Annotated in this window: 55 protein-coding genes, 2 pseudogenes and 1 riboswitch (1 of these 58 running past the window's edge); of the genes and pseudogenes, 14 read left to right on the top strand and 43 right to left on the bottom strand. The window is 71.3% G+C overall.

Features of this window, described 5'->3' with window-relative positions; all coding sequences use genetic code 11:
* A protein-coding gene (locus tag CcI156_RS16070) for a glycosyltransferase family 2 protein (protein ID WP_076806567.1) crosses the window boundary here: on the top strand, positions 1-1,186 show its 3' portion. 329 nt of this gene lie to the left of the window's left edge; 1,186 of the gene's 1,515 nt are visible here — the last part of the coding sequence; its start codon lies off the left edge, out of view; the stop codon is at positions 1,184-1,186.
* Between the two features lie 18 nt (positions 1,187-1,204).
* Positions 1,205-2,974: a hypothetical protein gene (locus CcI156_RS16065; protein WP_076806564.1), complete on the top strand. Its 1,770-nt coding sequence runs from the start codon at positions 1,205-1,207 to the stop codon at positions 2,972-2,974.
* Here CcI156_RS16065 and CcI156_RS16060 read toward each other — a convergent pair.
* Positions 2,916-3,356 carry a CoA-binding protein gene (locus tag CcI156_RS16060; RefSeq protein ID WP_254847459.1) on the bottom strand — a complete coding sequence of 147 codons (441 nt, stop codon included), beginning with the start codon at positions 3,354-3,356 and terminating at the stop codon, positions 2,916-2,918. The genes CcI156_RS16065 and CcI156_RS16060 overlap by 59 nt on opposite strands.
* Positions 3,357-3,538: 182 nt before the next feature.
* Between CcI156_RS16060 and CcI156_RS16055 the strand changes: the two genes are divergently transcribed.
* Positions 3,539-3,856, top strand: a complete 318-nt coding sequence (locus CcI156_RS16055) for a cytotoxic translational repressor of toxin-antitoxin stability system (RefSeq protein WP_076806560.1) — start codon at positions 3,539-3,541, stop codon at positions 3,854-3,856.
* Between the two features lie 27 nt (positions 3,857-3,883).
* Here CcI156_RS16055 and CcI156_RS16050 read toward each other — a convergent pair whose 3' ends face one another.
* From CcI156_RS16050 to CcI156_RS15995, 12 genes and pseudogenes are all read right to left on the bottom strand, one after another.
* Complete coding sequence (locus CcI156_RS16050; protein ID WP_011437450.1) at positions 3,884-4,465, bottom strand: TerD family protein; 582 nt, start codon at positions 4,463-4,465, stop codon at positions 3,884-3,886.
* A 47-nt stretch (positions 4,466-4,512) separates the two neighbouring features.
* Entirely contained in the window at positions 4,513-5,604 is a 1,092-nt protein-coding gene (locus CcI156_RS16045) for an MBL fold metallo-hydrolase (RefSeq protein WP_011437451.1), read from the bottom strand.
* Between the two features lie 216 nt (positions 5,605-5,820).
* A complete protein-coding gene (locus CcI156_RS16040) occupies positions 5,821-6,873 on the bottom strand; it encodes a hypothetical protein (RefSeq protein WP_175455943.1) in 1,053 nt (350 codons plus the stop codon).
* A 322-nt stretch (positions 6,874-7,195) separates the two neighbouring features.
* Positions 7,196-7,483 (bottom strand): annotated as a pseudogene (locus CcI156_RS27815) (lycopene cyclase domain-containing protein); the annotation flags it as partial.
* Positions 7,480-7,860: a lycopene cyclase domain-containing protein gene (locus CcI156_RS16030; protein WP_011437454.1), complete on the bottom strand. Its 381-nt coding sequence runs from the start codon at positions 7,858-7,860 to the stop codon at positions 7,480-7,482. The pseudogene CcI156_RS27815 and the gene CcI156_RS16030, both read right to left, overlap by 4 nt.
* A gap of 29 nt (positions 7,861-7,889) precedes the next feature.
* A complete protein-coding gene (locus CcI156_RS16025) occupies positions 7,890-8,603 on the bottom strand; it encodes a thiamine phosphate synthase (protein ID WP_023841272.1) in 714 nt (237 codons plus the stop codon).
* Complete coding sequence (thiS, locus tag CcI156_RS16020; RefSeq protein WP_011437456.1) at positions 8,584-8,841, bottom strand: sulfur carrier protein ThiS; 258 nt, start codon at positions 8,839-8,841, stop codon at positions 8,584-8,586. Before thiS ends, CcI156_RS16025 begins: the two co-directional genes overlap by 20 nt.
* A gap of 65 nt (positions 8,842-8,906) precedes the next feature.
* Positions 8,907-9,230, bottom strand: coding sequence for an Rv2175c family DNA-binding protein (locus CcI156_RS16015; RefSeq protein ID WP_023841271.1), 324 nt, complete (start codon positions 9,228-9,230; stop codon positions 8,907-8,909).
* A gap of 127 nt (positions 9,231-9,357) precedes the next feature.
* A complete protein-coding gene (locus CcI156_RS16010; protein WP_076806557.1) occupies positions 9,358-11,007 on the bottom strand; it encodes a Gfo/Idh/MocA family protein in 1,650 nt (549 codons plus the stop codon).
* 237 nt (positions 11,008-11,244) lie between these two features.
* Positions 11,245-12,480, bottom strand: coding sequence for an NAD(P)/FAD-dependent oxidoreductase (locus CcI156_RS16005; protein ID WP_076806555.1), 1,236 nt, complete (start codon positions 12,478-12,480; stop codon positions 11,245-11,247).
* A gap of 39 nt (positions 12,481-12,519) precedes the next feature.
* Positions 12,520-13,686 (bottom strand): 2-iminoacetate synthase ThiH, encoded by a 1,167-nt coding sequence (thiH, locus tag CcI156_RS16000; protein WP_011437460.1) that lies wholly within the window; start codon positions 13,684-13,686, stop codon positions 12,520-12,522.
* Positions 13,683-14,696, bottom strand: coding sequence for a thiazole synthase (locus tag CcI156_RS15995; protein WP_023841270.1), 1,014 nt, complete (start codon positions 14,694-14,696; stop codon positions 13,683-13,685). The genes thiH and CcI156_RS15995 overlap by 4 nt, the downstream gene beginning before the upstream one ends.
* A riboswitch (TPP riboswitch) is annotated at positions 14,692-14,805 on the bottom strand. Its footprint overlaps the gene before it by 5 nt.
* 269 nt (positions 14,806-15,074) lie before the next feature.
* Here CcI156_RS15995 and CcI156_RS15990 point away from each other — a divergent pair.
* Positions 15,075-17,225, top strand: coding sequence for a Stk1 family PASTA domain-containing Ser/Thr kinase (locus CcI156_RS15990; RefSeq protein ID WP_254847458.1), 2,151 nt, complete (start codon positions 15,075-15,077; stop codon positions 17,223-17,225).
* Positions 17,226-17,315: 90 nt separating this feature from the next.
* Positions 17,316-19,031: a DUF5667 domain-containing protein gene (locus CcI156_RS24165; protein WP_011437463.1), complete on the top strand. Its 1,716-nt coding sequence runs from the start codon at positions 17,316-17,318 to the stop codon at positions 19,029-19,031.
* Between the two features lie 19 nt (positions 19,032-19,050).
* Here the strand turns inward: CcI156_RS24165 and CcI156_RS15980 are convergent.
* Positions 19,051-19,293: pseudogene (locus CcI156_RS15980) on the bottom strand (IS5/IS1182 family transposase); the annotation flags it as partial.
* A gap of 134 nt (positions 19,294-19,427) precedes the next feature.
* Between CcI156_RS15980 and CcI156_RS15975 the strand changes: the two are divergent.
* Positions 19,428-20,783 carry an IS4 family transposase gene (locus CcI156_RS15975; RefSeq protein WP_023841267.1) on the top strand — a complete coding sequence of 452 codons (1,356 nt, stop codon included), beginning with the start codon at positions 19,428-19,430 and terminating at the stop codon, positions 20,781-20,783.
* Here the strand turns inward: CcI156_RS15975 and CcI156_RS15970 are convergent, their stop codons facing one another.
* From CcI156_RS15970 to CcI156_RS15930, 9 genes are all read right to left on the bottom strand, one after another.
* Positions 20,784-21,029 carry a helix-turn-helix domain-containing protein gene (locus tag CcI156_RS15970; RefSeq protein WP_011437466.1) on the bottom strand — a complete coding sequence of 82 codons (246 nt, stop codon included), beginning with the start codon at positions 21,027-21,029 and terminating at the stop codon, positions 20,784-20,786.
* Between the two features lie 11 nt (positions 21,030-21,040).
* On the bottom strand, positions 21,041-21,820 hold the full coding sequence (locus CcI156_RS15965; protein ID WP_076806552.1) for an aminotransferase class IV family protein: 780 nt from the start codon (positions 21,818-21,820) through the stop codon (positions 21,041-21,043).
* 646 nt (positions 21,821-22,466) lie between these two features.
* On the bottom strand, positions 22,467-23,207 hold the full coding sequence (locus tag CcI156_RS27025; RefSeq protein ID WP_254847457.1) for a hypothetical protein: 741 nt from the start codon (positions 23,205-23,207) through the stop codon (positions 22,467-22,469).
* Between the two features lie 125 nt (positions 23,208-23,332).
* Positions 23,333-23,977, bottom strand: a complete 645-nt coding sequence (locus tag CcI156_RS27020) for a DUF4277 domain-containing protein (protein ID WP_023841265.1) — start codon at positions 23,975-23,977, stop codon at positions 23,333-23,335.
* Positions 23,978-24,066: 89 nt separating this feature from the next.
* Positions 24,067-25,467 (bottom strand): class II 3-deoxy-7-phosphoheptulonate synthase, encoded by a 1,401-nt coding sequence (locus CcI156_RS15950; RefSeq protein ID WP_076806548.1) that lies wholly within the window; start codon positions 25,465-25,467, stop codon positions 24,067-24,069.
* Positions 25,468-25,691: 224 nt separating this feature from the next.
* Positions 25,692-26,717: a 6-phosphofructokinase gene (locus CcI156_RS15945; protein WP_076806546.1), complete on the bottom strand. Its 1,026-nt coding sequence runs from the start codon at positions 26,715-26,717 to the stop codon at positions 25,692-25,694.
* A 127-nt stretch (positions 26,718-26,844) separates the two neighbouring features.
* Positions 26,845-27,375 (bottom strand): polyadenylate-specific 3'-exoribonuclease AS, encoded by a 531-nt coding sequence (locus tag CcI156_RS15940; protein ID WP_011437471.1) that lies wholly within the window; start codon positions 27,373-27,375, stop codon positions 26,845-26,847.
* 4 nt (positions 27,376-27,379) lie between these two features.
* Positions 27,380-28,645, bottom strand: a complete 1,266-nt coding sequence (locus CcI156_RS15935; protein WP_108913565.1) for a hypothetical protein — start codon at positions 28,643-28,645, stop codon at positions 27,380-27,382.
* 308 nt (positions 28,646-28,953) lie between these two features.
* Positions 28,954-29,835 carry a 1-acyl-sn-glycerol-3-phosphate acyltransferase gene (locus tag CcI156_RS15930; protein ID WP_011437473.1) on the bottom strand — a complete coding sequence of 294 codons (882 nt, stop codon included), beginning with the start codon at positions 29,833-29,835 and terminating at the stop codon, positions 28,954-28,956.
* A 614-nt stretch (positions 29,836-30,449) separates the two neighbouring features.
* Here CcI156_RS15930 and CcI156_RS15925 point away from each other — a divergent pair.
* The 3 genes from CcI156_RS15925 to CcI156_RS15915 are packed head-to-tail and all read left to right on the top strand — an operon-like array spanning position 30,450 to position 33,401.
* The gene (locus CcI156_RS15925; RefSeq protein ID WP_076806544.1) at positions 30,450-31,247 is read left to right on the top strand and encodes a carboxylesterase; all 798 of its coding nucleotides are present in this window, start codon (positions 30,450-30,452) and stop codon (positions 31,245-31,247) included.
* Complete coding sequence (locus CcI156_RS24990) at positions 31,240-32,106, top strand: hypothetical protein (RefSeq protein ID WP_011437475.1); 867 nt, start codon at positions 31,240-31,242, stop codon at positions 32,104-32,106. The genes CcI156_RS15925 and CcI156_RS24990 overlap by 8 nt, the downstream gene beginning before the upstream one ends.
* Positions 32,107-32,156: 50 nt before the next feature.
* On the top strand, positions 32,157-33,401 hold the full coding sequence (locus CcI156_RS15915; protein WP_076806542.1) for a hypothetical protein: 1,245 nt from the start codon (positions 32,157-32,159) through the stop codon (positions 33,399-33,401).
* Between the two features lie 100 nt (positions 33,402-33,501).
* Here CcI156_RS15915 and CcI156_RS15910 read toward each other — a convergent pair whose 3' ends face one another.
* From CcI156_RS15910 to CcI156_RS15890, 5 genes are all read right to left on the bottom strand, one after another.
* Positions 33,502-34,560 (bottom strand): ROK family glucokinase, encoded by a 1,059-nt coding sequence (locus tag CcI156_RS15910; RefSeq protein WP_083718587.1) that lies wholly within the window; start codon positions 34,558-34,560, stop codon positions 33,502-33,504.
* Positions 34,557-35,132, bottom strand: coding sequence for a hypothetical protein (locus CcI156_RS15905; protein ID WP_011437478.1), 576 nt, complete (start codon positions 35,130-35,132; stop codon positions 34,557-34,559). Before CcI156_RS15905 ends, CcI156_RS15910 begins: the two co-directional genes overlap by 4 nt.
* Positions 35,129-36,343 (bottom strand): ArsA family ATPase, encoded by a 1,215-nt coding sequence (locus CcI156_RS15900; RefSeq protein ID WP_011437479.1) that lies wholly within the window; start codon positions 36,341-36,343, stop codon positions 35,129-35,131. The genes CcI156_RS15905 and CcI156_RS15900 overlap by 4 nt, the downstream gene beginning before the upstream one ends.
* A gap of 6 nt (positions 36,344-36,349) precedes the next feature.
* Complete coding sequence (locus tag CcI156_RS15895; protein WP_011437480.1) at positions 36,350-36,784, bottom strand: SRPBCC family protein; 435 nt, start codon at positions 36,782-36,784, stop codon at positions 36,350-36,352.
* A gap of 152 nt (positions 36,785-36,936) precedes the next feature.
* Entirely contained in the window at positions 36,937-37,704 is a 768-nt protein-coding gene (locus CcI156_RS15890) for a metallophosphoesterase (protein WP_076806539.1), read from the bottom strand.
* 308 nt (positions 37,705-38,012) lie between these two features.
* On the opposite strand from CcI156_RS15890, the gene CcI156_RS15885 reads away from it, so the two are divergent.
* Complete coding sequence (locus CcI156_RS15885; protein WP_076806537.1) at positions 38,013-39,812, top strand: long-chain fatty acid--CoA ligase; 1,800 nt, start codon at positions 38,013-38,015, stop codon at positions 39,810-39,812.
* Here CcI156_RS15885 and CcI156_RS15880 read toward each other — a convergent pair.
* From CcI156_RS15880 to CcI156_RS15870, 3 genes are all read right to left on the bottom strand, one after another.
* Positions 39,809-40,939 (bottom strand): glycosyltransferase family 4 protein, encoded by a 1,131-nt coding sequence (locus tag CcI156_RS15880; RefSeq protein ID WP_035731677.1) that lies wholly within the window; start codon positions 40,937-40,939, stop codon positions 39,809-39,811. The two genes, CcI156_RS15885 and CcI156_RS15880, sit on opposite strands and share 4 nt — an antisense overlap.
* An 81-nt stretch (positions 40,940-41,020) precedes the next feature.
* Positions 41,021-41,254, bottom strand: coding sequence for a hypothetical protein (locus CcI156_RS15875; protein ID WP_011437484.1), 234 nt, complete (start codon positions 41,252-41,254; stop codon positions 41,021-41,023).
* A gap of 150 nt (positions 41,255-41,404) precedes the next feature.
* A complete protein-coding gene (locus CcI156_RS15870) occupies positions 41,405-42,715 on the bottom strand; it encodes an NYN domain-containing protein (protein ID WP_076806535.1) in 1,311 nt (436 codons plus the stop codon).
* 325 nt (positions 42,716-43,040) lie between these two features.
* Here CcI156_RS15870 and CcI156_RS15865 point away from each other — a divergent pair, with 325 nt between their 5' ends.
* Entirely contained in the window at positions 43,041-44,318 is a 1,278-nt protein-coding gene (locus CcI156_RS15865) for a DUF4352 domain-containing protein (protein ID WP_023841259.1), read from the top strand.
* A 78-nt stretch (positions 44,319-44,396) separates the two neighbouring features.
* Here the strand turns inward: CcI156_RS15865 and CcI156_RS15860 are convergent, their stop codons facing one another.
* Both CcI156_RS15860 and CcI156_RS15855 read right to left on the bottom strand, forming a co-directional pair.
* Entirely contained in the window at positions 44,397-44,792 is a 396-nt protein-coding gene (locus tag CcI156_RS15860) for an HIT family protein (protein WP_011437487.1), read from the bottom strand.
* Positions 44,793-44,936: 144 nt separating this feature from the next.
* On the bottom strand, positions 44,937-45,347 hold the full coding sequence (locus CcI156_RS15855; protein ID WP_011437488.1) for a VOC family protein: 411 nt from the start codon (positions 45,345-45,347) through the stop codon (positions 44,937-44,939).
* Positions 45,348-45,654: 307 nt separating this feature from the next.
* Between CcI156_RS15855 and CcI156_RS15850 the strand changes: the two genes are divergently transcribed.
* On the top strand, positions 45,655-47,409 hold the full coding sequence (locus CcI156_RS15850) for a DEDD exonuclease domain-containing protein (RefSeq protein ID WP_011437489.1): 1,755 nt from the start codon (positions 45,655-45,657) through the stop codon (positions 47,407-47,409).
* A gap of 27 nt (positions 47,410-47,436) precedes the next feature.
* Here the strand turns inward: CcI156_RS15850 and CcI156_RS15845 are convergent, their stop codons facing one another.
* From CcI156_RS15845 to CcI156_RS15810, 8 genes are all read right to left on the bottom strand, one after another.
* Positions 47,437-49,020 (bottom strand): ubiquinol-cytochrome c reductase cytochrome b subunit, encoded by a 1,584-nt coding sequence (locus CcI156_RS15845; protein WP_076806533.1) that lies wholly within the window; start codon positions 49,018-49,020, stop codon positions 47,437-47,439.
* A complete protein-coding gene (locus tag CcI156_RS15840; protein WP_011437491.1) occupies positions 49,017-50,339 on the bottom strand; it encodes a Rieske 2Fe-2S domain-containing protein in 1,323 nt (440 codons plus the stop codon). The genes CcI156_RS15845 and CcI156_RS15840 overlap by 4 nt, the downstream gene beginning before the upstream one ends.
* Positions 50,336-51,253, bottom strand: a complete 918-nt coding sequence (locus CcI156_RS15835; RefSeq protein WP_076806579.1) for a c-type cytochrome — start codon at positions 51,251-51,253, stop codon at positions 50,336-50,338. Before CcI156_RS15835 ends, CcI156_RS15840 begins: the two co-directional genes overlap by 4 nt.
* A gap of 5 nt (positions 51,254-51,258) precedes the next feature.
* Positions 51,259-51,897, bottom strand: a complete 639-nt coding sequence (locus CcI156_RS15830; RefSeq protein ID WP_035941687.1) for a heme-copper oxidase subunit III — start codon at positions 51,895-51,897, stop codon at positions 51,259-51,261.
* Positions 51,898-52,225: 328 nt separating this feature from the next.
* Positions 52,226-52,681: an SseB family protein gene (locus CcI156_RS15825; protein ID WP_011437494.1), complete on the bottom strand. Its 456-nt coding sequence runs from the start codon at positions 52,679-52,681 to the stop codon at positions 52,226-52,228.
* 226 nt (positions 52,682-52,907) lie between these two features.
* The gene (locus tag CcI156_RS15820; RefSeq protein ID WP_011437495.1) at positions 52,908-53,504 is read right to left on the bottom strand and encodes a DUF3501 family protein; all 597 of its coding nucleotides are present in this window, start codon (positions 53,502-53,504) and stop codon (positions 52,908-52,910) included.
* A 185-nt stretch (positions 53,505-53,689) separates the two neighbouring features.
* Complete coding sequence (locus tag CcI156_RS15815; RefSeq protein ID WP_076806531.1) at positions 53,690-54,130, bottom strand: rubrerythrin family protein; 441 nt, start codon at positions 54,128-54,130, stop codon at positions 53,690-53,692.
* Between the two features lie 24 nt (positions 54,131-54,154).
* Positions 54,155-54,595 carry a Fur family transcriptional regulator gene (locus tag CcI156_RS15810; RefSeq protein WP_011437497.1) on the bottom strand — a complete coding sequence of 147 codons (441 nt, stop codon included), beginning with the start codon at positions 54,593-54,595 and terminating at the stop codon, positions 54,155-54,157.
* 393 nt (positions 54,596-54,988) lie between these two features.
* On the opposite strand from CcI156_RS15810, the gene CcI156_RS15805 reads away from it, so the two are divergent.
* On the top strand, positions 54,989-55,417 hold the full coding sequence (locus tag CcI156_RS15805; protein ID WP_076806529.1) for a response regulator: 429 nt from the start codon (positions 54,989-54,991) through the stop codon (positions 55,415-55,417).
* A 19-nt stretch (positions 55,418-55,436) separates the two neighbouring features.
* Positions 55,437-56,600 (top strand): anthranilate phosphoribosyltransferase, encoded by a 1,164-nt coding sequence (gene trpD / locus CcI156_RS15800; protein WP_011437499.1) that lies wholly within the window; start codon positions 55,437-55,439, stop codon positions 56,598-56,600.
* A 52-nt stretch (positions 56,601-56,652) separates the two neighbouring features.
* On the opposite strand, the gene CcI156_RS15795 is transcribed toward trpD, so the two are convergent.
* Together CcI156_RS15795 and CcI156_RS15790 are read right to left on the bottom strand one after the other, a co-directional pair.
* Positions 56,653-57,054 carry a cytochrome c oxidase subunit 4 gene (locus CcI156_RS15795; RefSeq protein WP_011437500.1) on the bottom strand — a complete coding sequence of 134 codons (402 nt, stop codon included), beginning with the start codon at positions 57,052-57,054 and terminating at the stop codon, positions 56,653-56,655.
* Between the two features lie 12 nt (positions 57,055-57,066).
* On the bottom strand, positions 57,067-57,671 hold a 605-nt coding region (locus tag CcI156_RS15790; protein WP_175637604.1), incomplete at its 5' end, for a cbb3-type cytochrome c oxidase subunit I.

Here is a 57,671-nt window from a genome sequence, read left to right as displayed (position 1 = left end):
CCGGCTGATCGTGATGGGCGACGCCGACGACTCCTACGACTTCTCGGATCTGGGCGTCCTGCTCGCTCCGCTGCGCGCCGGGCGGGCCGACTACGTGCTCGGGTCGCGCTTCGCTGGAGAGATCCTGCCGGGAGCGATGCCCTGGCTGCACCGTTACGTCGGCAACCCTGTGCTCACCGGCATCCTGAACCGGCTGTTCGACGTCCGTTCCTCCGACGCGCACTCGGGCATGCGGGCCTTCAGCCGAGAGGCGTACCTGCGTATGCAGCTGCGCTGCGAGGGGATGGAGCTCGCCTCCGAACTGGTGATCGCCGCGGGCCGCGCCGAGCTTCGGATCGAGGAGGTGCCGATCACTTACCATCCGCGGGTCGGGGCCTCCAAGCTGCACTCCCTGYGGGATGGTTGGCGGCACCTGCGGTTCATGCTGCTGCTGGCGCCGAGGCACCTGTTCGTGCTGCCCGGCCTGGTGCTGCTGGCGCTCGGGATCGTGGGYCAGGCGGCGCTGCTGCCCGGCTCGCTCAATCTCGGCTTCCACCGGCTGGACCTGCACTTCTCGATCCTGTTCGCGCTGCTGGCGCTACTCGGCTGGCAACTGGTGCTGCTGGGGGTCTGCGCCGACGTCCACAACCACGCCCTCGGCTGGCAGGAGCGCCGCCGCTGGCCGCTGCCGCTCATCCACCGCCTGTTCACCCTCGAACGCGGGCTTGCGCTCGGCGCGGGCCTGTTCATCGTCGGATTTGTCGTGGACGTGGTCGTCCTCGTCCGCTGGCTGGTCAACAATCTCGGACCGCTCAACGAGATGCGCCCGGCCCTGCTCGCGATGACGCTGATGGTGTTGGGCGCGCAGACCGCCTTCGGATCCTTCTTCCTGCGGCTGCTGACCGCCGGACCCAGCGGGGGGCATCAGCGGGCGTCGGCCCGCGGTACCCGTGCCGGCACGGGTACCGGCACGGGTACCGGCACGGGTACCGGCACGGGTACCGGCACGGGTACCGGCACGGGTACCGGCACGGGTACCGGCACGGGTACCGGCACGGGCCCTGACGCGGGCCCTGACGCGGGTGCGGGTGCGAGTGCCGGCGCGGGCTCCACCCAGGCCGAGGCGAGCGGTCCACGGGCCGACACGCCCGGCCTCGGCCTGTGCTTCGAGGCGCCGGAACACCCGGCCGAGGTCGTCAGGTTCTGAGAACGGCGGATATTCATCATGGCCGTCCTGGGCAGAATGGTCGTCTCGGGCAGACGCCGCTTTCCACCGCTGCCCGGTGACGCCGCGCCCGTCTCCCTATGCGATCCCGCTGTCTTCGGGGATGACCCCGCCTCCGGGAATGACCCCGCGGATGACCTCGCCGCCCCGGGCCGGGTGCCGTCCGGGGAGCACCCCGGCCCGCTCTACGGCCCGAACGCGCGGCGCCGTGAATCGGGTCCGGCCTCCGCCCAGCCGGCCCGACCCGCCCGGCCGGCCCGACCCGCCCGGCCGGTCGCGCGGCATCTGCCCTTCGCGGTTCTCCTGGTCGCCGGGATGACCCTGCGGGTGGTCACCGGGTACGCCTACCGGCCGGCGTTCGAGTTCAGCGGAGACTCCTACGCCTACCTGCGACTTTCCACCCTGCACGCGCCCGACCCGATGCGGCCGGCCGGATACCCGGCCTTCCTGCGCCTGCTGTCGCACACCGGCGACCTGTGGTGGGTGACGGTGGTCCAGCACGTCGCGGGCCTGGCGCTCGGGGTGGGGATCTACGTCCTGCTGGTCCACCGCCGAGTGGCGGCCCCGGTGGCGGCCCTCGCCGCCGCGCCGGTCCTGCTGGACGCCTACCAGCTGGTCCTCGAGCACTACGTGATGGCCGAGACCCTGTTCGCGGTCCTGCTGGTCGCCGCGATGATCGCCCTGACCTGGTCGGCACGACCGTCGGTGTGGGCGTGCGGGCTCGCCGGCCTGTTACTGGGCGGGGCGGGCCTGGTCCGCACCATCGGGGTCGCCATGGGTGTGCTCGCCGTGGGCTACCTGCTTCTTCGTCGCGTCGGATGGCTCCGGCCCGCCGCCTTCGCCGTGATGCTCGCCGTTCCACTCGTCGGATACGCGGGCTGGTTCCACCACGCGCACGGGAAGTACGCGCTCACCGGTGGGGACGCGGTGTGGATGTACGGCCGGGTGGCACCGATCGCCGAATGTGATCGCCTACACCTGAGCACGCGCCAGCTCGTCCTGTGCTCYCCGCATCCGGTGGCGGGGCGGCCCGATCCCAGCTACTACGTCTGGAACGGCAACAGCCCGCACTGGCGGCTCGACATGCCCGACGACAAGCGGGACGCGCTGCTGCGCGACTTCACCCGCCAGGTCATCCGGTATCAGTTCGGTGACTACGCCCGGATGGTCGGCGGGGAGATCGCGCACTACTTCGCCCCGGGCCGACCGGTCGGGCACCGTGACTGGCCGGACGCGACCTGGCGGTTCCCGACCGGTAACGAACCGCGCTACCTACACAACGGCGAGCCACTGCTCGGCTTCCACGGGGACGCGCCCAGCCGCGTCATCCGCGAGCCGTCCGCCGGTTTCCTGCGGAGCTACCAGCATCTCGTCTTCACGCCCGGTCCGRCCCTGGCCGGGATGGTGATCCTTGCCGTCGTCGCGATCATGATCCCGGGACGGGACCGCCGTGCGCCGCCGGGGAACCGTGGCTCCCGGCGCCGGAGAGGCCTGCGGGACCGGGCCGCCGAAGATCGACGGCTGCGGGCGGACATGGCCCTCCTCGTGGCGGCCGGGGCCGCCACGCTCATCGTCCCGGCCGCGACGGTGTGCTTCGACTACCGCTACCTGCTCCCCGTCCTCGTGCTCTTCCCGCCTGCCGCCGCGCTCGCGACCCGCCGGTTCGTGCTGCTCAATCGATCGCGCCGGGCGCCCGCGGAGGAGCCGGGGATCAACGGCTCCAGCCGAGCCCCAGCCGGGGTGCCTCCATCGCCGGGCAGGTGTCCATGACGACGTCCAGCCCGGCCTCGCCCGCACGCGCCGCGGCAGCCTCGTCCCGCACACCGAGCTGGAGCCAGACCCCCTTCGCGCCGATCTTCACCGCCTCGTCGACGAGCGGGCCGGCCAGCTCCGACCGGACAAACAGGTCGACGACGTCGACGGGAAACGGGATCTCGCTCAACGTCKCGTATCCCTGCTCCCCCGCGACCACGGGTGCCGAAGGATGCACCGGCACGACGTGCTTGCCGTGCCGTCGCAGGTAGTCCGCAATGCTGTAGGCGGTCCGGCGGGTGTCGTTGGACAGCCCCACCACCGCCCAGACCTCGGTGTCGGTGAGCATGCGGCGAATGGTGTCGTCATCTCCGAAGCGCATACCCGCATAACCGCCCATGCCGCCCGGTTCATCCGGACCGCGGAAGGACTTCTCAGTTCCCGGCAACGATTCCCGGCAACGGGGGCGAGAAGCACGAGCCCCGGTGGAGGCGGGCGCATAGGATCTTCACGTGGAGAACGTGGAGCTTTCCCCGCTTCCGGCCGCCGGGGGACGGCTGGCCGCCGGGGCTGGAGCCGGCGGTGAGTGACAAGCACGAGGTGACGCTGTCCGCCTCGGCCGAGCGGGACCTGTCGAAGCTGGCCGAGCTCACCCGCGGCGAGGTCCGTCGGTTCCTCGACGGTGCCCTGCGCGACGATCCGCGCAAGGCCGGCACTCCGATCCCCGGCGAGCAGGTCGGCATGCACGAGGCCAGCGGGCGGACCTGGCGGAYCCTCTACCGGATCGACGCCAACACACGCTCTGTGCGCGTTATGGTCGTCGCGCCGCGAGGTGCCCGCTCCCGGATCGTGCCAACGATCGGCAACGCCCGCCCCGCAACCGGATGGCGCCGGGTCTGAGCCCGGGCGGTCACGAGGCCCGGGCGGTCAGGAGACGTTGACGCCGAAGTCCAAGGCGATCCCGCGCAACCCGGAGGCGTATCCCTGACCGACAGCGCGGAACTTCCATTCCCCACCGTAGCGGTACAGCTCACCGAAGATCATCGCCGTCTCCGTGGAGGCGTCCTCGGTGAGGTCGTAGCGGGCCACCTCCGCGCCGTTCGTCGCGTCCGTCACCCGGATGAACGCGTTGCGGATCTGGCCGAAGGCCTGCCGACGCGAGTCGGCATCGTAGATGGACACGGTGAACACGACCTTCGCCGCCTGCGGGGTCAGCATCCGCAGGTCGACGTTGATCTGCTCGTCGTCACCGCCGCCGCCACCGACCAGGTTGTCACCCAGGTGCTTCACCGCACCGTCCGGACTCACCAGATTGTTGAAGAACACGAAATAGCCGTCGGAGAGGACCTGGCCGGCGTCATTCACAATGATCGCGCTGGCGTCGAGATCGTAGGCGGCACCGGTGGTCTGCCGCACCTGCCACCCCAGGCCCACCGTCACGGCAGTGAGGTTGGGGGCGACCTTACTCAGCGAGACATTGCCGCCCTTGGACAGCGACACGGAGGTCATATCCTCACCTTAGTACGAATGGTCCCCGCCCTGCCGACCGGCGGGCCCTACGGCTCGATCAGGCGCCACCGGTCTGGTGTTCCCGGCTCGGAACGCGCCGCGCCGGTTGCCTCCAGCGTCGCGAGGTACGACATCGTGTCCATCACGGCGTTCTGCAGCGCCACCCCCCGCAGGTTGCGGAACGGCCGATGCCAGGTCACGTATCCGGCGACGTCCCAGACCCGCGAGGCACCCGCGCGCAGTCCCTCGACGACCTCGGACAGCCGGCCGGCGTGATGCGCGTCGAGCTCCGCGAGCCGGCGCTCCAGCCCGGTGAACCGGTACTCGTGCGCCGGCAGCACCTCCTCGGCCGGCAGGCTCCGCAGCCGGGCCAGCGAACGCAGGTAGTCCCCCAGCGGATCAGGAACGGCCTCCTCCGGCGCGGATACCCCGACCGCCGTCGAGGGCAGGACGTGGTCCCCGGAGAACAGCAGCCGGTTGGTCGGCTCCCAGAAGCAGAGGTGTCCCGGCGAATGGCCCGGTGTCCACAGCGCGGTGAGATCCCAGCCCGGGATGTCCGGCCGGTCGCCGTCTTCGAGGAGGATGTCGGGTCGCGATAGGCCCGGGGCCGGCTGCTGGTAGCCCGCCAGCAGCCGCTCGGTCATCTCGGCGGGCGCCCCGGCCCGKATCATCAGCTCGGAGATCCGGTCGGCGTAACCATGTTCGAAGTGCCGGAGCATCGCCTCGTCCAGGCGATGCAACGAGACCCACGCCCCGGATGCCTCCCGGATCCGGTTCGCCAGGCCGTAGTGGTCCAGGTGCGCATGGGTCACCACGACGCCCCGCACGTCGGCCACCGACATCCCGATCATCGCCAGTCCGGCCTGCAGCTCGTCGAACGCCTCGTCGAAGTCCCAGCCCGCGTCCATCAGGAACGGGCCCGTGGAGGTCTCGAAAACGTACACGAACACGTGCGCCGGTTTGGCCCAGGGCAACGGGACGGGAATACTCCACAGTCCCGGACGCACCTGCTCGACCGGTGGCAGGGGCCGACGCCACCGCGCGGCACCGTCCCGGCCGGCCCGCTCCACGGCCGGCTGCGGCCCGGTCTGACGCGGCACACCGACATCCCCGAGAGCAGCGTCCACGACCTCACCCACCCGTTTTCTCCGGCGCCCGACGGCGCGTGCATCGCGTACCGCGGCGCCCCGGGCCTGCGGCACCCGTCTCTGGGCCTGCGCCACCCGACGGAACCTTGGCGCGTCCCGGCCAACCTGTCATGCTATACCGCGCCGCCCGGTACCCCCCGAACCGGGCGGCGCCATACTTTCCCACCGCCGTCACCGCCGTCACCGCCGTCACCGTCACCGCGCCGGTCAGGAGGGGCAGGGCAGAACGGTGAGGGATCCCGGTGCCCGGGAGCGCCGCCCGTCGAGATCGGTCACCGTGGCCGTGTAGGTGATCGCCCCGGCCACACGGGCCGGGCCCACCGGGCCGGACCACGTCGACCGGTTACCCGTCGCCCGGTCAAGGACCAGCGACACACTAGCCCTGCCTCCGTCGGGGAGGTTCACCACGAGCTCCGCGGCGAAGATGCCGGTCGCGTCCACGACGGACACCGTCACCGTGGACACCGTCACCGGGGACGCGGTCACCGGGGACGCGGTCACCGGGGACGCGGTCACCGGGGACGCGGTCACCGGGGACGCGGTCACCGGGGACGCGGTCACCCTCGCGGCCGGCGCGCAGCCGGACGGGTACAGCGTCGTCGGCGCCGCGACCATCGACACCACCTGTGGCGAGCCGTCGACCCTGGCGGTGACCCGCACGTCGCCCCCGCCATCACCCTTGCGGGGCCTGACTGGAACGGTCACATCGATCGGTCCGGACGGTGCCGCCGCCCGATCAAGAGTGATCACCAGGGGGACGACGGCCCCCGGATCGATCCGCGACCGGCCGGGCACCACGGTTAGCCAGGACGGGCTGGCGCCGATCACGACGTCGACCGGCGCCGTGCCCTCGCCACGCAGGTCAAGCCGCCAGACGGAGTCGACGTCACCCAGGTCGACCCTGGTCGAGCTCAGGCTTAGGGCCGGGCCGGCGGGCCGCGCAGCGACCGGGACGGCCGGTGACCCGGGCGGCGGTCCGGTCCGCGGCCTCGCGGCGGTCGGGGCAACCCGTGGCGAAACCGACCCGATGCCGGTGCTCGGGGAGGCCGCGGACGCGGTGGAAAGGGCCGGACCGGCACCCGGCCGGGCAGTGACCGGGGCCGCCGTCACGTCCGCCGGCCCGTCCTCGTCACCGGGCGTGGGTGCCGGCGCTGCGACCGGCGCACCCGGCCTGCCTCCGGAGGAACCCGCACGATGGTCGCCGGCCATCCGCCCACGCACAACCACCAGACCCGCAACGATGACGACCAACACAGCCACCACAGCGATGATGCGTCCCCACCGGATCGGCAGGATCCGGCCTGAACGCCCCCAGGGAGAACGGTGACGTCCCGGCGATCCCGGGCCCCCCGCACCATCATGCGTCATCGTGACGAGATTAAGCCGACGGATTCTCGCTAGGGGACCAATTCGCTCGTTTCCGTCACGAAGTACGCCGAGATCTCTCTCGGCCCTCGGGTCGAGACGGGATGCCCCGATTCTCCCCATTGACCCCGTTGTCGCCGTTGTCGCCGTTGTCGCTGGCCTCCCGGCTCTCCCCGGTCCGCCGGCTGCGAGGCCTGCCGGGCGGCCCGCCCCGCAGCCGGCGCCCCCACCAGACCCACCATGCCAACGTCTGGGTCACCAGCGCGAAGCCGAACAGCAGATCCTCGACCGGAGCGTGCGCGATCCGCGGGCCGAGGATCCGGCGGGGGTCGTAGACGACGATGCCGAACCCGGTGAGGATCCCATTGGAGATCAACTGGAACAACGCGATGATCGCATAGGAAGTCCAGAAAACCCGCCGGGTCAGCAGCCGGGTCCGCAGGACCCACAGGTCCATCGCGATCGCCAACGCGACCCCGACGACCGCCAGGGCCGTGTAGCTCACGGCCGATCACCATCGGGAGTCCCATCGGAACGCGTCGCGCTCGGATGGGCGGGCTCGTCGCCGACGTCCCAGCCCCGCACCGCGCGCACGGCCTCCAGCGTCAGGATCGCRCACATCGGCACCACGGCGAAGAACAGCAGCTCCTCCAGGGGAAGGCCCCCCGGAAGCAGGATCCCGGTGATGCGGCGCCGGTCGAAGCTCCAGTGCCCCGCGGAGACGGCGAACAGGTCCCAGACAACGAAGATCACGATGACGGGGGCGAGGGTCAGCAGCAGCCGAACCGGCCGGGCGTACACCCGGGTGCCCAGAAACACCTCAAGCGGCGCCGTTCCGAGCAGGCATCCCGCCAGGACCGCGAGGTAGCTCAGATGGCGCATCGGCGGCTCGGACGGCGCATCGACAACTCTCAGACAGCTCTCAGACGCCGAGCGAGGGCAACAGCGCTCGCGGCCGGATCCTCGACCCCGGTGAGGCCCCGCACGACCACCACGCGGCGCGCTCCCGTCGCAAGAATCTGATCCAGGGTATCCGGACCGACGCCACCGGTGACGAACCACGGCTTCACGCCCGGAGCGAACGGAGGAGCGTGCCGCGCGGCCAGCCGGGGCAGACCCAGGCCGACCGGCGGCCGGCCCTCCTTGGTGGGCGTGGCGTGCACCGGCCCCACGCACACGTAGTCGACGTCGGGGTCGGCGAGCGCCGCGAGGAACTGGTCGGGATCGTGCGTCGACTGTCCGATCAGCACGTCCGGGCCCACCAGGCGCCGGGCAAACCGCGGCGGGATGTCGCCCTGACCGACGTGCAGGATGTCGACCCCGGCGAAGGCGGCGAGGTCGGCGCGGTCATTCGCGCTGACCAGCACTCCCCTGGCGCCGGCGGCGGCCTGCACCCGCCGCAGCCCGCCGAGCTCCTCGTCCCATTCGAGCCCCTTCTCCCGGAGCTGGATCAGATCGACCCCGGGGGCCTCGGGCGTGCCGACCACGGCGCTCAGGAAGGCGTCGAACTCGGCCCGACGCGGCGTGCACAGGTACAGGCGGGCGTCGGCCAGCCGCCGCAACCGGTCCGCCCGGGCTGGCCCACCGGCGCGCGGCGACGATCCCTCAACCTCCGGCGACAGCACGCACGATCTCCAAAATGTCGCCGTCGGCGAGCCGGACGGCGGGAATCTCGGACGGCGTCAGAGCCACGCCATTGTGCTCGACCACCACCGAACCAGACGGCAGGCCCAGCTCGGCGAGCAGGTCGGGCAGCGGCTGGCCACCCGGGATGCCCCGCGGCGCACCATTGACGACGACCCGCGCCCGGGCGAGCGGCTCCGGGTGCGCACGCGGGTGCAAGTGCGGCGGACGATCGACCATTTTTCGACCCTACGGGAGCAGCGCCCGCCGTGCGGGCGGTGGGTACGGCCGGGACCGGGCCGGGGCTAGAAGGCCGACGCCTGGGCCCGCCGTTTGACCTCCTTGCCACGGTTCTCGATAAGTGCCTGCATGGGGGTGCCCGGCAGACTCGGATCCTCCCGGAAGATCCAGTCGAGCGCATCCTCATCRGTGAACCCCGCGTCGGCCAGCACCGTGAGCAAGCCGGGCAGCCCCTTGACGACGGCGCCGTCCCGGATGAAATCGGCAGGCACCCGCAGGACGCCCCCCTCCCGCCGGGCCAGTAGCGTCCGGTCGCGCACCATCTGCCGGACACGGGTCACGGGAACCTGCAGCTGATCGGCGACGTCAGGCAGGGTCAGCCAGTCCATGGTCAAGAGTAAACACCTAAGTCTCGATGGCGTCGTATGGTGCCGGCGCGGCCGCGGACGTTGGCCGCGCCCCTCGGCGAGGGGATGACCAGGCGGTTTCCGGCCGGGACGGTCCGGCCGGAACGGGTCAGAGCGCAGCCACCTGGGCGCCGCCCGCGGCCGCCGAGCGCACCGCCGCCTCCAACACCGCGACCACCGGACGGGCGGTCTGCACGCCGTAGCCGGACAGCGGCCAGCCCGAGACGAGACAGTCCGCCAGGTCCCGGTGAAACGTACTGCCCGAGGTGGGTGCCAGCGGGATGTGGCTGCGCACCCCGTCATGGGTGATCAGCACGAGCGACCCCGCCTCCGCCTCGAGTATCTCGGCCTCGGCCTCGACCTCGGACCGACGACCGGCGTGCCGTCCCAACCGCGGCACCAGCTTCCCCTCCCCGTCCCGGAAAGCCCCGCCGTCCCGGAAAGCCCCGTCCAGGATCAGCGAGCCGGTGGACCCGAGCACCTCGAACCGCGGGCGCCGGGCCACCGTCAGATCGGAGACCGTGACCTGCGCCTCGGCCCCACTCGCGAAACGCAGCAGCAGCCGGCTGTGGTCAGCGTTGCTGACGTGGTGCCAGACCCGCTTGACGGTGGACGCGCTGACCCATTCGACGGGCTCGTCAACGAGGGCGAGGATCTGGTCAACGCAGGCGCTGCCCCGATCATGGAGCTGCCCACCACTGATCCGCTCGTCGTCGTGCCAGGTGCCGGCTGGCCGGCGGAAGCCGCCCCGGTGGGCGTCCAGCCGCAGCGGCTCGCCGACGGCGCCGCGGTGCACGGYGGCGCGGACCGCCCGGTAGCCCGGGTCGTCCCGACCCTCCGGATACACCGCGAGCACCAGGGACCGGGCCTCCGCGAGCTCCGCGAGCTGGTCGGCGTCCGGGGTCGACAGGCAGAGCGGGGCGTGCACGACGACGTGCTTGCCGGCCTCCAGCGCACGACCAGCCCATTCGAGACGGGTGTGGGTCGGTGTGGCCACGATGACGACCCCGAGATCCGGATCGTTGACCAGGTCGTCCGGGTCGTCGACGCGGCGCGGCGGGCGACCCGCCGCGTGCGCCGGGAGCCGGCCGGCACCGCCGTCGCAGAGGGCGGCGAGTTCCAGGCCCTCGGTCGCGTCCACCGCCGAGTGGTGCGTCCCGGTGATGTCCGGGGTGCCCAGCAGCCCGACCCTGGCCGGCGCGGCGTCGAGCACGCCGAGGCAGTGCCGCAGCCAACGTCCCACGAGCCGCTGGTAGGCGGGATCGGCGAGCACGGCGGGACCGGTACCCAGGGTGAATATGCCGAGGCCCGTGGAGGGCCGCCAGGTGCAGACGGGATGCTCGCCCATCTCGTGCCGGACCAGGAGCAGCCGCTCCACGTCGTCGGCAATCTTGTCGGGGATGATCCAGCTCTCCCGGGGGCGGAAGTCCGCGGACCGGGCCATGACCGCGCCGCCCTGCGGCCCGACGGTCAACCGCAGGTCGTAGGGCGCGGTGGTCCGCCCCGGGATGAAACCGGACGCCTCGATGAGCGGACTTCCCGGCGGCAGCGCCCGCATGGTCGGCCCGGCGAGCAGGACCGGGACGGTCTGCCGGGCCCGGTCCAGCAACTCCTGCTCGACGTGGTCGAGCGGACGGTCGATGAGCACGAGAAGCGCGTCGGCCGACCGTGCCGAGGTCGGGCCGAGACCCGCTGCCCGCAAATGGTCGCCGAGCGCGTTCACACCGGCCAGGTTCGACACCAGGTGAATGCGAGGCACGTCTCCGCACTCTAGTGACTGTTCCCGACGTTCCGGCGATTGGGGTCATCAAACAAAGATCCAAATAAAGATCCGCGCAAAGATTTACACAAGGATGCATACATAACGCAATGCCGGGCAAGAGTACCAATGATCCTGATATCCAGAAATCCCGCCGTCCGGCCGATCGGAACGCCTKGAACGCCTGGAACGCCTGGAAAATCCGGAGCACCGGGAACACCGGGTCGTCACCGGGCGTCATCGACTTGCCGCGGCCAGTTCCTTCATCGACACGGAGATATCRGCGAAACGCTCCCGATCCGGGATACCGTCGGCCGCCATCAACCGGCGACCGGCGACCATGTCCATCGGGCGCCCCACAGTGACCAGCGCCTCGAGACGGCCGTCCGGGGCGAACCACCCGGCCGACCAGCCAGACGGACGCCCGCCGTCGGGCGGCACGACGACGCCCGGATCGCCCCGGAACACCGGGGCAGCCTCTGCCGAAGGGAGTCCCGCGAACTGCACCATGCGGCCGAACTGTTCCGACCAGAAGTAGGGCACCGGGTCATAGACGGCCTCCCCGCCGAGCAGCGTGCTGACCGCGACCGCGGGCGACTGCTGGGCGCAGTCCCAGTGCTCGACCCGCAGCCGCCGACCGTAGCGACGCGACCACCAAGCAGCACAGTCACCGACCGCGACCACCGGCGGCCGGTCGCCGTCGGCACCGTCGGCACCATGGGTMCACCGGGCGGCGAGATGCTCGTCAACCACGACTCCCCGGTCGAGGGCGAGCCCGGAACCGGCGAGCCAGGCGGTGCCGGGCCGCACCCCGACGCCGACGACAACCTCGTCCGCAATCAGCTCCTCACCGCCAGCCAGCACCAGCCCGTCGGGGGTGACCCGCTCCACGGCCGTGGCCAGGCGCAGGGTAACCCCGGCCCGGGCGTACCACGCGATCGTGCACCGGCCCACCTGCGCGCCGAGCGCGGCGAACAGCGGCGAGGCGGCTGCCTCCACGACGGTGACCTCGGCACCGATCGCTGCCGCCGCCGTGGCGACCTCCGCGCCGATCCAGCCGGCACCAACGATGACGAGCCGGACGCCGGGACGCAGGGCGCCACGCAGATCCCGGGCGTCGTCAATGGAACGCAGGACCCGCTGTGGGCCGTCGCCCGGCAGGGTTACCGGGTCGGCTCCCGTCGCCAGCACCAGGCCGTCGTAGTCCAGCGGCCCCGCGTCGGTCTCCACAGTGCCCGGTCGCAGGCCCGTCGCCCGCCGTCCGAGGCGCACCTCGACCCCGTCGAGGTCGAAGGGCAACGTCGTGTCGTCGATGCGGCCGGAGAGCACCGCCTTGGACAGCGGCGGACGATCGTAGGGCCGGTGCGGCTCCGCCCCGAGCAGGATCACCTCTCCCGCGAAACCACGCGCGCGCACCTCGGCGGCGGCCCGGCCCCCCGCCATTCCCGCGCCCACGACGACTATTCGCTGCATTCGAGCAGACTATCGACGACCCGCGACGCCGGGCCGCCGTCACCGCACCGGGTCGACAAGCGGAAAGGCGTCCTTCCACACCGGCTCGTACCCGGCTTCGGCGAGCATCGCGGCGATCTGTGCCGGCGAACGCTCGTCGGAGATCGAGAACTGTTCCTGGGCCGTGCCGGGCGTGGTGTAGCCGCCGGGTTCGGTGGAGGAGCCGGCGCTCATGGTGGTCACGGCGATGCGGACGAGCCCGTCGCGCAGCACCGCCGGCTCCCGGGTCGACAGYGACAGCGCGAGGTCCGGCTCGAACAGGCGCAGGGCCGCGTACGCCTGGACGAACTCCGCGTCGTCAACGACGACGACCGGCGGRAACCCGCTGGCACTCGGCTTGATGCGCGGCAGCGCGATCGAGACCTCGGTCCGCCAGTAGCGACGGGAGAGAAAGGAGGCGTGCGCGGCCAGCGCGAGCACGTCAGCGCGCCAGTCCGGGGCGAGCCCGAGCAGCGCGCCGATCCCGAGCCGGCGCACCCCGGCCCGCGCGGCCCGTTCGAACGAGGACAGCCGCCGGTCGTAGTCACGCTTCCAGCCGGCGACGTGCACCTCGGCGTAGCGGGCCCGGTCGTAGGTCTCCTGGTAATGGACGACTCCCTCCAACCCGGCACGCACCAGCCGGGCATAGGTGTCGTCCGACCAGGTCTGGGTCTCGATGCTGATCGAGGGGAACATCGGCCGTAGCCGCTCGACCACCGCGACGAGGTAGTCGGCCGATACCTCGACGCGATGCTCGCCGGAGACGAGCAGCAGATGACGGAACCCCCGGTCGACCAGCAGGCGTCCCTCCGCCACCACCTCCTCAAGGTCCAGCGTGCGGCGCACCACCGGCAGGCCCTTGGCGAAGCCGCAGTAGGTGCAGGACGACAGGCAGGCGTTCGACACGTACATCGGGGCGAACAGCCGGACCGCCCGACCGAACCGGAGCAGGGTCGCCTCCCGGGCGGCAATCGCCAGCTCCTCCAACCGGGCGGTGGCCGCGGGTGAGAGCAGGATCGCCAGCTCCGCGAGACCGATCCGGGGGGTGGCCGACCCACCGGATCCGGGCCGAACCCGCCGCAGCACCGTGTCCACCTCGGCGGACGTGGCCCGCCGCGACATCGCGGACAGCCCGGCCAGGTCGTGACCGGCAAGTTCGCGCGCGAACTCCCCTGGCGGGGCGCTCACCTGGACGCCTCGCCCACCACCGCAGCCGGGGACGTCGCCCGGGACACCGAGGGCACGGGCGACGCCGGTGACGGGTGGGACGCCGGTGACGGGTGGGCGCCGAGGAACCCGGTGAGCGGGGAGGAGGCGGACGCCACCGTGGCCGGGCCGGCAGCCCCTCGGCCGGCCAGGAAACCCAACCGGCCGGCGGCGGTGGCGAGCGCGAAGGCCCGCGCCATGCGCGCCGGATCGGCGGCCACCGCGATAGCGGTGTTGACCAGCACCGCGGCCGCGCCGATCTCCATCGCCTCGGCCGCGTCCGAGGGCACCCCGAGCCCGGCGTCCACGACCACCGGCACCCCGGCGCTCGCCACGATTGCCTCGATCGCGTCCCGGGTGCGCAGCCCGCGGTTCGAGCCGATCCAGCTGCCCAGCGGCATCACGGTGGCGCAGCCGACCTCCTCCAGCCGGCGGGCCAGCACCGGGTCGGCCGAACAGTAGGGCAGGACCGTGAAGCCGTCGGCCACCATGAGCTCGGCGGCGCGCAGGGTCTCCAGCGGATCCGGCGCCAGGGTGCGCGGATCCGGGGTGACCTCCAGCTTGACCAGACCGGTGCCCGTCGCCGCCCGCCCGAGGCGGGCCAGCCGCAGCGCCTCGGCCGCGTCCACCGCGCCCGAGGTGTTGGGCAGCAGGGTCATCGACGGCGGGATGAAGTCGAGAACGTCGCCGTCACCGATCCGGCCGATGTCGACCCGGCGCAGCGCCACGGTGACGATGGTGGCACCGGATGCGACGAGGCTGTCCCGCATCACCCGGTGACTCGCGAACTTCCCGGTGCCGATCAGCAGCCGGCTGCCGTAGGCCCGCCCGGCGATGACGAGATCGTCCGCCCCCGCGGCACCGGGTCCGGCCTCACCACCACCCCCGCCGCCGACGGCGGAACCTTCACCGGCGAGGCCATCGGGACAGGAACCGTCGGGGGGAGAATCGCCGGGACGGGAACCGGCAGGACGTAGGGGGTGCTGCGACACGATCTTTCATCCTCCCCACGCGCGCATGACCGCGATCGGGTATACGGGTCGCCGACGGGATACTGGCCAGCCTCTCAGCCCACGTCCGTGGGCTCCCCGGAGCAATCGACAGTGTAACCGCTGCTTCCTGGCCGCGGCTTCGGGTGTCCCGCCGCGACGCCGATCTGCGACGCCGATCTGCGACACTGATCCACGCCCGTCGACGATCATCGCGGCCTTGAGAACCGATTCAATGTGGGCACCCGGGTTTCACCCGGTGGACACCATGCTGCGCGACGAGGTACTTCTCGCTCGAACGACGTATCCGGGTTAACCTCGCGGGGCTCGGTAGCGGCATCCTTCGACAACGATCGTAAACTCTCCCTCGTGGATGCCACCGTGGCCGACCCCGTCGTAGGTCGGCTTCTCGACGGCCGCTACACGGCGCAGGAACGGCTCGCCGTCGGCGGGATGGCGACGGTGTACGTCGCGCACGACAACCGGCTGGACCGGCTCGTCGCCCTCAAGGTCATGCATCCCACTCTCAATCACGACCCGGAGTTCGTCACCCGTTTCCATCGCGAGGCCAAGGCCGTGGCACGGCTCAACACCCCGCGCGTCGTCTCCATCCTCGACCAGGGTTCCGACCACATCCCCGTCGGTCTGGTCAACTACCTGGTGATGGAGCTGGTGCGCGGCCGGTCGCTGCGCCAGCACCTGGGCGCCCGGGGTCGGCTCCCGGTCACCGAGGCCATCGAGATCATCGAGCCCGTGATCGAGGCCCTCGCCGCCGCGCATGCCGCCGGCATCATCCACCGCGACATCAAGCCCGAGAACATCCTGCTCGGTGACGACGGCCAGGTGAAGGTCGCGGACTTCGGCCTCGCCCGTCCGGTGAGCCAGCCCACCCAGGCACTCACCGGCGGCGTGGTGATGGRCACTGTCGGGTACCTCGCCCCCGAGCAGGTCACCCACGGCGTCGCCGACACCCGCAGCGACGTCTACGCCGCCGGTGTGGTGCTCTTCGAATCCCTGACCGGGCAGCTCCCGCACAGCGGCGCCACCCCGATGTCGGTGGCCTACCAGTCGGTCCACGGCGACGTGCCGGCGCCGTCCACCATGATCGAGGGCATTCCCGCCGAGCTGGACGGTCTTGTTCTCCGGGCCACCGCCCGCGACCCGGCGCGCCGGCCGGTCGATGGTGCGGCMCTGCTGGCGGAGCTGCGGCGCATCGAGCCGTTCCTGCCCCCGCAGGACGCCTACCCGAGCGGGTTCACCGGCGAGATCGAACGGATCGGGTTGGCCGAGCGGCCTTCAGGGGCCCGGGAGCCCGGGTACCCCCAGGAGCCCGGGTACCCCCAGGAGCCCGGGTACCCCCAGGAGCCCGGGTACACCCAGCCGTTCCAGGCCGAGGACTACGACGACTCCCGGGGCGCCGGGCCGGGGGCCGCCGCGGAGCGCGCGTTCGCCGGTGCCGGGCCGGGCCAGCCAGGCACCGGCGCGCTCTATCGATCCGCCTCCCCGCCCTCGCCGACCGCCACGGCCTATCTCGGGGGCGGTGGCGGGCGCGGGCGGCGACGGGCCGCCGCATCGCCACGCTCCCGAGGGCTCATCCCGGTCGTCGTCGGTGGCATGGCCGTCCTGGTCCTGCTGCTCGGGATCCTCGCGTTCCGTTCCCTGTCCGGCGGAGGGACCGAGGTCCCGCTGCTGACGAACCTGAGCAGATCCGACGCCGAGAAAATGCTGCGCGACGCCGGCTTCCAGTTCACCTACCTCGACCCGGTCGCCAGCGCCACGGTACCGGTCGGCCACGTCGCCCAGCAGGATCCCCGGGACGGATSGAAGGTCGACAAGGGCGCGCTCATCACCCTGCGGCTGAGCTCCGGCCCCGCGACGGTGCGCGTGCCGGACCTGGCGAACCTCACCGAGACCCAGGCCAAGGCCCGGCTGGCCGAAGTGGACCTGACCCTCGGCGGCCTGAGCCCACAGTCCAGTGACACGGTGCCGGCGGGCCATGTGATCGGTACGAACCCCGGGGCCGGCACCGCGCTCAAGCCGAAGGACCAGGTCGTCGTGATCACTTCGACGGGCCCCGCGACGAAGCCGGTGCCGGCCGACATCATCGGCAAGTCGTTCGAGGAGGCCAAGGCCGAGCTCGTCGGCCTGAACATCGGCCTCGTGGTGCAGCGCACCGACGCCGTGAACGACGCCGTGCAGCCCGGTGAGGTCTTCGGGGTCTCTCCCGACGTGGGGCAGCCGATCTCACCCGGCGGCACCGTCACCCTCACCGTAGCCGAGGCCGACGGGTTCGACAACGGTGACGGTTCCGGGGGCGACGGCAGCGGGATCCAGGTCCCGGTGCCGAACGTGGTCGGGAAGAGCTACCGGGAAGCCGAGAACATCCTGCAGCGCCGGGGGTTGAAGATTGACCGTATCGGCTGGATCGGCGGGCCGGGCGACCGGGTGACATCGCAGTCCGCCAAGGCCGGGAGCAAAATCGAAAAAGGAAGTACCGTGCACGTCAACACAACGTGGGACCCCCTCGGCTGAGCCGCCATCCTCCACCAGGTTGATCATATTGTGCAACGAATCGCGCGGTGGGCGAAAGATCCGCGACCGCTTCCCCGGGGGGACGACGGCGTGAAGGCAGCGCGTGGTCGTGGCCGGTGGCCCGCCGGCCCGCGGCGGCCGACGTCGTGGTGGCGGGAGTCGTCGTGGTGGCGGGAGTCGTCGTGGCGGGGCATGGCCGGCGGTGGACGGCGGGCCGAGCGGGTCGCCGACCTGCTGGACGGACAGCGCCCCCCGTATGACGAGACCGACGCGCGGCTGATCGACACCGTGGCGGCCCTCCGGGACCTGCCGTCACCGCGGCTGCATCCGGCACGGCACGCCGCCCTGCGCGGACAGCTGTTCGCCGCCGTCACCGGCTCCCCGGCATGCGATCCCGTCCGTTCCCCCGCCGCCGTTTCCCCCGGCACCTCCGTGAAGGGCCACGAGACCGAGGCCCGTCCCACAAGAACCCGTCCCGCACGCACGCCTCCCGAGGGCGTCGATCCTGACCTGCCGGGAAACGATCCGGTCGACGCGCGGTGGGTACGCCGGACCGGTGCCCGCGGTGTCTCTGCCTGCGGTGTCTCCGGCCGGGGCAGGATGACCCGGGCCGCCCGGCCGCTGCTGGCCGGAGCACTCACCGCCGCCGTCACCACGGCGGCCCTCGCGGTCAGCTCGGGGGACTCGCTACCCGGCGATACCCTGTACGGCGTCAAACGACAGGTCGAAGACCTCCAGGTGTCGCTGGTCCGCGATCCGGTCGAGCGGGCGAAGACCCGGCTGGGCATGGCCGGCTTGCGGATGAGCGAACTGCGCACGATCACGGTGAACGACGGCGGGGTGATCGCCCCGGAAACCGGTGCCGGCGCTCCGGAGACGAGCCCGCGGGTGCCGGTGGTGAACCCCACGGCGACCGCCGCACCACCGACCATCGCGGTGTCACCGACCATCGCGGTGTCACCCGCTGCGGTGTCACCCACTGCGGGGACGTGGCCTCCCGGTCCCCGCACACCCGCCGTCTCCGGCGACGCCGGCGAATCCGATGGCCCCGACGCGCCGAGCGACCCGCCCGGCCCCGGCAACGGGGACCGCCTCGACCCCGAGCTGGTCAACGCGCTGCTGCGGGACTGGATCGCCGAGGTGCGCGCCGGCACGCAGGTACTGCTGGCCCGGGTCGCCGCCGGGGACACGGACGCCTGGACCACGGTGAACGCCTTCACCACCGAGCAGTCCCGCGGGCTGAAGAACCTGCTGAGATCGCTTCCCGTGGGCTCGGTCGGACCGGCGCATGCGGCTCTGGATCTCATCGACGACGTCAGGCGCAGGCTCGGCCCGCGGGCACCAGCGCCGGTCCGGGCCCCCTCACCCGTCCGCCAGATCTCTCCGATCGTGCCGACCGGTGACGCCCTCACCCCCCCGCCCTACGTGGCGCCGCTGCTCTCCGCACCTCGGCCCACGGCGACCGGGGCCACCGCCGCGCCCGCCCTCAGCACTCCCACCCCCGGCACTCCCACCCCTGCCGGCACCGGCATCGGCTCGCCGGGGCCCCCGAGCCCGGCGCCGGGTGGTGCCACGAGCGGAACGACCATCCCGACCCCGACCCCCGCCACGACCCCGACCCCCGCCACGACCCCGACCCCCGCCACGACCCCGACCCCCGCCACGACCCCGACAGACGACACGACCCCGACAGACGACACGACCCCGACCCCCGCCACGACCGCATCCGATGTCACGCCGACCACGGTGGGCGCGCCCTCGCCGCAGAGCCCCCCGAACGGGGCGCCGACGCCGGGATCCCGCTAGAATCTGTTCCGAGTTTGGATCATGGGGTTGGCAGGCTGCGTAGCCAGAGGATGGATCCGCGCAGGTGGAGTCCTGCGGCGTAGCTTTCGGGTGTCTTGTCGTAGCGGGTGGCCAGACCCCGCCATTCCTTGATCTTGCTGATGCCGCGCTCCACGGTGTTGCGGTCTTTATAGAGCGCGGCGTCGTGGCGGACCGGGCGACCTCCGGCGCTGCCGCGCTTCTTACGGTTGGCCGTCTGATCGGCCTTCTCCGGAGGACGAGCCGTGGTACTCGCTCTTCCCAGGACCCCCGCGTCACGGGCTCGGGTCCCAATGCCGCTTCCACTAACTGGATCTTGATGGTCGTCGGTGTGTCGGTTCCGGCTGTTCTGTCTGGTTGCCGGCATGATCGGGGTGTGTGGCGGACAGTGAGGCGGTTGCGGGTAGCCAGCTGACGGACTGGATCTCTCTGGGGGTCCTGACGTCGTTCGTCCCGCGTGATGCGGTCGATGAGGCGATCGAGGCGACCGGGGCGGGTGCCCGGCGCTCCGACACGACGATCCCCCCGCAGGTCGTGGCCTATTTCGTGATGGCGCTCGCGTTGTTCGCGGACGACGACTACGAGACGGTCGCCCGCCGGCTCGCCGCCACGCTCACCGATCTCGACGTGGTGGGGCCGCGGTGGGAACCGACCTCGTCAGGGCTGACCAAGGCCCGCCAGCGGCTCGGTGCGGCGCCGCTGGCCGAACTGTTCGGTCAGGTCGCCGGGCCGGTCGCGGACCTSGACACGGTCGGGGCGTTCCTGAGCCGGTGGCGGCTGATGAGCATCGACGGGCTGGAATGGGATGCCCCCGCCTCGAAGGAGAACATCGCCGCGTTCGGCCTACCGGCCGGCCGCGTCGACGCGCCAGGGGTACTGCCGAAGGTCCGCGCGGTGACCGTGTCCGAGTGCGCCTCGCACGCGCCGGTCCTGGCCGCGTTCGGCCCGGCCGGTGGGGCGAAACCCGCCAGCGAGCAGGCACTGGCCCGGACTGTCTACCCGCGGCTGGCCTCGGACTGGCTGCTGCTCGCGGACCGTAACTTCTACTCRTGGGCGGACTGGTGCACCGCGGCGGACACCGGTGCGGCGCTGCTGTGGCGGGTCAAGGCCACCCTGCGCCTGCCCCCGCTGCGCGCGTTGTCCGACGGTTCCTATCTGACCGTGCTGGTCAACCCGAAGGTCACCGGGAAGGCCCGGGAGACCCTCGTCACCGCGGCCCGCGCCGGCGCGCCGCTGGACCCGACGAAAGCCCGTTACACCCGCCTCGTCGAGTACGACGTCCCCGACCGTGAGGGCGACGGGAAACACGAGATCAYCGGCCTGCTCACCACGATCTGTGACCCGCGGGAGGCGACCGCGACCGCTCTGGCCGGGGCCTACCGGCAAAGATGGGAACACGAGGTCGCGATCGAAGACGCCAAACAACTCGTCGGCGTCGGCCAGGCCCGCAACCGGCTCGCCACCGCCGCGCAACGCGCCGTCCCGTTCGGCCTGACCTGCCAGACCCTCGCCTTCACCTGGTACCTCACCACCGGCCACCACCACGACGACGCCGCGGAGCACCGCGCCCGCGCGCCCTGGTACACCACCAAGACCCGGCCCTCGACCGCCGACCTGCTCGCCAAGCACCGCCGCGTCCTCATCGCCACCAAATACCAGCCCGCTCACCCCGAACAGCCCACCCCAGCCGAAATCCACACCCTCCGACTGGCCTGGGAGATCACCGCCGCATAACTACGAAAGTCGAGGTGTTAGTAGGAGTGCGAAACGCTCCTGGACGGAGGCCGGCGAGCAGGCGAGGGAGGTGTCGAGAGCTGCCTGATTGACCGGCCGGGGGGTGATGGTGTTGCTACCGGCCTCCCACTTCGAGACCATGCGCTCGCTGACGCCGATATGTGCCGCGAATGCTTGCAGGCTCATCCGTTTGGCCTGACGTAGTGCCCGGATCTCTCGTCCTGTCCAGCGGATCACGGTAGCCATCCGTGAGCTTCCTACTCCAGGGAATCGCCGGGGATGGCGATATAGGTGGCATGGAGTTCCCGTAGAATTGGATGGTCGTCGAGAAGGTTCACACCATCAATCATGTGGATCGGGCGGACGCCGATCGAAGTGTTAGTAGCAAAAGCCGCCTGCATGCTGCCGAGCATATCCAGGGTAACAGGGGCGGTGACGTGAGTGCCGACCTGCTGCAGGAGTCCCATGGTTACTCCAGGCAKGACGTCGGCTTTGGGCCAGATGACGTTGTCGCCATCAAAGAAACCGACGTTCCAGGTGGCGCCTTCGGAGACGACTCCTGTGGGATCGGTGAACAGCGCATCATCATAGCCGTCGAGTTGGGCACCGCGGCGATGGTACAGAGAGCCGAACAGGCCGACGTGTTTCACCATCGGAAGATCCCGCAAGTAGACGCAGGCCTTCACGCGTAGCGCCGGCAACACGGTCGGCGCGACCRGTCGAGTGGTCACCAGGATGTGTGGAGCGGCCGTCGCACCCGGGTGCCCGAGTTCCAGTGCTGGGTCGAAGACGGTGACGCGGACGACGAGCGAGCCGGTTCTGCCTCCGACCGCGTGACGGACCAGCTTCAGGACGTGTTCCGGATCGAGGTCGGCTRCAAAGACGATGCGGCAGTCACGGACCAGCCGGCTCAGGTGCAGCGGCAGGCCCCGTACCCGGCCATCATCGACGCGCATCGAGGTGAAGTGCCCGAGGTTGGTCAGGGCCAGCGCCGCGAGCGCCTCAGGGGTGACCGGGTGGCCGTCGAGTTCCGCCATGTCCTGGAGTCTGGCAGCCGGGGGCAGCCCGGCAAGCGGATGGGTGTCTGGGTCCGCCAAGTTCAGTGAAAGTTCGGTACTGGRACGGTGCAGTGACCTTGTGGGTGGAGCTCGTGTCGCGGCAATCTGGGGACTCTCTACAGAGTCATAACCCGCTAGTCCCACCCACTTCCCGATCTTGGACACTGAGCTGGCGGTCGGGATCCCAATGCTGCCTCCACCCGCAGAAGCGGTCCGGGAGACTTCACCTCGCGCCCATTTATCGAGACGCTTGTTCAGAGATGCATGGAGATGACGAAAGCATCTATTCGCCATGGGCCCACRTGACCAGACCCACGAACGAACCCGGGGCCGCCGGCCGGACGCCCGCCGAGGRCCACCAGCCCAGCCCTGACCGGTCGTCGTCCAGCGCCGTGCTGCGTTCCGGAGTCGGACAGGGCGTGGTGGCCGGGGTGGGGAGGGAGCCGGTCGGAGCGGCCGTTGACGGCGCTCACTCCCCACCGCTCCCGATCCGGACGCCACATCCKGGCTGGGGTGTGGTCGAGCTGGACGTGAACGGCCGAGTTGTCCGGATCATCGTCGGTGAGCCGGAGTTCCGCAGCCCTGCCGATGCCGATCTGTACGCCCGCAGCAGAGGTCTTCCTGATCACCGCGTCGCGCCGGTTGACCTCGGCAGTCGGGTGCCGCCCAGGCTCTGAGACAGAGGCTGCCCCGGCCCGTCCATCCCGGCGCAGCTTCCCGGGATCCGAAACGGGGCCGCCCCGTCCACAGACGGCCCGTCCAGCACCCCGCCCACGGTGCGGCCTGCGACCGCGAGCGGGCCCTTGAACGCGCCGTAGCGACGTTCGACGACTTCCTGGCCTTTGTAGCGGGCGAGTACCTCGGCGGGGCCGATGGTGTCGGGCAGGTTGGTCAGCAGGGCGTACCAGCCGTCGGTGGCGGCCTCGGCGTCGAGCGCGGCGGAGTCGAAGTGCCAGGTCAGGGCCGGTTYCCCGGTGTCCGGATCGACGCTGGTGGCGGCGACGAGGTAGCGGGTGACGCGGTGTTTCGTCGCCAGCAGGGTCAGGCGGGCTTTMACCGCGGCTTCGGTGCGGTAGAGGTGCTGGCTGCCCGCGGCGCGGGTGAGGGTGTCGAGGTCGGTGCGGGCGCGGTCGAGTTTGAGTGCGCGGGCGGCTTTGGCGGCCTGGTCGTTCGYGGACGACCAGATGAACACCGTGCGCACGGTGACCGCCGCGTCGGTCTTGCGGGGCCCCCGCAGGGTTGTCACGCCCTCGCGGGCCCGGTAAGTCGCCCGGGCGTGGATCGGCTTGTCCTGGTCGCGCGCCGCGACGTGGTCGACGAGGGTGGCGGTGGCCCAGTCCTGGGCGGCTAGGACCTGCGCGGGCACGGCCGTCGTCGGTGCCGGCGCGAGGAACGTGACCCCAGGCGTGGAGGTCAGCGCGGTCAGGTTGGGGTAGGAGACGAGTTTGCTGTCGCCGACCAGCAGGAACCGCCGTTCGCCGGCGATCGTGGTCAGGGCGCGTATCGCGGCGGTGACCTGGGAGACCTGACTGACCTCACCGGCGCCGCCGTCGTAGGCGCGGTGGACCAGCGGGATCCCGCCGTCGCCGGTGGTCGCGGGCCCGGTCTGGACCTTTTGAGGTCGGGGCGGCGGTCCTTGGGATGGCCGTACTTCGGGGTCGCGTAGTCGCCGTCGGCCTCGGGGTAGGCGCCGTGCGGCGAGATCGACGTCATGTCCCAGTGGATCCGGGACACGTCGAGGCCGAACGCGGTGATCGCCGCGGCGCCGACCGAGCCGACGACGGCCTCGCAGACCGGGGCGAGCGCGTCCAGCGCCCGACCGACCCGGTCGTCGTTCAACACGTCCGGCGCGAGGCCGAACATCTCCTCGACCGCCCACTGGCGTGCCCACCGTTCGACGTGCAGCAGCGGGGTCGGCGAGGTCAGCCGGTTGGCGACCAGCGCGGCGATCACGTCGCCGTGGGTGGCCCGGTTGACCTTGTCACGCATCGGGGCGAGCCGGTCGATCGTGCCCGCGACATCGAGGCGGGCCAGGTAGTCACGCACGACGGGCAGCGCGCCGAGCGGCTTCTCCACGCTCGGCGGCCCGTAGTCCATCGCGACCGTCACAGCCAGGAACAGTCCCAGACCCGTCACTACCGATCGCGGTCACCCCGACGTGATCCGAACAAGAGATCAAGCAGCTGGCTCATCGCACGCACGCACGTGCGGAAGACAAGTCCAGCTCACGAGGGCCACGGCGCGCCGCGTTCTCCCCGCGTGTTCTGCAGCATCTCGGCGACGAGGAAGGCCAGTTCCAGCGCCTGCCCGGTGTTCAGACGGGGGTCGCAGGCGGTCTCGTAACGGCCGCCGAGGTCGTCTTCCCCGATGAGTTCGGCCCCACCGAGRCACTCGGTGACGTTCTCCCCGGTCAGCTCGATGTGCAGGCCACCGGGGTGGGTGCCCAACGCCTTGTGGACCTCGAAGAAGCCGAAGACCTCGTCGAGGACATCGTCGAAGTGGCGCGTCTTGACGCCGCCCACGTCACGGGTGTTGCCGTGCATCGGATCGCACGACCACACCACTGGCGGCCCGGCGGCGTTGACCTTCTCGATGATCGGGGGCAGCGTGTCCCGGACCCGCTTTGCCCCCATCCGGGAGATCAGGGTGAGCCGGCCGGGGACATGGTCGGGGTTGAGCCGCTCGRCAAGCTCGAGGACCTCGTCCGGGCCAGCCTTCGGCCCGATCTTGCAGCCGATCGGATTGCCCACCCGGGACAGCAGGTCGACGTGGGCACCGTCGAGGTCCCGGGTCCGCTCGCCGATCCAGATCATGTGGGCGGACAGGTCGTACGGGTCGCCGGTGGCGTCCTCGATCCGGGTCAGGGCACGCTCGTACTCCAGCAGGAGGCCCTCGTGACTCGTGAACAGCTCGACCCCGGTCAGCGCGGCGGTCCGATCGAGGTCGATGCCGCAGGCGGCCATGAAGGCGAGGGCACGCTCGATGTCCGTCGCCATCACCTCGTAGCGGCGACCCGCCGCGGAATCCCGCACGAACGCCTTGTTCCACTCGTGGACCTTCGACAGGTCGGCGAAACCTCCGGTGGCGAAGGCCCGCACGAGGTTCAGCGCGACTGCGCTCTGGTGGTAGGCGGCGACCATCCGCATCGGATCGGGCTGCCGCGCGGCGGCCGTGGGCGCGATGTCGTTGACGGCGTCGCCCCGGTAGGAGGGCAGCCCGGTGCTGGCCTCGATGTCCGCGGACCGCGGCTTGGCGTACTGCCCGGCGATGCGGGCGACCTTCACCACCGGCGTGCTCGCGCCATAGGTGAGGACGACCGCCATCTGCAGCAGCGTCTTGACCTTGTCCCGAATCTTGTCGGCGGTGTTCGCCACGAAGGTCTCGGCRCAGTCACCGCCCTGCAACAGGAACGCCTCGCCCCGAGCGACCAGCGCGAGACGGTCGGTCAGGGACCGGATCTCGGGCGCGGTGACCAGCGGGGGGAGGGCCGCAAGCTGGTCATGGGCGGCTCTCAACTCTGCCGGGTCGGGCCAGGACGGCTGCTGCTTGGCCGGAAGGGTCCGCCAGAGATCCAGTACGCTCACCACACCAGGGTACGGCCCAGGTCGAGCTCGAGCGGTCACCATCGCCCGACATCTTCCCGGGAATCGGCGTCTTCCCTTGGACAGACATCCGCCCGGAACTCGGCACCCGGCCCTGGCTCCCGAATCGGGACCGGATCCTGGACCGAAATCAGATCCTGGAGCGGGATCGGTTCCCGGACCGGGATCGGTTCCCGGACCGGGATCGGTTCCCGGACCGGGATCGGTTCCCGGAGCGGATCCGGCCCGACGGCCCGCCCCTCCCCCGGTCAGCCGAAGAAGATCTCGGCCTCGTGGTAGAGCTCCTCGGGCACCGTCTTGAGCTCGCGGGTCGCATCCTGCAGCGGAACCCGGTCGATGCGGGTGCCGTGCAGGGCGACCATCACCCCGAAGTCGCCTTCGTGCACGGCGTCGACGGCGTGCAGTCCGAAACGCGTCGCGAGCCATCGATCGAAGGCCGTGGGCGTGCCGCCGCGCTGCAGATGCCCGAGTACCGTCGCGCGCGCGTCACGACCGGTGCGGGCGCGGATCTCGGTCTCCAGGACCGCCCCGATGCCCTGCAGGCGGACATGCCCGAAGGCATCGACCTCACCCTCCCTGGCGACCAGGGTACCCGTGATCGGGACGGCACCCTCGGCCGCGACGATGATCGGCGCGTAGTGGGTGGCGAACCGGGCTTCGACGAAGGCGCACACCTTGTCGAAGTCGAACGGCCGCTCYGGGATGAGAATGACGTTGGCTCCCCCCGCCATGCCGCTGTGCAGAGCGATCCACCCGGCATGACGGCCCATGACCTCAACGATCAACACCCGGTGATGGCTTTCCGCGGTGGTGTGCAGCCGGTCGATCGCCTCCGTGGCGATGTTGACCGCGGTGTCGAAACCGAAGGTGTAGTCCGTCGCGGAGAGGTCGTTGTCGATGGTCTTGGGCACTCCGACCACGGGCAGTCCCTCGGCGTGTAGTTGGGCGGCCACCCCCAGGGTGTCCTCCCCGCCGATCGCGATGAGCGCGTCCACCTCGGCTGCGGCGAGGTGCTCGCGCACCAGCGCCGGCCCGTCCACGGCGGCGTAGGGATTGGTGCGGCTGGAGCCGAGGATCGTGCCGCCACGCGGGAGGATCCCCCGCACGGCCGCGAYGTCCAAGGGGACCGTCTCGCCGGTCAGCGGCCCTCGCCAGCCGTCCCGGTACCCGACAAAGCTGTGGCCGTAGACGCTCTCTCCCTTGCGCACGACGGCCCGGATCACCGCGTTGAGTCCCGGGCAGTCGCCGCCGCCGGTCAGTACGCCGATCCTCATCCCGAGTCCTCTCGTCGACCGTACACCGCTTTCTCCGGCGGCAGCGTAGCGGGAGAGCCACACTTCAGGACAACAGCGCGGTCACGTGGCGTGGCAATGACGAGGCCGCCACGGCCACGTCATCGACTCATCGGGATGGGTTCGACACGGCGGCGACCTGGGCGCGCAGCGGGGCGAGAACCCGCCACCGGGCGAGGTTGTGCAAGGCGTCGGCGAGCGCATCGTGGGCGTTGGGCGGCGGTGCGGGAAGAACCGGCCGGCCCACTTCCTCCCACAGCTGACGCAGGTCCCGGGTGAAGCGGGGCAGCTGGGCGGGCAGGGCGGTCATCGTGCCGAAGAGCTGGCAGAGCACCACGTGGTCATAGGCCCCGTACCAGGCCCACAGCTCGGGGGCACCGCCCGCGGTCAACAGCGCGGCGACCTCGTCGCGGATTCGGGCCCGCGGCTTCCACGCCTCGTCCGATGGCGACGGCAGCTGGTCGAGGACGTTGCGACGGACCCAGGGCACAGCCCACGACGGGTCGAACTCGGTCGACACGGCATAGTACCGCTGTGTGCCGTCCTCGCTGACGATTCCGACGCTGACCAGATCGAGCCAGTGATGACCGGTGTCGGCGCGTTCGATGAACTCGGTGTCGTAAAAGAAGCGGGTTCCCACCGGCTCAGTCTCCTCCGGCCGAGGTGTCCGCCATGGTCGGCCGCTCGACCGCGGACCACCCCGGGCCGGGGCCCGAGCGCCGGCGCCACGGGCGCAGCAAGGCCCCGAGCAGCAGCGCCGCCAAGGCGGCACCGACCAACGGCAGCAGCCACAGCAGCGGCCCGGAGTACTCCTCCGTGGCGTCATCCCCGGACGCCGCCACCCGCGGACCGTCCGGTCCCGGCGACCGCCCTCCCGCCGGGACGATCGCCGGCGTCGCGCGGCAGCCGGCCGAACCCGCGACGGACGGCGGAGTCACCGCGGGACCGGTCGCCGGAGAGACCCGGACCTCGACCCGGGCGGCGCCGGGATCACTGACGAGGCAGAGCAGACCCGCCCCGGGCGCGGACGTCACCCGCGCCCCGGTGACCTGCACCTGGTAGCCCGTCGGATAGGACCAGGCCGGCACGCTGATCGCGGTCGCCGTGCCGGCAGCGAGGGGCGGCCCGGCCGACGGCGCGGTCCGATAGGCCACCGTCAGCACCCGCGACGCGTCGAAGCGCAACACCTCCGGTACCCCGGCGATGGCCACGGGGTAGGGGCGGACGATGTCCGCGGGCGGGGCGGGCGCCCGGCGTTCGGCGCCGCCGAGCCCGACGGGCGCGGCGGTGCCCACCGTGCCCCCGGTCGGGCTCGGGACGTCGTAGAACCAGCTCAGGCCGAACGCGTCGGCGGAGGCGACGAGACCGCGGACACTGACCGCCGACCCGTCCTTCCAGCCGACCAGGTATCCGGTCGGATCATTGACCGCCACCGTCGATGCGGCGTCGAACGGGGCAGGCCGCTCCCGCCACAGCAGGTGCGCGCCGTCATGCGCGGCCACCGCCGCAACGAGACCCGCACCGCCGCCACCACCATCGGGCACCTCGTAGCCGAGCAGGCCCGGCACATCGCGGAACCGCGTCGCCAACCGTTCGAGCCCCGCGGCGAGGCCGGCGACGGAGGGCACGTAGCCCGCCGAGGAGGGCACGATCCGCAGCGTGACCCGCAACCCGCGGTCGGTGAACATGCGGGTGAGGGCGGCGGCCTGGTCGAGTCCGGGGTCGGCGGGCGTGGTCGCCGCGCCGGCACCGTCGAGGACCGGCCCACCGGAGGTCGCCGGGAAGCGGCCGCCGCTGGCCATCGGGACCGCCAGGCGCACCCCGGTAAATCCGAAGCCGACCCAGGTGTCGATGTCCCCGGCGGTGGGCGTCACCCCGGCCGGCACCGTGATTCCATGCAGGACGACCACCCGGCGATCACTGTCCRTAAGATACGTTCCCGAGCGACCGATCGTATCGGCCGGGGCAGCGCCCACGGACGGTCCAACGGGTCCAGCAGGTGCGGCGGGTCCAGCGGGGGAACCGGCCGCCGAGGCCCCGGGCACCGGGCCCGTTCCCGCGAGGCAGCCGACGATCAGGCCGAGCGCGACCAGAAGTGGACGCCGTCCCGGGAATCGCCGGGGATGTTCGAAGCCGCCGCGACGCCGACCGATCGCCGTCCAGCCAGGAACGCTGTCACCACACACCGGACCATCCTGCCGTGCCCACCGCAAACGGGTCAGACCGCCCGGTCGATCCGGTCTTTGGTGGCACGTGGGTTCGCCGGCGCCGTGACCGGCAGCCCGAGCTGATCCGGAGACCGAGCCGGCGTCGCCGCCCCAGGGGAACCCGGCGCTGTGCCGGTGGACGCCGGGGAGACCGATGCCGTGCCAGTAGACGCCGCGGCCGCCCCGGCAGCCGCCTGTGCCCGGGCGGCCGCGAGCTCCTCCTTGGCCCGCTTCGCGTACAGGTCCACGTACTCCTGGCCGGACAGGGCCATCAGCTCGTACATGATCTCGTCGGTGACCGAGCGCAGGACGAAACGATCATCTGCCATGGCCGCGTAGCGGCTGAAGTCGAGCGGGCGGCCGATGCGGATGCCGACCCGACGGATCTTCGGCACCAGCTGGCCCGGCGGCTGAACCTCGAAAGTCCCGATCATCGCCACGGGGATGACCGGGACCCCGGCCTCCAGCGCCAAGCGCGCGACACCGACCTTGCCGCGGTAGAGCCGGCCGTCCGGGGATCGGGTGCCCTCCGGATAGATCCCGAGCAGGCGGCCCTGGCGGAGCACCCGGACCCCCGAGCGCAACGCGCCCTCGCTCGCCTTGCCGCCGCTGCGATCGATCGGGATCTGGCCGACGCCGCTGAAGAACACCCGCTTGAACCACCCCTTGACGCCCGCCTCGGTGAAGTAGTCGCTCTTCGCCAGGTAGGTGACACGGCGGGGGACGACCAGCGACAGGAAGAGGTGGTCCAGGAAGGAGAGATGGTTGCCGGCGAGGATCGCGGGCCCCTCCAGGGGGATGTTCTCCGCCCCCTCGACCCAGGGACGCCAGAACAGTCGCAGGACAGGTGTCAGGAATACCTTGACCACCCAGTAGAACAAGACAGCTCCCACCTGGTCACCGCCGCACGACGACGGCCCGCCGGGGGCGCCCGTGGCCAGTCGCCCGTCTTCATCCGCCGACGCCGATCACACCTGGCCCGAACCTCCCACGAACCGACCGGCCGGTCGGGCACCGGGGCGCACGCCGCCGGTCCACGACCCGCGGCCTCGTCGGGGTCCGCCACGGAGACCCCGACGATCCTTGCGACCCCACCGCGCCGGGTCGCCCAGGGCCGGGTCGCCAGGATGATGGGCTTGTTCGAGCCTAAGGAGAGGTCATCACGACGTCCACCGAACGGGGTCTACCCCGCTCGGCGTGTCATTCTCCGGTGCCGGCCAGGAAACCTGACGGCGGGCCCCCAACCCCCCGCGGACCGCGCCTCGATCCCGATGTCCCGCGCGCGTGGCCACCCATCACCGATATCATCAGGCGGAGACTTTCCGTCCGGCGGCTTCTGCGCAGCGATGTTGCGCAGCGATGTTGCGCAGCGAGTGAGACACGCACGACCGTGGCCTCAGCCCGCGGACCGTGCGAGCATGCGTTTACCGGCGTTTTCCCTCCGCGCGTCGCCGGACCCGCATCGCGGCATACGGGCGGGCGCGCGAGGCACGAAGGGCGGATCACGATGGCGGGTGTCACCGGTGCGGCCGTCCTCCCGGGCGCGGAACCGTTCGAGTTCGAGGGTGGGTCGGTCGGCGTGCTGCTGGTCCACGGGTTCACCGGCTCCCCGGGCAGCATGCGGCCCTGGGGCGAGTACCTCTCCGCAGTCGGACTGACAGTCTCGTGCCCGCTGCTGCCCGGYCATGGCACCCGCTGGCAGGACATGGTGCCCACTACCTGGCCGGACTGGTACGCTACGGCGGAGACCGCGTTTCTGCGGCTGCGGACCACCTGCGAGCAGGTCTTCGTCATGGGGCTGTCGATGGGCGGGACCCTGGCCCTGCGGCTGGCCGAGCAGCACGGCGGGGACCTCGCCGGCCTCGTCACGGTGAATCCCAGCCTCACCACCGACCGGTGGCACGCGGCGTTCGCCCCGCTGCTGAGCCGGGTGATCCCCGCCGTGCCTGGCGTGGCTGGCGACRTGAAGGCCGAGGGCGTGCCCGAGGTCGGTTACGACCGGGTACCCCTGCGCCCGTTCGCGTCGCTGCGCCAACTGTGGGCGGTGACCCGGCCGGAGCTCGGTCGGATCGTCTGTCCGGTCCTCACCTACCGCAGCGTCGTCGACCATGTGGTGGAAGCCAGCTCCGGCGCGATTCTGCTGGCCGGGCTGCGCGCCCCGGCCGAAGAACGACTGTTGGAGAACAGTTACCACGTCGCGACGCTCGACAACGACCGAGAAACGATCTTCGACGGAAGTCTGGAATTCGTCCGGCGGCACGCGCCACGCGCGCTCGTGCCCGACGCGCCCTGCGGCGATGACTGAGCGGTCACCGGGTTCAGGACCCGGCGAGCACCGGCCCTCGCCGGCGGACGGCGCCGCGCCCGAGGGGGCTCCCCTCGGCGGGCCGGGCGGCGCCCCCGCCGGTGGCGGTGGCACCTCCGCGAACCGCGAGGAGCCGACCGGCGGCGGATCCACGCCCGGTGCCGCGCCCACGGCCGGCCGGGGTGGCGGCGGTCTCGACGGCGACAGCGACGGATCCGCGACAACCGCGGGGGGCGACGCACCGCGGCCCTCCCCGCGCTCCCAGAAAGCCGACGACGCCGCGTTCTTCGAACTCATCGCGCGCTTCGACGAGGAGCCCGAATCCCACCGGTGGCCGGCTGCGGAGGATCTGGACGACACCCGCCGCCCCACTGTGATCATCCTACGTCCGCCGTTCGAGCCGGCTGCTCCGCCCGTGTCGGAGGACCGGACCGAACCCGGGCTCGACCAGTTGCCGTTCCCGTCCGCGGGCGGCGAGGGCGGCCGACGGGGACGCGGCGGCACCGAGGACCTCGTCGTCGACCTCGGCGATCTGCCGGGTTCCGGCCAGCTCCCGGAGGGTCTGGACGACCCGGATCTGGATCCGGATCCGGATCTGGACCCGGACGGCGAGCACTACGAGCCGCCACCCCCGCCACCGCTGCCACGGATCAGGCCCGTGACACGCTGGGCGCTCGGTTCGATCGCCCTCGGTGTGATGTTCCTCGTCGTTCCGGACCTGATCGACTTCAACCAGTCCCGAACCCAGAACGTCGCCGGGGTTCTGCTGATCCTCGGCGGGGTCGGCACGCTGGTCGCGCGGATGGGAGACCGTCCGCCCACGGACTTCGACGGCCCCGACGACGGCGCGGTGGTCTGAGCGCGGCGTGGCAGCCGTCGTACCGGCACCGAGATGGAAGGGCGTGGGGCGTGCAATATCACGAAAAGGTCGAAGTCCACGGACATCTCATGGATACGGGCGTGCTGGCCCGGGTTCTCGATGACGTGCTGGACTATGGCGGTGACTATCGGGTCGTTCGTATCGACCTGGGGYGCAGCCACGATGACGAGTCCCACGCGGTCATCACGGTGGGGGCCGACTCACCGAGTCAGCTCATGCGCATTCTGATGYGGATCCAGGTCCAYGGCGTGAACAAGATCGAGTCTGGCACGGCCCGGTGYGAGCCGGCCGACCGCGACGGCGTCTTCCCCCCGGACTTCTACTCCACCACCAATCTGGAGACCGTCGTCCACCTCGACGGCCAGTGGGTGCCGGTGGAGCATCCCGAGATGGACTGCGGCCTGGTGGTCTCGCACGGCCGGGTGCGAACGGTACCGGTCACCGACGTGCGCGCGGGAGACATGATCGTGTGCGGCGTGGACGGGGTGAAGGTCGTCCTGCCGGTCACCRCCCATTCCAGCCGGATCTACGAGGAGTACGAATCCCTGGCCGCCCCGCTGCCGAGCTCCACCCAGCCGCAGGCGGTCCTGGTCCGGGCGATCGCCCGCCAGATCCGCGAGGTGAAGGCCGAGGGCTCGCAGGTGCTCTGGGTGGCGGGTCAGGCGGTGGTGAGCACCGGAGCCGGGCCGGCGYTGGTCGCCCTCGTCGGGGCTGGCTATGTCGACGTGCTGTTCGCCGGCAACGCGCTGGCGACACTCGACGTGGAGGCTGCCCTCTACGGATCGCCGCTGGGGCTCGGGCCGCTGCGCAGCGGCCGGGTGCAGCGCGGCAGCGAGCAGCACATCCGCGCGGTCAACACGATCCGCCGGGAGGGATCCATCCGGGCCGCCGTGGAGTCCGGCGTGCTCACCCAGGGGATCATGCACGCGATGGTCAAGGCCAACAAGACCTTCGTGCTCGTCGGATCGGTCCGCGACGAAGGCCCGCTGCCCGACGTCCACACCGACGTCCTGGCAGGCCAGCGGGCGATGCGCGCCGCGCTACGGGGGGTGGCGTTCGCCCTCATGATCGCCAGCGCCCAGCACTCCGTGGCCACCGGCAACATCCTGCCGGCCTCGGTCCCGGTGGCCTGCGTGGACGTCAACCCCTCGACGGTGCACGCCCTCATCGAACGCACCAGCGCGCACGCGGTCGGCGTCGTCGCCGACACCGGGCTGTTCCTCGAGGAGCTCGCCGCCGAACTGGTACCCGACTACCGGGCCTCCCCCGCGTAGCGGCTTCGCCGCGACGCGGGGACCCCTGTCACAGGGCGCCGTACGGGGTCTCCGCCGAATCGCCTTCGGCGACCCTCCTGGGATCGCCGTGGGGGTCGGGTCAGAACCGGGCGAGGTCGGCCGCGCCTACGAGGCCCGCTTGGGATCCGAGCTCGGCGATGACGATGTCCGGCTCGGAACGGTAATCCCGCCCGGGCATAGCGGCCAGGAGGCTCTGCCGGGCCGGGCCGAGCAGCAGCTCGCCGGCGTCGGAGACGCCGCCGCCGATGACGAAGCGGTTCGGGTCGAGCGCGGCGACCAGYGTCGCCATGCCCTCGCCGAGCCAGTGGCCGATCTCGGTGAAGCACCTGATCGCCGCCGGGTCCCCCTTGCGCGCCGCCTCGGTGACGTCCGGGCCGGTCAGCGCGTCGACGCCACCGCCGCAATGCTCCAGCATGGGCACGGCCGCACTCGGATCCACGGTGGCGATGTTCTTCGCCAGCCGGACCAGCGCTCGCCCGCTCGCATACTGTTCCCAACACCCTCTGTTACCACAACCGCACGGATACCCGTCGGGTACCACCCGCATGTGACCCATCTCGGCGCCGATACCGGACGCGCCCCGGTAGAGCTCACCGCCCAGGACGATGCCGCTGCCGATGCCGGTTCCCACCGTCAGGCAGACGAGGTCACGCCGGCCACGGCCGGCCCCGAAACGGTACTCCGCCCAGGCCATCGCGTTGGCGTCGTTCTCCACGACGACGGGCAGGCCGATGCGCCCCCCGACCTCGTCGCGCAGGGGTTCGTCGCGCCAGGCGAGGTTCGGTGCGAACAGGACGCGGGRCCGGTCCGAGTCGACCCACCCGGCCGCGCCGATGCCGACCGCGCGCACGGCGTGGTCGGCACTGAGCTCCGCGACGACGCTGGCGATGGTGTCCGCGACCTCGGCGGCCGAATGGCCCGGGGTGGGCCGACGCAGGGAAGTGATGATCGTCCCCGCACCGTCCACGACGCCGGCGGCGACCTTCGTCCCGCCAACGTCGATGCCGATCGTCAGGCCCTCCATCCGGTTCTCCGCCGGCAACGGGCCGGGGGCCGCGCCGGCACGCTCGGCGCGCGGAACCGTCAAGCTGCCCGGAATATCCAGGTTCTTCGAACTATCAGGAGTAGCGATGCTCACGTGATATCGATCCTCTGCACGCGGGGTCTAAGCGCGGTGGCTGGTTGGGTGCCGGTGGTGTCCCCCGGCCATGGATGATCTCCGGATGCGGGGCGCGCCGTCTCGCGCCGTCGCGGCGTGGCGGGCCCGGGAGCGCCCTCCCCACCGGCACCGAGGGCGGCGCGGAACGCCGCGGTCAGGGATCCGGCCGCCGCGAGGAGATGGCCAACCACCTCGGGGCGGTCGCCAGCGAGGCTCGACAGGAGCCGGCACAGTGGGCACACGGCGCAGGGCCAGGTGTGATCCGCGGGTCCCGGCGCCGGATCCGCCTGGGGATCGGGCATCGCCGCCGCATCGTCGGCAGCGGGTCCCGCCGCCGACGATGCGGCGGGACCGGGATGCCCGGCGGGACCGGGGGGCAGATGCGAGGCGGCCCAGTCCCGCAGGGCGTCAGCGAGCAGGGCGGCTTCGACCGCGAGCGACCCGCGGCCGGGCAACGCGGACGGGTCGGGGGGAGGCGTGCCGGGGGGAGGCGTGGTGAAGTCGGGCCCAGCGCCGGCGGGCCGGCCCGGGGTGGACCGCTGCGTGGTCATACCCGCACCCACTGCCGCGGGTCCGGAACGAACGAGACGACCAGCCGGTCGTCACGCAGCCGGGCGGTGCTCACGTCGCAGCGACGCAACGCCGCGGGCAGCGGAACAGCCCGCCGGTACGACCCCACGGTCACCACCAGGTCATCACCCAGCCGGGCCAGATCGATCTGGGAACTGTCGACGAACGGCAGGCCGAAGGACAGCGCGAACCCGTCCTCGGTGCGTTCCACCCGCGGCTGGCCGCTCGGGCCGATGAGCGGCTCCCCGAGAACACTCCCCGGATCGAGCTCACCGTAGGTCGCCGCGCCGAAAGCGGCCAGCTCCTCCAGGCCGATCGGTTCGCCCGCCCGGTAGCCGACCGGGAGGACCGGGGTGGGCATGAAGGCCGCGGTGATGTCGGCGAGCTGCTCGCGGTGAACGGCGGCCCACCCCGCCCGCCAGGCGTCCGCGTTCGCCGGCGGAAAGATCCGGTTGACGACGACGCCGTCCAGAGTGAACCCGTGCAGCGACAGCGCCGTAAAGCTGCCGCGGGCCGCGGCGAGCGCCGAGCTCTCGGGGGTCGCCACCAGCCGGACGCTGGTGGTGGCGTGGTCGGTGAGGATCGCGCGCAGGTCGACCGCCGCCCGGTGCAGGCGGGAGACGGTGTCGTAGGCGGGGGCCGCCAGCGCGCTCCACCGCCCGCCGAGCGCCGCCGCCCAGCCGAAACCGGGTCGCAGCCAGCGCGCGAAGGCACCGTCGGGCGGCAGCAGCCGGCGGCAGTACCACGACAGCGTCTCGGGAAAGGCCAGCAGCCGCACCAGCGCCGCCGCCGGGCCTCCGTCGACCACCACCAGGTCGTAGTTCTCGCTGGTGAGACCGTCGCGCAGTTCGAGCAGCGTCAGGGTCTCGACGGCCCCCGGCAGGAAGGCCAACTCCTCCAGGTCGAACGGATCGACGTTGATGGCCGGCCAGGTGCCCGCCAGCACCTCGCGTACGGCCGGCCACCGGGTCTCGACCGCGCGGCGCAGGTCGACCTGCTGGCCGTGCAACCCCGGTTCAAGCTCGGTCGGCTCGGCGCCGATCGGGTGGTCGAGCGCGCCGGCGAGCCCCGCGGCCGGGTCGACCGACAGCACGAGGGTCCGGTGACCCCGTTGGGCGGCGAGGATCGCGGTCGCCGCCGCCACCGTGGTGGTACCGCCGCCGCCCTTCCCCGTGAAGAGCACACACCGCACGTGCGCTCAGCTCTCGACGTACTTCTTGAGGTCCTTGAGAGCGGCCTCCACGATGCCGCTCTGCACCTTCCGCCGGAGCAGACCAGGAATCTTGATCTTCGTCTCGGCGGTGAGGTCGTAGGTCACCTCGGTGCTACCGTCACCCAGGTCGCGCAGGGTGTAGCTGCCGTCCTGCGATGACATCGCCTGGCCCTCGACCATGCTCCAGACGACCTGATCATCGCCCTTCCAGGTGTACTCGTTGACGAACTCGTCCTTGATGACGACGGCGTTGATCCGAAACCGGGCGCGCCGGGGACGGCCGTCCGGGCCCACATCGAGGATCTCGGCCTCCTCGATCTGGCCGATCCAGGTCGGATACGCGGAGATGTCGGCGATCGCCCCCATCACCGCGGCGGGCCGGGCGTTGATGACGATCGTCGATCGGGCGTGGTCCGCCATGGCAGACAGCACCTCCACATTCTTCGAGCGCGGCTGAAGAGCACGGCGTCGCCGGCCCACCGGCAACCCGGATCTCTCCGGGGCCCGGGAACAATCCCCGACCGATCGCCTGAGGCTACCGGAACACCGAGCGCGCCCGGCCGAGCGRCCGGCTACCACTCAAGAACGAAGGGCGTCCCCCGAGCATGGAAATGTCCGACGTTCACGCAGCGTGTGCCGTCGATCTCCAGGCTGGCCGTCAACGGCTGGTGCACATGCCCGAAGAGCACGTAGCGCGGCCGGGTCGCGTGAATGGCTTCGAGGATCGCCACACTGCCGCGCTCGAAGCGGCGTGCCTCGATGTCGTAGACCAGCTCGGGGATGTGCGGGGGGATGTGGCAGCACAGGACGTCGACCTCGCCCACCGCGGCGACCTTGGCGGCGAAGGCGTCGTCGTCAATCTCGTAGGGGGTGCGCATCGGGGTCTGTAGCCCCCCGCCGACGAAGCCGAACCGCAACCCCCCGATCGTGGTGGTCTGCCCGTCCAGCAGGGTGACGCCGTCGCGCAGGTACTCGGGATACAGGTGCGGCAGATCGACGTTGCCGAAGGTCAGGTAGGTCGGGGTCGGGAACGCCGCGAACAGCGCCTCGTACTGACGGCGGATGGCCGCCTCCACGATCTGCGTACGGTCCCCGCCCAGGCTCGCCCACAGCGTCCGGGACCATTCCCGGGCCTCGTCGAACCGCTGGGCGTTACGCAACTCGATCATGCGACCCACGGCCTCGGCGCCGAACAGGTCGCCCATGATGCCCCGGCCGTGATCGTGGTAGTCGATGAAGAGGATGAGATCACCCAGACACACGAACGCGTYGGCCCCCTCGCCCGCCGCCGCCAGCGCATCCGCCCGCCCGTGCACGTCGCTGACCACGTGGACCCGCATGGCTGGAAGCTTAGGCGCCGACAGGGGTCCGTCGCCCCTACTCGAACGGTCCATCCGGCCGATGAGGGATGCCGTGCGGATCCCGGGCATATCTCAGGACGTATCCCCGGCGGTCGCGCTCACCGGCGACGATCACCGGCCGGACACCGTCGAAGGGAACCCTTTGCACCCCGCAAGGTCGCAAACCGCCTGCCCGGAGGCTAACGTCTGATGCCCTGGCCTGGCCTTCCGTTCTTCCGTTGTTCCGTGCTTCCGTTGTTCCGTGGCGTCGTCCTCCGGCGCGCACAAGCCATCTGGTAGGAGTAGCAGTGCGCGAGTACACCTCCCCGCCCCTGGTCACCATCGCCGACGATGCGACCCTGACGGACGCCGTGTTCCGCAACGCGGCGGCACATCCGGACAGTACGCTTATCCAACACAAGATCGACGACGAGTTCGTCGGCATGACCGTCCGCGAGTTCCACGATCACGTCGTGGCCACCGCCCGGGGCTTCATCGCCCGCGGGGTGCGGCCCGGGGACCGCGTCGGTCTGGCGAGCCGGACCCGGTTCGAGTGGACGATTGTCGACTACGCGGCGTGGCTGGCCGGAGCCGTCTGCGTGCCGATCTACGAGACCTCCAGCCCGGGCCAGATCGAGTGGATCCTGCGGGACGCCGGCGTCGAGGTTCTCGTGGTCGAAAACGACGAGCTCGCCGAGCGGGTCGCACAGATACGCGACGGCGTCCCCGCGCTGCGGGAGGTCCTCGTCATCGAGCACGGGGCGCTGGCCGGTCTCGCCGTGGACGGCGCAGGCATCGCGCCGGAGCGGCTGACGGCGGCCCGGGCGTCCGTCAACGCCGACAGCCTCGCGAYGATCATCTACACCTCGGGGACCACCGGCCAACCGAAGGGCTGCGAGATCACCCATCGCGCCCTGCTGTTCACCGCCGAGGCGGCCATCGCCACGCTGCCCGAGCTGTTCGCGCCCGGTGCGTCCACACTGCTGTTCCTCCCGCTGGCGCACGTTTTCGCCCGCATGCTCCAAGTGGGCGTGGTCCAGGGGGCGTTCACCCTCGCCTACACCCCGGACTCGCGGACCCTGCTGCCCGATCTCGCCAAGGTACGCCCGACCTTCCTGCTCTCCGTGCCCCGGGTGTTCGAGAAGGTGCACGCCGGGGCACGCCACAAGGCGCACGCCGAGGGCAGGGGTTGGATCTTCGACGCCGCCGAGAACACCGCGGTCGCCTACAGCCGGGCTCTCGACGGCGGCGGCCCCGGCCTGCTCCTGCGGCTGCGGCACCGGCTGTTCGCCGCGCTGGTCTACGGCAAGCTCCAGGCTGCGCTCGGTGGGCGGGCCCGCTACGCGGTCAGCGGCGGGGCGCCGCTGGGTGAACGCCTCGGCCACTTCTTCCGCGGGATCGGGTTCACGGTGCTCGAAGGCTACGGTCTGACCGAGACCAGCGCGCCGGCCGCGGCGAACCGGCCGGGCAACGTCCGCATGGGCACCGTCGGCCAGCCCTTTCCTGGCGTGACGATCGCCATCGCCGATGACGGGGAGATCCTCATCCGCGGTCCCCTGCTGTTCCGCGGCTACCGCAACAACGAGCTCGCGACGAAGGAGGCGCTCGACGCCGAGGGCTTCCTGCACACCGGCGACCTCGGCGACCTCGACGCCGACGGCTTCCTGCGGATCACCGGCCGCAAGAAGGAGCTGCTGGTCACCGCCGGTGGGAAGAACATCGCACCGGCGCCACTGGAGCACATCATCCAGTCCCATCCCCTGGTCAGCCAGGCGATGCTGATCGGGGACCGGCGGCCCTTCGTCGCCGCCCTCGTCACGCTCGATCCCGAGGCGTTCGACCGGTGGCGGTCCTCGGCGGRCAAGCCGGCCGGCGCGACGGTTGCCGACCTGATCGACGACGCCGGCCTGCGCACCGAGATCCAGAATGCGATCGACGCCGCGAACGCGACAGTGTCGCATGCCGAGAGCATCAAGAAGTTCGCGATCCTGCCGCAGGACTTCACGGTGGAGACCGGCGAGCTCACCCCGAGCCTGAAGGTGCGCCGCTCGCTGGTGCTCGACCGGTTCAGCCAGGCGGTGGAGGACATCTACGCTACCCCGCGCTAACCGTCCGGGCCGGCGAGCAGCGTGCGCAGGTCCTGCGCGAGGACGTCCCACCGCCAGCGCAGCTCGACCCACGCCCGCCCCGCGGCACCCATCGACGCCGCCCGGTCGGGGTCGGCAAGAAGATCACCGATGGTCGTCACGACCTGCGCCAGATCGGTACCGTCGATCACGATGCCGGTGTGCTGGTGCAGGACGGCGTCGGGGGAACCCCCACTGCGGCCGGCCACCACCGGCAGGCCGGTCGCCGACGCCTCGAGGAAGACGATGCCGAGCCCCTCGACCTCCAGGCCGGCGAGGCGGGAGCGGCAGGGCATCGCGAACACATCGCCCGCCGCATAGTGCGCCGGCAGTTCCTCCCACGGCACCGAACCAGTCATGATCACATGCTCGGCGACGTCGTTCTCCCGGGCGAGCCGTTCAAGGTCACCCCGCCGGGGACCGCCGCCGACGATCAGCAGCGCGGCGTCCGGTACGCGGCTCCGTACCATGGGCAGCGCCCTGATCAGCATGTCCTGGCCCTTGCGGGCGACCAGCCGGCTTACGCACACCACCACCCGGCGGCCCGTCAGCCCGTGGCGCCGGCGCATCTCCTCGCGCCCGTGACCGGGATGGAACAGCGAGGGGTCGACTCCGCTGGGCAGCCGGGCGAAGGTGGGATGGCCGCCGAAGGCGGGCCGGATCCGGGCCCGGGTGTAGTCGGTCAGATAGGTGATGACGTCGGCCGCGGTGCCGATGCTGTGCAACGCCTGACGCGCCCCCGGCAGCGCCGCCCAGCCGACCTCGTGACCATGGGTGCTCGCGACCATCCTGCGCATGGCCGTGTCGCGGCGCAGCCGGGCTCCAAGCAGCCCGAGCGGTGCCGCGGCGCCGAACCACATCGTGTCGCATCCCTCCGCCCGGGCGATCTCTCTGGCTCGGCGCAGGACGTCCGGTGTCGGCAGCATTAGCGACGTGGTGTGCCGCACGACCGGGAAGTTCTGTTCGGCGTCGAAGGCGGCGGCGTTCTTCCAGGCCGGGGCGTAGACGACGATCTCGCCCTCGGGCAGCCGCGAGGCGAAGTTGTGCACGTAGGCCTGGATCCCGCCGGGACGGGGCGGGAAATCGTTCGTGACGGCCAGCACGCGCATCCGCTCATATTCTCCCACGGTCCCACCGCGTTTTCCCACGGCCCCACCGACGCCCGCGCCGGAATCCCCCGGCCGGGCGGGCTAGCCGGCGCGGCGACGCCGCGGCGTCTGGTCCGGCCGCGGCGCCTGGTCCAGCAGGGCCGTCCGCACGTCGGCGAGCGGGGGCAGCAGACCGGCGTCGGCGAGCAACCGCAATGCCTCGAGCTCCTCGGCGTCCCAGCCGACGGGCGGGCCCGACGCCGGGAGCAGGACGGTCATCATGCAGCCGGCGCACCTGACACCACGGGCGGTGCAGGAGTCACAGTCGATCAGCATCGTGCGCACCTTCCGGATCCGAACCGGTGGAGGTCGGCGACGACAAACAATCCGAGCACCGATCTCCCGACTTCACCGACGGTAAGTCCAGGGTCCGACAATTCTCGGCGGACAAGTCCCGCCCGGCGAAAGTCCCGCCCGGCGGATCCCCTACCGGTCGAGGCGGGCCAGCAGAGCGGCCGAGGGCACCGCCCGGGCTCCGGCTGCGACGCAGTTCTCCGCGACCTCCCGGTCGGAGGTGATGACGAAGACCGGGCGGCCTTCCGGTTCCATCCGCGCCAGCCGGACGATCTCCTCGTCAGCGAGCTGCCCGGGCCGGCTGAACAGCACGCGCACCCCCCGAGGCATGGCGACACCCACCGGCCGGGCCACGACGGCGGTGGCGTCGAAGACGACCGTGACCTCGCTGTCGGGATTGCGGCCCGCGAGCGCACCGAGTCCGGACAGCAGCCGCTCACGCTGGGCCTGCAGGGTGAGGCGGCCGTAGCCCCGCTTGGTCACGTTGTACCCGTCGATGATCAGATGGACCCCGGGGACGGCCAACACCTCGTCGATCAGGGAGGGGTCGTCGTCCGGCCGCCCGCGGGCCCCGACGAACGCCTGCGGGCCGTTACTCGGACCGGCTCCGCCGCGAGCGATGAGATCCGCGGGCCTCGCGACCATCGTCGGGAGGTCGAGTTCGCGTCGCAGGCCGTGCGCCGAGGCGATCAGGGTGTCAAGTAGAACGCGCAACCGGGCGTCATCGACGCTGCGGGACTCGCGGCTGTCCCGGCGGGTGGAGGCGAGCGCGCTCTCCAGCTCCGCCACCCGGCCGCGCAGCCGCCGGGTCTCCGCCTCGGCATCCCGACTGGCGGCCAGGGCGGCGTTCCGGGCCGCCTCGGCCGCGGTCAGGGCCTCCCGCGTGGCCTGCTCGGCCTGCCGGATCCCGGCAGCGGACGAGCGCAGCCGCCGGCGAGCCTCGTCCGCCTCCGCCCGGGCCGCCTGCAGCTGCTCGCGCAGTTCCTCCTGCTCGGCCGCGGCGATGCGCTTGCTCGTCTCGAGTTGTTCGGTGAGCCGCAGTATCGTCCGCCCGGCCTCGTCAACCTGGCTGCGGGCCGCCGCCTCCGACGTGGACGCCGCGGCGACCTGGACCAGCTCCTGCCAGCCGGAGACCCGCAGCAGGTACGCGACCGCGGCGATCTTCTCGGGGGGCGCCGCGGGCGGCGGTCCGTMCGGCGAGCTGACGGCTTCGACAAGCTCGGGATGATGACGGTGGATCCACTCGGCGACCCGGCCGCGGAACACGTCACCGTCCACCGCCGCGGCCAGCGGGACGGCCCCCTGGCGGACACGGCGGGAGGGCTTGAAGCGGCGCACCGCGACCAGCGACGGCGGGACCTGCGACTCGGGAAGATCCGCCAGCGTCCGCTCGGCGAACTCGACGACATGCGCACGCACCGGCGCCGGAAGCGGCTCACGCATGCGGCGAACCCGAGGGTGGCGACGAAATGTCCGTCATCACGCGCACGACGGAAAAACTGGGCGGGCCGTATCTCCAACGGCTCGTCCAACCGGCCAGACAGCAAGGCACGCGGGACTCCGGAGCCGATGGGGAGAACGATGACAGTACAGCTTATCGGGAGAGCTCAGGGCACTCACAGCCGCTACCGGCCGGATCGGTACGTCGCGGCCTACGGCTGGGCGGTCATTGTCTTAGGTGAAAGTCGGCTTATGTAGCCTCGCGAGGCGCGCCCCTTATGCTCGATTTCTTCCGAACGCGGCCCTGGCTGCGCCTGAGAGGATCATCGTGACCGACCAGAACCCGCCTCACCAGCCCCCCAGCGGTGACGGGAGCCAGGAGGCGTGGAGGCAGCCGAGTGATCCCTGGCACCAGCCCGCGGACGCCGGCAGCACCCCCACCTCCGGTTCGTCCTCTACTCCCCCGGCGGCCCCGGTCCCATCGTGGGGAGCGCCCCAGCCCGGYCAGCCGAACCAGCCCGACTCGGAGGAGACACGCCTCGCCTGGCCAGGCACCGCCCCACAACCGGGTGGGCAGCAGTGGGGCGGGCAGCCCGGCGGCCCGCAGCACCCCGGCGCCCCACAGCACCCCGGCGCCCCACAGCACCCCGGCGCCCCACAGCACCCCGGCGCCCCACAGCACCCCGGCGCCGCGCCAGGGTGGGGACAGCCCGGCGAACGGCAGGGCTGGGGACAACCGGGCGGCTGGCAACAGCCGGACCATCCCCCGGCCGCGGCTGCCGGGCCCTACCAGGGTGGGAGTGCCCCATACCCGGGGACGGTCGGCTACCAGGGCGCTCCCGACGCCTACCAGAGCCCCCCGGGGGCTTACCACAACCTCCCGGGGGGCTACCCGCCGCCCGGCGGCTGGCAGCAGGGCAGCCCGCTGCCTCCGCCCCGGCAGCGGGCCAATCCGCTGTTCATCATCGTGCCCCTCGCCGTGGTCGCCGCCATCGTGCTCGGTGTCGTGATCGCCCTCGCGGTGCGCGGCGGTGACGGCACCGAGATCGCCTCCCCGCCGGCCCCGACGGTGACCGTGCCCGACCTCCCGAACACCACTGCGACCGCGACCGCGACCGCCCCGACCGCGACCGCCCCGAACGCGACCGCCCCGAACGGAGTGCCGAACTGCGTTCCGGTGACGCCACAGCACGCGCCGGCGGCCGGCACCGCGACGATCGGCGGGTCCGGCACCGCCGTCGGCCGGGCCACCTCCTCGGTCAGCGACTTCGAAGCCAGGGTCACCCTCAACAGCGTCTGCTCCACCACCGGCAAGGTGACCCAGTACGGCGACGCGCCCACCCAGGGGGCCTACTACGTCATTAACGTGACGGTCGAGGTGAGCCGCGGGTCGACGTCCGCCTCGCCGTCCGACTTCTACATCCAGACCTCCGACGGCACCCGGTACGACGGCAGCTACGAAAACGTCGCGCCACGGCTGTCGGTGTCGACTCTCAAGGCCGGGCAACGGGTCCGGGGCAACATCGTCATCGATGCGCCGCCCGGGCACGCCATCCTGAACTGGGAACCGCTGTTCGCCGTCGATCCGCCGAAGTTCCAGCTCTGACCGCCGCGCACCCCTACGAACCGCTGAAACCGCCAGAACCCCTGAAACCGCCAGAACCGCGCCAGACCGGTACCCGGCTCAGCCGAGGGCGGCGCGGATCCGCTCGGCCACGGCATCGAGCTCGGCCGAGTCGGGGTTGTGGTCGGCGAGCCTGAAGTCGATCTGCGTCTCGTCCTCGATCGGCAGGAGATGCACGTGGACGTGCGGGACCTCCAGCCCGGCGACGAGCGCGGCCACCCGCCGAGGTCGGAAGGCCGCGTCGATGGCGCGGCCCACCGTCGCCGCGGCGCTCCACAGCGCGGTCTGGAGGTCATCGGGTAGATCGATCCAGTGGTCGATCTCGGTGCGGGGAACAACCAGGGTGTGTCCCGGCCGGATCGGCGCGATCGTCAGGAACGCCACCACATGCTCGTCGGAGTAGACGATGCGACCGGGAAGCTCGCCGTTGATGATCCGGGTGAAGACGCTCGGCATGGGTGCGACCCTATCGACCGGGTCGTCCGGCACGTGACGACAGCACCCGATGGCCGATGGCCGTTCACCCGGCCGTCGAGCTGTCACGTTTTCCGCTGGGCGCGCCGGGAGTCCGGCCCCGCGGGAGTCCGGCCCGCCGGGGTGTCAGACGAAGGGGCGCGCAAATCCCGCTGGCCCAACCGTCATCACCCGGAACTCATTACCCTCCGGATCCTTGAGAACGTATCCGCTCTCCCCGTCGTCGTCGTACCGGGATACCCGGCGGGCACCGAGGGTCGACAACCAGCCGATCACACGCTCCGCGTCGACGGCGTAGAGATCCAGATGAAGCCGGTTACGGCCGGCATTGCGCTTCGCCCCGGGCCTGAGAAGGAGCTTGGGTCCCGCGCCGGCCGGGTGACGCAGGATCGCCCCGTCGTCACGCCGGCTCACCTCGTATCCCAATGCGGCGGACCAGAAGCGCACCATCACGTCAACGTTCAAACAGTCGACCGCGACCCGCGCCACTCGAATGCCGTTCGTCTCGAACCATGCCACCTGGGCATGATTCCGCATTCGACGCACGCAGGCCTGCCGAGTGGGCCGCACGCTTGAGCGCACGCCCCGACAGAAGCACCAGACTGCCCCGACGGGACCATGAACGGGACAACCGCGGAGAATTTCGTGGCCAATACCGGCCCGTGGCACACCCGGCACCCTACGGAGCAGGTAGCGTTAGTCGTTTTCCACCGGCCCGCGACCCGGAACCTCCATGACCCGGAACCTCCATGACGACGTGCGGCGAGGCGGACCTGCTTTCGCATCCGGGTCCGCGGACGATCCCGGGCGCAAAACTGTCGGGGGTGGGACCTACCGTGACGCCGTGCGCCCAGATCCCGCCCCGGACCGTCCCCGGCCGCCCCGACAGGGCAGGCTGGATGATCTCGGTCGTCCGTTGGCGGACGTGACCTTCGTCGTGTTCGACCTGGAGACGACGGGCACCTCCCCGGGACGCGACGAGATCACCGAGATCGGCGCGGTCCGGGTCCGCGGCGGCCGGATCCTCGCCGAGATGGCCACCCTGGTCCGGCCGGGCGTCGGCATCCCTCCGATGGTCTCGGTGCTCACCGGCATCACCGACGTGATGGTGGCGACGGCGCCGCCGGTCACGCAGGTGCTGCCTACCTTCCTGGAGTTCGCCCGCGGCGCCGTTCTCGTCGCCCACAATGCCCCGTTCGACCTCGGCTTCCTGCGCGCCGCCGTCGAGCTCTGCGGCTATCCGGTACCCGTCTGGGAGTATCTGGACACGTTGCGTATCGCCCGGCGGGTGGTCACGAGAGACGAGAGCCCCGACTGCCGGCTCACGTCGCTGGCCTCGCTGTTCCGCAGCCCGGTCGAGCCCCGCCACCGGGCGCTGGCGGACGCCCGGGCCACCGTCGACGTGCTGCACGGGCTGTTCGAACGGCTCGGCAACGCGGGCGTGACCACCCTGGAGGACCTGCACGACTACAGCTCCCGGGTGTCGCCGGCCCAGCGACGCAAACGGCATCTGGCCGACGGCCTGCCGACGGGCCCGGGTGTCTACATCTTCCGGGACGCCGACGAACGAGCCCTGTATGTCGGCACCTCGCGTTCGGTGCGCTCCCGGGTCCGTACCTACTTCACCGCCAGCGAGCCCCGGACGCGGATGGCGGCGATGGTGGCGCTGGCCGAGCGGGTTGACGCGATCGGATGCGCGCACGCCCTGGAGGCCGAGGTCCGGGAACTGCGGCTGATCGCCGAGTACAAGCCGCCGTACAACCGCCGATCCCGCTTCCCGGAGCGCTCCGTGTATCTCAAGCTCACCGACGAGCCATTCCCACGGCTTTCACGGGTGCGCGCCGCCCGTGACGACGCGACCTATCTCGGGCCGTTCGGCAGCGTCCGCGCCGCCGACGCCGCCGCCGAGGCGCTGCTGGCCGCGGTGCCGCTGCGCCAGTGCTCCGGGCGCCTGTCCCCGCGCGTGCGCCGGTCCGCCTGTACCCTCGCCGACCTCGGCAGATGCGGAGCGCCGTGCGACGGCCGGGAGGACGTGGCGAGCTACGGCCGGCACGTCGCCGCCGCCCGGGCCGCCATCACCGGCGATCCGGGCCGGGTCATCGCCGCCTCGACGCGGCGGATCGACCGGCTGGCCGCCGAGCGGCGCTACGAGGAGGCCGCCGTCCAGCGGGACCGGATGATCGCGTTCGTCCGCGCAGCCGCACGTGCCCAGCGGCTGTCGGCCCTCACCGGGGTCGCCGAGCTCGTCGCCGCGGCCCCGACCGCCGAGGCCGGCTGGGATCTGGCCGTAGTGCGTCACGGTCGGCTGGTGTCGGCGGCGAGCGTGCCGCCCGGTGTCGATCCGCGGCCCTGGGTCGACGCCGCGGTCGCCAGCGCCGAGACGGTGCGGCCGCGGCCCGGTCCGGCCCCGTGCGCCTCCGTCGAGGAGACCGAACGCATCGCCCGTTGGCTCGGTGGGCCTGGGGTGCGGCTCGTGCGGCTGGAGGGCGAGTGGAGCTGGCCGGCCGCGGGCGCCATCCGCGCCGCAGCCGGATTCGGTGCGGCCCCCGGCCGGTCGGTACGTGCGTATGACGGTGACGGATGGTTCCCGTCGGCCTGACGTGACGTGCTCCGTCAGGCCGGGCGGCTACTGCCGGCCGCCGCCGGGTGGCTGCTTCTCCTCGACGAAGAACCCGGTCACGGCCTTGCCTGCGCGGCGCGCAAGCCCCTTGCCGTGACCGTCGCCATGCCCGTTGGCCGCCGGCAGCTCGAACCGGTCCGTCGGGACGAGCGGATGGTCGGGGACGGGAGTCGGCTTCGGGCGGTGGTCCTCCACGAACTCCCCGCTGGGAAGCTGGCGGATGATCCCGGTCTCGATGCCGTGATGCTCGATCTCGGCGTCCTTCTGGTTGAGCGCGATGCAGATCTTCTTCGTCACCGCATAGGCGATCGGTGGCACGACGATGAGCCCGATGCGGCCGRCCCAGGTCATCGCGTTCAGCGAGATGCTGAAGGTCTTGGCGATGATGTCGTTACCACCGGAGATCATCAGCACCAGGTAGAAGCTGATCGCCATCGCGCCGATCGCGGTCCTGGTCGGCGCCTCCCGTGGCCGCTGCAGCAGGTTGTGCGGCTTCGTGTCCCCGGTGAACCTGGCTTCCAGCGCGGGATAGAGCGCCGCCAGCGTGAACAGGATGCCCGGCAGGACGGCAGTCGGCCAGAACACCGCGGGGATGGTGTGCCCGAGCCCGCGGAACTCCCAGGGCGGCATGAGCCGGGTCGAGCCGTCGAGGAAGCCGATGTACCAGTCCGGCTGGGAGGCCGAGCTGACCTTCGACGGGTCGTACGGGCCGAACATCCAGATCGGGTTGATCTGGGCGAGACCGCCGAGCAGCGCGAGCATCGCGAAGACCAGCATGAAGAACCCGCCGGACTTCACCGCGAACACGGGGAAGACCCGGTGGCCGACGACGTTGTCCTCGGTCTTGCCCGGCCCGGGGAAGTCCGTGTGCTTCTGGTGCCACAGGATGCCCATATGCGCGCCGATCAGGGCGAGCAGGACACCCGGCACCAGCAGGATGTGCGTCACGTAGAGCCTGGGCAGGAAGTTGACGCCCGGGAACTCCCCGTTGAACACGAGGAACGACGCCCACGTCCCGATGATCGGGATGGACTGGGCGATCGAGGCCGCGATCCGCAGACCGGTGCCGGAGAGCAGGTCGTCCGGGAGCGAGTAGCCGGCGAAGCCCTCGAGCATTGACAGGGCGACCAGACCGATGCCGATCAGCCAGTTGGTCTCACGGGGCTTGCGGAACGCGCCGGTGAAGAACACCCGGAACATGTGCACGATCATCGACGCGACAAAGACCAGCGCGGCCCAGTGGTGGATCTGGCGGAACACCAGACCGGCCCGGGTGTCGAAGCTGATGTCCAGMGTCGAGGCGTAGGCCCGGCTCATCTCCACGCCCTTGAGCGGGACGTAGGAACCGTTGTAGATGACCTCGGTGTTCGACGGGTCGAAGAACAGAGTCAGGTAGATGCCCGTCAGCAGCAGCACGACGAAGCTGTAGAGGGCGATCTCCCCGATCATGAACGACCAGTGGTCGGGGAAGACCTTGTTCAGGTTGCGCCGCAGAAAGGCCTGGTTGCCGAACCGTTCGTCGAGCTCACGGTTGGCCTTCCGGATCGGGCCCGGCCGCTTGACGAACTCGGGGGCGGATGCGGTGGTCATGAGCGCTCCCAGAAGGCGGCACCGACGGGCTCGTGGTAGTCACCGTCACGGGCGTAGAGGAACCCGTCCTTGTCCGCGGCGATGGCAAGCTGTGGCAGGGACCGGCTGGCCGGCCCGAAAATCGCCCGACAGCCGTCCCGCACGTCGAAGACGGACTGGTGGCAGGGGCAGAGCAGATGATGGGTCTGCTGTTCGTACAGGCTGACCGGGCAGCCGGCGTGCGTGCAGATCTTGGAGTAGGCGACGTGGCCGTCGACGCCCCAGTCCTCCCGGCCCTTGCGGGGGCGGTCGACCCCCGGTGGCAGCCGGATGAGCAGCGTCGTGCTGTCGGCCTTGGTCTGGACATCGGTCTTCGGCTGGTACGCAACGGTGCCGTCGGACTCGGTCACCGGAACGGCCGGGAACACCGTCTCGATGCCGCCGATGGCGACGTCGCCGAGCTTGACGTAACGGCCGTCCTCCGTGACGAGGCGGGCACCCTTCACCCAGCTCGTGTGGTCGAGCTTCTTGCCCGGCTTGGTGTTCGTCAGGTTCAGCAGCGGCACCACGATCAGCCCGCCGAGCACGGTGCCCGCCCCGAGCAGGGTGCGGCGCAGCAACGGGTAGCGCGCGAGGCCGGTGTCGGCGAACCCGGCCGCGATCTCCTCCTCGGTGACGGCGATCTCCTCCTTGGAGGAGGCGAACGCGTGGCGCTCCTGCACGGCCTGCTCGTGCGGCATCAGCCGCTTGGCCCACAGGATCAGGCCGATGCCGAGCCCACCGACGGCGAGGCCCAGCGCGGCCCCGAGGGAGGGGGTGTAGTACGCCTTGTACTTGTCACCGACGAAGTTGGTGACAACGAACCCGACGGTGCCGATCACCGAGATCAGGAACCAGCCGGCAATCAGCCGCTCCGCCCGCCGCTCGGCCCGGCGGTCCACGTCCTGCGCGCGCGGCGGACGGACGGTCACCCCACCGGCGGCCCGCTCCCCGTAGGTCGGCTGGATGACCCCCGCCTGCGGGCGAACGGCCGTGGTCGCGGGCTCACGGGTCGAATCGGTCTGGTGGGGCGGCGTGCCCAAGGCCTCCGGGCCGTCCGACGTCCCGGCCGGGACGTCCGGGCCGCCGGCGGACACCCCGGATCCCCCGGCGGGCTGGCCGGAGGTGTCCACCGGGTGTTTCGCCCTTCTGAAGATGCTGCTCATCGAGTCCTGGTCAGATTCGTCGGCCGGTTCGCCCTGGTAGCCCGGGTAGTGCATGCGCCGGTCCGTCGGAACGGACGGCTGGTCCGCACCGGAATCCGCCGGCCCCGGCGTGCCCCGGCCCGTCTGGTCACTCATACCTTCTGCCTCGCTCCGATCCACAGGCACACACCCAGCAGGGCACCGACGCCCACCAGCCAGGCCAGCAGTCCCTCGGGCACCGGACCGTAGTTACCGAGGCTGTACCCACCGGCGCTCGGCGCTTCCTTCATGTGCTTGATGTAGGCCGCGATCGCGGTCGCGTCCTCCTCGTTGAGCTGGCGCGGGCCGAACACCGGCATCGACTCCGGCCCGGTCCGCATGGCCTCGACGACCTGCACCGGGGTGGCCTCGCTCAGCGAGGGGGCGAACTTGCCGTAGGTCAGCGGCGCGCCCTGCCCGACGGCCTGATGGCACTGCGCGCAGTTGGCCCGATACAACTCGCCGCCGTGCGACAGGTCGGCGTCGTTGAGCGCCGCGTCCGTGACCTTCGGCACCTCCTCGCCGCCGCCAAGGCTCTGGATGTACGCGGCGAGCTGGTCGATCTGGGTCGCCGAGTAGATCGGGGGCTTGYGGTCGGCCTGCGCGGCGGGGGCGGCCAGCGGCATCCGGCCGGTCGACACCTGGAAGTCCACCGCGGCGGCGCCGACGCCGATGAGGCTGGGCCCGGTGTTCGTGCCCTGCGCTCCCAGCCCGTGGCAGGTCGAGCAGCCCTGCAGGTACAGCGCCCGGCCCTGCCGGACCGCCTCGTTGGCGTCCGGGGTCTGCGCGGCGTTGCCGCCCGGCGCCAGCACCGTCCACAGCACCCCCGTGGCCAGCAGGCCGAGGACCATGACCAGCGCGGAGGACCTCCGGCGGCGGCGCGCGGACGAACGGCGTCCGCGCGAGAACCGCTTCGTGGCGGCGACCGACACCGAGGATCGCGACGCCGCAGTGCCCGACGCCGGGGTGCCCGACGGTGGGATGCCCGACGGCGTGTCCGAGGATGACGAGGTGCCCGAGGATGCAGTCATGTCGCTCACTGGAGGAGGTAGATGGTCGCGAAGAGGGCGATCCAGACAACGTCGACGAAGTGCCAGTAGTACGACACGACGATCGCCGAGGTCGCCTTCTCCGGTGTGAAGCGCCCGTACGTCGATCGGCCCAGCACCATCAAGAAGGCGACGAGACCGCCGATCACATGGAGCCCGTGGAAACCGGTGGTCAGGTAGTACACCGATCCGTAGGCGTGCGATGCCATCGTGAACTTGTTCTCGCTGAAGTACTCGTTCGCCTGGCCGCCGACGAACACCAGACCCATGATCAGCGAGATCAGGTACCAGCGCCGTAGCCCGTACACGTCACCACGCTCGGCGGCGAACACGCCGAGCTGGCAGGTGACGCTGGACAGGACCAGGATCACGGTGAAGAACAACGCGTACCCGACGTGCAGCTCCACGGGTCCGTGTTCGGATCCGGCGGGGTCGCCGGTGACCGGCGGCCAGTTGCCGCTGTTGACCGAACGGATCGTGAAGTACATCGCGAACAGGGACGCGAAGAACATCAGCTCCGACGACAGCCACACGACCGTGCCAACCGAGACCATCGAGGGACGGTTGGCCGTCGGGTGTGGTGGAGGAGCCTTCTCGAGGACGGGGGCTGAGGCCACGTCGGTCATTCTGGCACGGGACGGCCCACGCGCCACTGTAGGTTCGACGTTCGGTAGGACTACGACCCGTCGATGACCGCCCCGAATCATCGTGGCGGCTGCCTCGCCTGCCCGGCAAAGCCCTGCCGTAGCTGGAAAAACGCAGGTCACAGCGATGTCAGTTGGCCTACGAACGACGCGGAGCGACAAGGCTGACCCGGCCGATGTTGCGTGCCTCACCCGCGACACACCGGCCCGCCAGCGCCCTCCGGCGGGCACAGTCGAGCCAACACGGACACCCCCGACCGCGCCGTGACCCCCGACCGTGACGTGACGTGACGCCGGGCCGGGGCGGGCCTCAGCCGGACATCGCGGCGAGCGCCCGCAGGCCGTCCGCCGGCAGGGCGATGCCGCCCTCCGAGCCGGGATCGACCGCGAGCAGAAGATCGTCGGACGGCCAGATCCGGCCCAGGGCCGCCACCTGGACCGTGCGGTAACGCGCCACCTCCGGCAGCGCCTCGGCCAGGCGTTGCTCAGAGGTGAACGTCGGGACGAACTGGGTGCCGTCCTGCCGTTCGGCCACCGGCAGCTGCAGGAGGCTGTCGTCCTCCTCCGACAGATCGGTGATGTCGTTACCGAGGTCGGGCAACAGGACCTCGGCGGCGGCGAGGTCACCGAGCGCGGCCCACTCGTCCTTGCCCTCGGCGAGGCGGTGCAGCGCGGCCCGCGCGGCCGTGCCCTGCGCGGAGGGGACGCCGGGCGGGACGGCGGCGCCGGGGCGGATGCGGTCGGGACGTAGCTGGTCATCGGTCACGGGTGGCTCCCTGACGTGGATGAACGTGCTGACGTTGACGGGCGGACGGACGTGCCGACACGGACGCGTGCCCTAGATGTTCCGCCTACCCATCCCGCGGCGCGCGAACCGACTACCCGCGGATGCGTCCGACCTCACCCGCGACGGGGACCCGCGGCCGTGACCGGCCGTGGCCAGCCGTGACCAGCCGTGACCGTGACCGGCAGGCAGCGGCCGGGTGAGCCGGTCAGGACCGCAACGCGAGATCCGCGATGAGGACACGCCGGGTAGCTCCGGTCAACGGCGTCGCCTCGCTGTACTCCGGGTGTTCCACGACAAGCTCGACCGGCACGCCGGGGTCGCGGAAGGCGTCCCGGAGCGAATCGGTCAGCGCGAAGCGCACCATGTGCACGGAGACGGTCTCGGTGGGCATGTCGGGATCCTCGTCAAGGCCGGGGATCTCCTCGCCCGCCACCCGGATTCCGCCGATCTCCAGGGCGAGACTGTGCTGCAGCCCGGCAAGCCGCCCCAACTCCTCGCGGACGGTCTCCAGAACCGAGAGCTCGATGAACACCGTCGCCGTGAGGACGTGGCTGGAGGGTAGCAGGCGGGAGTAGGCATCGATCTCGTGGGCGACGTCGGCGGAGGCGGTCAACCGCTCGGTGTAGACCATCTCCTGCACCTGGTAGCGCAGCGTCTGCTCGTTTTCGAACTCGAGGACGACGATGTCCCCGACCCGTACCCGGCGTTCGGCGCGCACCAGGATCATCTGGCTGCGCAGCCGCAGCCGGCGCTCCGCGTACGCCTGGTGGTCGGTGGTGATGTCGGCGATGGTCAGCGCCACCGTGCGATCTCCTGTCCGGAAATGCTGGGATCCGTAAACGGGCGGGCGGTCCAGGAACGGCCGAGGGCCCACGAATCGGCCGAGGGCCCACGGCGCGGGAGCGACGATGCGAGCCGGGGTGGCGACGAGGGACTACTGGCATCGCCCCCGCCACCCCGGCCCGGTAGATCGAGAAACCCCGACGATCAGGCGTCGGCCGTCTCCTCGGCCGACAGCGCGTCGAGGGCCTTCTTGAACCGACCGGCGTGGGTCTTCTCCGCCCGGGCGAGGGTCGAGAACCAGTCCGCGATCTCCTCGAAGCCCTCCTCGCGGGCGGTCTTGGCGAAGCCCGGGTACATTGCGGTGAACTCGTAGGTCTMGCCGGCGACGGCGCTGGCCAGGTTCTTCGTGGTCGTACCGAGGGGCTCGCCCGTCGCCGGGTCGCCGACCTCCGCGAGGAAGTCCAGGTGCCCGAAGGCGTGACCGGTCTCGCCCTCCGCGGTGTCGCGGAACAGCGACGAGGCGTCGGTCAGCCCCTCGATGTCGGCCCGGCGGGCAAAGTAGAGGTAACGCCGGTTCGCCTGGCTCTCGCCGGCAAATGCCTCCTTGAGGTTCTCGTGGGTCTTGGTGCCGTCAAGCTTCGGCATGAAGCGCTCCTTGTGGATGGGTGTTCACTGTTGGCCGGTCCCGGCCGCGCCGCGGGCCGGGCCGGAGCCGTTCGCCTGACAGTCCGGGCACAGCCCCCGGAACCGCAGGTCGTACCCGGTGATGGCGAATCCCGAGCGACACGCGATCTGGGCCATCATCCCGTCGAGGACGGGATGATCAATATCGACCGCCCGACGGCATCCGTCGCAGACCACGTGGTCGTGACGACTCGTGTTGGCGTCGTACCGGGCCGCCGTGCCGTCGCCCAGGTTCAGCTCGAGCGCTCGGCCGGCGGATACCAGCAACGCCAGTGTGCGGTACACGGTCGCACTGCCGATCCCCGGGGATACGGTCCGCACCCGCTCGTGGACCTCGGCCGCGGTCGGATGGTCGCGGGCGGCAGCCAGCACCGCCAGCACGGCCATCCGCTGCGGAGTGAGACGAAGATCGGTCTGGTCGTTCATAGGATCACGCCCGTCGTACGGCGGTGGAACGCCCCAGGCCGCCGGCGATCACGCTCGAGGCGTCACATGGTCCGGCCGGCATCAGGATCCACCGGTTGAGAACGATTCTCAGTATCACTCCCGGGACGATCCGAAGGCAACCAGGGAGCTGTGATCCCGACCTCACCCGGCCCGGCGAGGGCCAGTCGGGCGATGCGACACGGGTCACGTCCAACGGTCCGCGGGAGGTAGCCTGCACAGGACAACTCTCACATGGCAGCGTCCACTTCCGAGGCGCCCGGAGCTCCGGGTGCCTGGAGTTCCGAGGTGCCTGGAGGGCGGTCCGCAGTTCACCGCTGGTCGGCTCGCCGCCGGTCGGCGGTGGTCACCTCTCGCGAAAGGCCCGCGGACGACATGAGCACCGTCCTCGTCTACGCCGACCGAGCGGATGTGCGCGAACACGTCCGGAACGCGATCGGMCGTCTCCCCGCCGCCGACCTCGGTCCGATCGAGTTCGTCGAGGCCACCGACGCCCCCGAGGCGATCGGCGTAGTCGATCATCACGAGGCGGATCTGTGCGTCTTCGACGCGGAGGCCACCCCCAGCGGGGGCATGGGGCTCTGCCGGCAGCTGAAGAACGAGGTCACCAACTGTCCGCCGACCATCCTGCTGGTCGCCCGCCCGGACGACCGCTGGCTCGCCACCTGGTCCCAGGCGGATGCRGTGGTCACCCATCCGATCGATCCGGGTCTACTCACCGAGGCGGYCGTGACACTGCTGCGGGCGCGTGCCGGCGGCGCCGTGGCCCGTCGGCCGCTCACCGGCGCCCAGCTCGCCCACTGAGATCCAGGGCTTCCGAGGTATGACCACCGTTGGCGCATCCCACTCCCACACCGGCCGCTCCCCCGCCGGGGCGTCCCCCGCCGGGGCTCTCCCGACCGCCGGGACGAGCTGGCCGGAGCTGATAGGAGCATTGCTAGCGGGCGAGTCCCTGGACTCCGCGCGCACCGCCTGGGCGATGCAGCAGATCATGGCGGGGGTCGCCTCGCCCGCGCAGGTGGCCGGGTTCGCGGTGGCGCTGCGGTCCAAAGGGGAGACGCCGGAGGAGATCGCCGGCCTGGTAGAGGCCATGCTGGCCAGTGCCACGCCCCTGAGCCTGTCCGAGCGGGTACGGGCCCGCGCCGTGGACACCTGCGGGACCGGTGGCGACCGTTCCCACACCGTGAACCTGTCGACGATGGCCGCGCTGGTCGTTGCCGGCGCGGGTGTGCCGGTGGTCAAGCACGGAAACCGGGCCGCGTCGTCATCCTGCGGCTCGGCGGACCTGCTCGCGGAGCTCGGTGTCGTGGTCGACCTGTCGCCGTCCGGCGTCGAGGCGTGCCTGGCTACGGCCGGCATCGCCTTCTGCTTCGCCCAGGTCTTCCACCCGGCGATGCGGCACGTCGGCGGGGTCCGGCGCGAGATCGGCGTGCCCACCGCGTTCAACATCCTCGGGCCGCTGAGCAACCCGGCCCGCCCCGGCGCGCAGGCAATCGGCGTCGCCGACGCGCGGCTCGCTCCCGTCGTCGCCGGGGTGCTGGCGGACCGGGGCACCCGGGCGCTGGTGTTCCGCGGCGACGACGGGCTCGACGAGCTCACCCCGGTGACGACGTCCGCCGTGTGGGTCGTCGCGGCCGGCGCCGGACAGCCGCGCCGCGAGCGGTTCGACCCCCGCGACGTCGGCATCCACGTCGCGGACCACGCCGCGCTGCGCGGCGCGGACGCCCGTTACAACGCCGCCGTCACCCGGTCGGTGCTCGCCGGTGAGCCCGGACCCGTCCGCGACGCGGTCCTGCTCGCCGCCGCCACCGCCCTGGTCGCCGCGGCCGGCCCCTCCGATGCCCCCGTCACCGAGCAGATCGCCGCCGCCCTGCCCCGGGCGGCCGAGGCGGTGGACTCCGGTGCCGCCCGGGCCGTCCTGGAGCGCTGGGTGACCGCGAGCCAGAGCGCCGCAGCGGTTGACGCGGCGGCGGCCACGGCTCTCTGATCCCGCCCGGGTCGGGGCCCCCGAGGGAAGGGCGACCCCGACCCGGGCGGGATCAGTCCTCGGGCACCGGCGGGTGCCAGAAGTTCTCGAAGACCAGGCAAGTCACGAACACCACGACCAGAAGCGCACCGAGAATGATCATCCAGACGCCGAAGACGAGGCCCATCGCCGCCGTCACCGAGCTGGCCCCGATGAAGAACGGATAGTAGCTGCCCGGGGTGAAGTGCCCGAGCTCCCCAGCCCCGTCGGCGACCTCCGCATCCGGCAGGTCCTGCGGGCGCATCCCGATCCGCCGGCCGGTGAAGATCAAGTATCCGCCGACGAGCAGGCCGAGCCCCGTGGTGAGGGTCAGCGCGGCCGTGCCGGTCGGGTCCTTCGACCAGAACCAGTACACCAGCGCGGCGGCCCCGGCGAAAACTCCGAAGAAGTTGAAGATGATGCCTTCCACCTTCATGCCATGGCCGCCTTAACTGATCTCGGGAGTCGCGTGGTAGTCGATCCGGCCGATCGTGGCCGGATAGTGCAGGTCGAACGCCGGGCGTTCGGAGCGGATGCGCGGCAGCGTCCGGAAGTTGTGCCGCGGCGGGGGGCAGGAGGTCGCCCATTCCAGCGAGTTCCCGTAGCCCCAGGGGTCGTCGACGACGGCGAGTGGGCCCTTGCGGTAGGAGTGCCAGAGGTTGTAGATGAACGGCAGCGTCGAGAGGGCGAGCAGGAACGAACCCGCGGACGAGATCGTGTTCAGCGTGGTGAACCCGTCGTTCGGTCCGTAGTCGGCGTACCGGCGGGGCATACCCTGCACGCCGAGCCAGTGCTGCACCAGAAACGTCGTGTGGAAGCCGAGGAAGACCGTCCAGAAGTGGATCTTCCCGAGMCGGTCGTTCATCAGCCGGCCCGTGACCTTCGGGAACCAGAAGTAGGTGCCSSCGTAGGCGGCGAACACCACGGTCCCGAAGAYGACGTAGTGGAAGTGGGCGACGACGAAGTAGCTGTCGCTGACGTGGAAGTCGATCGGCGGGCTGGCCAGCAGTACCCCGGTCAGACCACCGAACAGGAAGGTCACCAGGAAACCGA

This window comes from Frankia sp. CcI156, assembly GCF_001983015.1.
Classification (GTDB): domain Bacteria; phylum Actinomycetota; class Actinomycetes; order Frankiales; family Frankiaceae; genus Frankia; species Frankia casuarinae.
The sequence above is the reverse complement of the archived record's forward strand: the minus strand, read 5'-3'. Positions and strand labels throughout refer to the sequence as shown.

What these genes read in the sequence shown, in the direction of transcription:
- CcI156_RS15830 (WP_035941687.1), bottom strand. Translation starts at nt 51,897, where the DNA reads ATGACCGACGTGGCCTCAGCCCCCGTCCTCGAGAAGGCTCCTCCACCA.
- CcI156_RS15855 (WP_011437488.1), bottom strand. Translation starts at nt 45,347, where the DNA reads ATGCGGAATCATGCCCAGGTGGCATGGTTCGAGACGAACGGCATTCGA.
- CcI156_RS15810 (WP_011437497.1), bottom strand. Translation starts at nt 54,595, where the DNA reads ATGAACGACCAGACCGATCTTCGTCTCACTCCGCAGCGGATGGCCGTG.
- CcI156_RS15895 (WP_011437480.1), bottom strand. Translation starts at nt 36,784, where the DNA reads ATGGCGGACCACGCCCGATCGACGATCGTCATCAACGCCCGGCCCGCC.
- thiS (WP_011437456.1), bottom strand. Translation starts at nt 8,841, where the DNA reads ATGGTCGATCGTCCGCCGCACTTGCACCCGCGTGCGCACCCGGAGCCG.
- CcI156_RS16050 (WP_011437450.1), bottom strand. Translation starts at nt 4,465, where the DNA reads ATGACCTCCGTGTCGCTGTCCAAGGGCGGCAATGTCTCGCTGAGTAAG.
- CcI156_RS15860 (WP_011437487.1), bottom strand. Translation starts at nt 44,792, where the DNA reads ATGCCGAGCGTCTTCACCCGGATCATCAACGGCGAGCTTCCCGGTCGC.
- CcI156_RS15880 (WP_035731677.1), bottom strand. Translation starts at nt 40,939, where the DNA reads ATGCGCGTGCTGGCCGTCACGAACGATTTCCCGCCCCGTCCCGGCGGG.
- CcI156_RS15840 (WP_011437491.1), bottom strand. Translation starts at nt 50,339, where the DNA reads ATGAGTGACCAGACGGGCCGGGGCACGCCGGGGCCGGCGGATTCCGGT.
- CcI156_RS15970 (WP_011437466.1), bottom strand. Translation starts at nt 21,029, where the DNA reads ATGGCTACCGTGATCCGCTGGACAGGACGAGAGATCCGGGCACTACGT.
- CcI156_RS24990 (WP_011437475.1), top strand. Translation starts at nt 31,240, where the DNA reads ATGACTGAGCGGTCACCGGGTTCAGGACCCGGCGAGCACCGGCCCTCG.
- trpD (WP_011437499.1), top strand. Translation starts at nt 55,437, where the DNA reads ATGACCACCGTTGGCGCATCCCACTCCCACACCGGCCGCTCCCCCGCC.
- CcI156_RS15905 (WP_011437478.1), bottom strand. Translation starts at nt 35,132, where the DNA reads ATGACCACGCAGCGGTCCACCCCGGGCCGGCCCGCCGGCGCTGGGCCC.
- CcI156_RS15875 (WP_011437484.1), bottom strand. Translation starts at nt 41,254, where the DNA reads ATGCTGATCGACTGTGACTCCTGCACCGCCCGTGGTGTCAGGTGCGCC.
- CcI156_RS15795 (WP_011437500.1), bottom strand. Translation starts at nt 57,054, where the DNA reads ATGAAGGTGGAAGGCATCATCTTCAACTTCTTCGGAGTTTTCGCCGGG.